Annotated in this window: 51 protein-coding genes (1 of these 51 running past the window's edge); 16 read left to right on the plus strand and 35 right to left on the minus strand. The window is 68.6% G+C overall.

Translation table 11 applies throughout. The features are described 5' to 3' along the window. A protein-coding gene (locus tag AC1MBE_RS11320; RefSeq protein WP_479778285.1) for an enoyl-CoA hydratase crosses the window boundary here: on the plus strand, window positions 1-305 show its end. It extends 472 nt beyond the left edge of the window; only the last 305 of its 777 coding nucleotides appear in the window; its start codon lies off the left edge, out of view; the stop codon is at window positions 303-305. Between the two features lie 43 nt (window positions 306-348). Here the strand turns inward: AC1MBE_RS11320 and AC1MBE_RS11325 are convergent, their stop codons facing one another. Further along, entirely contained in the window at window positions 349-981 is a 633-nt protein-coding gene (locus AC1MBE_RS11325; protein ID WP_479778286.1) for a class I SAM-dependent methyltransferase, read from the minus strand. A gap of 767 nt (window positions 982-1,748) precedes the next feature. Between AC1MBE_RS11325 and AC1MBE_RS11330 the strand changes: the two genes are divergently transcribed. After that, window positions 1,749-3,713, plus strand: coding sequence for a putative bifunctional diguanylate cyclase/phosphodiesterase (locus AC1MBE_RS11330; RefSeq protein WP_479778288.1), 1,965 nt, complete (start codon window positions 1,749-1,751; stop codon window positions 3,711-3,713). A gap of 100 nt (window positions 3,714-3,813) precedes the next feature. Here the strand turns inward: AC1MBE_RS11330 and AC1MBE_RS11335 are convergent, their stop codons facing one another. Genes AC1MBE_RS11335 through AC1MBE_RS11345 form a run of 3 tightly spaced genes read right to left on the minus strand, consistent with a single transcriptional unit; the run spans window position 3,814 to window position 6,561 of the window. Continuing rightward, entirely contained in the window at window positions 3,814-4,242 is a 429-nt protein-coding gene (locus tag AC1MBE_RS11335; protein ID WP_479778290.1) for a DUF1761 domain-containing protein, read from the minus strand. A 58-nt stretch (window positions 4,243-4,300) separates the two neighbouring features. Next, window positions 4,301-4,807 (minus strand): MarR family winged helix-turn-helix transcriptional regulator, encoded by a 507-nt coding sequence (locus AC1MBE_RS11340; protein WP_479778291.1) that lies wholly within the window; start codon window positions 4,805-4,807, stop codon window positions 4,301-4,303. 2 nt (window positions 4,808-4,809) lie between these two features. Further along, window positions 4,810-6,561, minus strand: a complete 1,752-nt coding sequence (locus AC1MBE_RS11345) for an AMP-binding protein (RefSeq protein ID WP_479778293.1) — start codon at window positions 6,559-6,561, stop codon at window positions 4,810-4,812. 276 nt (window positions 6,562-6,837) lie between these two features. Here AC1MBE_RS11345 and AC1MBE_RS11350 point away from each other — a divergent pair, with 276 nt between their 5' ends. Continuing rightward, window positions 6,838-7,971 (plus strand): acyl-CoA dehydrogenase family protein, encoded by a 1,134-nt coding sequence (locus AC1MBE_RS11350; protein WP_479782583.1) that lies wholly within the window; start codon window positions 6,838-6,840, stop codon window positions 7,969-7,971. A gap of 7 nt (window positions 7,972-7,978) precedes the next feature. On the opposite strand, the gene AC1MBE_RS11355 is transcribed toward AC1MBE_RS11350, so the two are convergent. The 8 genes from AC1MBE_RS11355 to AC1MBE_RS11390 are packed head-to-tail and all read right to left on the minus strand — an operon-like array spanning window position 7,979 to window position 18,315. Next, window positions 7,979-9,763: a sensor domain-containing diguanylate cyclase gene (locus AC1MBE_RS11355; protein WP_479778295.1), complete on the minus strand. Its 1,785-nt coding sequence runs from the start codon at window positions 9,761-9,763 to the stop codon at window positions 7,979-7,981. Window positions 9,764-9,774: 11 nt separating this feature from the next. Next, a complete protein-coding gene (locus AC1MBE_RS11360; protein WP_479778297.1) occupies window positions 9,775-10,389 on the minus strand; it encodes a DinB family protein in 615 nt (204 codons plus the stop codon). 31 nt (window positions 10,390-10,420) lie between these two features. Continuing rightward, the gene (locus AC1MBE_RS11365; RefSeq protein WP_479778299.1) at window positions 10,421-11,095 is read right to left on the minus strand and encodes a response regulator; all 675 of its coding nucleotides are present in this window, start codon (window positions 11,093-11,095) and stop codon (window positions 10,421-10,423) included. Then, entirely contained in the window at window positions 11,092-13,764 is a 2,673-nt protein-coding gene (locus tag AC1MBE_RS11370; protein WP_479778301.1) for a DUF4118 domain-containing protein, read from the minus strand. Before AC1MBE_RS11370 ends, AC1MBE_RS11365 begins: the two co-directional genes overlap by 4 nt. A gap of 12 nt (window positions 13,765-13,776) precedes the next feature. Beyond that, the gene (gene kdpC, locus AC1MBE_RS11375) at window positions 13,777-14,406 is read right to left on the minus strand and encodes a potassium-transporting ATPase subunit KdpC (RefSeq protein WP_479778303.1); all 630 of its coding nucleotides are present in this window, start codon (window positions 14,404-14,406) and stop codon (window positions 13,777-13,779) included. A gap of 12 nt (window positions 14,407-14,418) precedes the next feature. Beyond that, complete coding sequence (kdpB, locus tag AC1MBE_RS11380) at window positions 14,419-16,545, minus strand: potassium-transporting ATPase subunit KdpB (RefSeq protein WP_479778305.1); 2,127 nt, start codon at window positions 16,543-16,545, stop codon at window positions 14,419-14,421. Beyond that, complete coding sequence (kdpA, locus tag AC1MBE_RS11385) at window positions 16,542-18,209, minus strand: potassium-transporting ATPase subunit KdpA (RefSeq protein WP_479778307.1); 1,668 nt, start codon at window positions 18,207-18,209, stop codon at window positions 16,542-16,544. Before kdpA ends, kdpB begins: the two co-directional genes overlap by 4 nt. A gap of 7 nt (window positions 18,210-18,216) precedes the next feature. Further along, complete coding sequence (locus tag AC1MBE_RS11390) at window positions 18,217-18,315, minus strand: potassium-transporting ATPase subunit F (protein ID WP_479778309.1); 99 nt, start codon at window positions 18,313-18,315, stop codon at window positions 18,217-18,219. 387 nt (window positions 18,316-18,702) lie between these two features. Here AC1MBE_RS11390 and AC1MBE_RS11395 point away from each other — a divergent pair, with 387 nt between their 5' ends. Beyond that, complete coding sequence (locus tag AC1MBE_RS11395) at window positions 18,703-20,679, plus strand: APC family permease (RefSeq protein ID WP_479778311.1); 1,977 nt, start codon at window positions 18,703-18,705, stop codon at window positions 20,677-20,679. Window positions 20,680-20,769: 90 nt separating this feature from the next. Here AC1MBE_RS11395 and AC1MBE_RS11400 read toward each other — a convergent pair whose 3' ends face one another. Then, the gene (locus tag AC1MBE_RS11400; protein ID WP_013599688.1) at window positions 20,770-20,973 is read right to left on the minus strand and encodes a cold-shock protein; all 204 of its coding nucleotides are present in this window, start codon (window positions 20,971-20,973) and stop codon (window positions 20,770-20,772) included. Between the two features lie 160 nt (window positions 20,974-21,133). On the opposite strand from AC1MBE_RS11400, the gene AC1MBE_RS11405 reads away from it, so the two are divergent. Beyond that, window positions 21,134-21,877: a glycosyltransferase family 2 protein gene (locus AC1MBE_RS11405; protein WP_479778314.1), complete on the plus strand. Its 744-nt coding sequence runs from the start codon at window positions 21,134-21,136 to the stop codon at window positions 21,875-21,877. On the opposite strand, the gene AC1MBE_RS11410 is transcribed toward AC1MBE_RS11405, so the two are convergent. From AC1MBE_RS11410 to AC1MBE_RS11435, 6 genes are all read right to left on the minus strand, one after another. Beyond that, on the minus strand, window positions 21,874-22,833 hold the full coding sequence (locus AC1MBE_RS11410) for an alpha/beta fold hydrolase (RefSeq protein WP_479778316.1): 960 nt from the start codon (window positions 22,831-22,833) through the stop codon (window positions 21,874-21,876). The genes AC1MBE_RS11405 and AC1MBE_RS11410 overlap by 4 nt on opposite strands. Before the next feature lie 29 nt (window positions 22,834-22,862). Continuing rightward, window positions 22,863-23,972, minus strand: a complete 1,110-nt coding sequence (locus AC1MBE_RS11415) for an alpha/beta hydrolase (protein ID WP_479778318.1) — start codon at window positions 23,970-23,972, stop codon at window positions 22,863-22,865. A 98-nt stretch (window positions 23,973-24,070) separates the two neighbouring features. Next, window positions 24,071-26,791, minus strand: a complete 2,721-nt coding sequence (locus AC1MBE_RS11420; protein ID WP_479778320.1) for a PEP/pyruvate-binding domain-containing protein — start codon at window positions 26,789-26,791, stop codon at window positions 24,071-24,073. A gap of 11 nt (window positions 26,792-26,802) precedes the next feature. Then, window positions 26,803-27,117 (minus strand): hypothetical protein, encoded by a 315-nt coding sequence (locus AC1MBE_RS11425; protein WP_479778322.1) that lies wholly within the window; start codon window positions 27,115-27,117, stop codon window positions 26,803-26,805. A 96-nt stretch (window positions 27,118-27,213) separates the two neighbouring features. Next, window positions 27,214-28,269, minus strand: coding sequence for a zinc-dependent alcohol dehydrogenase family protein (locus AC1MBE_RS11430; RefSeq protein ID WP_479778324.1), 1,056 nt, complete (start codon window positions 28,267-28,269; stop codon window positions 27,214-27,216). Between the two features lie 42 nt (window positions 28,270-28,311). Beyond that, window positions 28,312-28,887, minus strand: coding sequence for a TetR-like C-terminal domain-containing protein (locus tag AC1MBE_RS11435; protein ID WP_479778326.1), 576 nt, complete (start codon window positions 28,885-28,887; stop codon window positions 28,312-28,314). Between the two features lie 105 nt (window positions 28,888-28,992). Between AC1MBE_RS11435 and AC1MBE_RS11440 the strand changes: the two genes are divergently transcribed. Together AC1MBE_RS11440 and AC1MBE_RS11445 are read left to right on the plus strand one after the other, a co-directional pair. Beyond that, on the plus strand, window positions 28,993-30,189 hold the full coding sequence (locus AC1MBE_RS11440; RefSeq protein WP_479778328.1) for an MFS transporter: 1,197 nt from the start codon (window positions 28,993-28,995) through the stop codon (window positions 30,187-30,189). A 26-nt stretch (window positions 30,190-30,215) separates the two neighbouring features. Further along, entirely contained in the window at window positions 30,216-31,076 is an 861-nt protein-coding gene (locus tag AC1MBE_RS11445; RefSeq protein ID WP_479778330.1) for a 3-hydroxyacyl-CoA dehydrogenase family protein, read from the plus strand. A 69-nt stretch (window positions 31,077-31,145) separates the two neighbouring features. On the opposite strand, the gene AC1MBE_RS11450 is transcribed toward AC1MBE_RS11445, so the two are convergent. The 8 genes from AC1MBE_RS11450 to AC1MBE_RS11485 all read right to left on the minus strand — a co-directional run bounded on the left by AC1MBE_RS11450 (window position 31,146) and on the right by AC1MBE_RS11485 (window position 39,140). Continuing rightward, a complete protein-coding gene (locus AC1MBE_RS11450) occupies window positions 31,146-31,961 on the minus strand; it encodes an SDR family NAD(P)-dependent oxidoreductase (RefSeq protein ID WP_479778332.1) in 816 nt (271 codons plus the stop codon). Between the two features lie 10 nt (window positions 31,962-31,971). Further along, on the minus strand, window positions 31,972-33,609 hold the full coding sequence (locus AC1MBE_RS11455; protein ID WP_479778334.1) for a class I adenylate-forming enzyme family protein: 1,638 nt from the start codon (window positions 33,607-33,609) through the stop codon (window positions 31,972-31,974). Further along, entirely contained in the window at window positions 33,606-34,907 is a 1,302-nt protein-coding gene (locus AC1MBE_RS11460; RefSeq protein WP_479778336.1) for an MFS transporter, read from the minus strand. Before AC1MBE_RS11460 ends, AC1MBE_RS11455 begins: the two co-directional genes overlap by 4 nt. A 170-nt stretch (window positions 34,908-35,077) precedes the next feature. Next, on the minus strand, window positions 35,078-36,235 hold the full coding sequence (locus AC1MBE_RS11465) for a helix-turn-helix domain-containing protein (RefSeq protein ID WP_479778338.1): 1,158 nt from the start codon (window positions 36,233-36,235) through the stop codon (window positions 35,078-35,080). Further along, entirely contained in the window at window positions 36,228-36,464 is a 237-nt protein-coding gene (locus AC1MBE_RS11470) for a hypothetical protein (protein WP_479778340.1), read from the minus strand. Before AC1MBE_RS11470 ends, AC1MBE_RS11465 begins: the two co-directional genes overlap by 8 nt. Next, window positions 36,451-37,647 (minus strand): acetyl-CoA acetyltransferase, encoded by a 1,197-nt coding sequence (locus AC1MBE_RS11475; protein WP_479778342.1) that lies wholly within the window; start codon window positions 37,645-37,647, stop codon window positions 36,451-36,453. The genes AC1MBE_RS11470 and AC1MBE_RS11475 overlap by 14 nt, the downstream gene beginning before the upstream one ends. After that, entirely contained in the window at window positions 37,644-38,345 is a 702-nt protein-coding gene (locus AC1MBE_RS11480) for a CoA transferase subunit B (RefSeq protein ID WP_479778343.1), read from the minus strand. Before AC1MBE_RS11480 ends, AC1MBE_RS11475 begins: the two co-directional genes overlap by 4 nt. Window positions 38,346-38,387: 42 nt before the next feature. After that, the gene (locus AC1MBE_RS11485; RefSeq protein WP_479778345.1) at window positions 38,388-39,140 is read right to left on the minus strand and encodes a CoA transferase subunit A; all 753 of its coding nucleotides are present in this window, start codon (window positions 39,138-39,140) and stop codon (window positions 38,388-38,390) included. Between the two features lie 223 nt (window positions 39,141-39,363). Here AC1MBE_RS11485 and AC1MBE_RS11490 point away from each other — a divergent pair, with 223 nt between their 5' ends. Continuing rightward, a complete protein-coding gene (locus tag AC1MBE_RS11490) occupies window positions 39,364-40,137 on the plus strand; it encodes an IclR family transcriptional regulator (protein WP_479778347.1) in 774 nt (257 codons plus the stop codon). A 147-nt stretch (window positions 40,138-40,284) separates the two neighbouring features. Here AC1MBE_RS11490 and nadE read toward each other — a convergent pair whose 3' ends face one another. Further along, window positions 40,285-41,109, minus strand: coding sequence for an ammonia-dependent NAD(+) synthetase (gene nadE, locus AC1MBE_RS11495; protein WP_479778349.1), 825 nt, complete (start codon window positions 41,107-41,109; stop codon window positions 40,285-40,287). Window positions 41,110-41,233: 124 nt separating this feature from the next. Here nadE and AC1MBE_RS11500 point away from each other — a divergent pair, with 124 nt between their 5' ends. Continuing rightward, window positions 41,234-42,487, plus strand: coding sequence for an FAD-dependent oxidoreductase (locus AC1MBE_RS11500; protein ID WP_479778351.1), 1,254 nt, complete (start codon window positions 41,234-41,236; stop codon window positions 42,485-42,487). A gap of 97 nt (window positions 42,488-42,584) precedes the next feature. Here AC1MBE_RS11500 and AC1MBE_RS11505 read toward each other — a convergent pair whose 3' ends face one another. The 5 genes from AC1MBE_RS11505 to acsA are packed head-to-tail and all read right to left on the minus strand — an operon-like array spanning window position 42,585 to window position 48,134. Then, window positions 42,585-42,827, minus strand: coding sequence for an acyl carrier protein (locus tag AC1MBE_RS11505; protein WP_479778353.1), 243 nt, complete (start codon window positions 42,825-42,827; stop codon window positions 42,585-42,587). A gap of 13 nt (window positions 42,828-42,840) precedes the next feature. Next, window positions 42,841-44,247 carry a 2-oxo acid dehydrogenase subunit E2 gene (locus tag AC1MBE_RS11510; protein ID WP_479778355.1) on the minus strand — a complete coding sequence of 469 codons (1,407 nt, stop codon included), beginning with the start codon at window positions 44,245-44,247 and terminating at the stop codon, window positions 42,841-42,843. Further along, entirely contained in the window at window positions 44,240-45,220 is a 981-nt protein-coding gene (locus AC1MBE_RS11515) for an alpha-ketoacid dehydrogenase subunit beta (RefSeq protein ID WP_479778357.1), read from the minus strand. Before AC1MBE_RS11515 ends, AC1MBE_RS11510 begins: the two co-directional genes overlap by 8 nt. Next, window positions 45,217-46,236 (minus strand): pyruvate dehydrogenase (acetyl-transferring) E1 component subunit alpha, encoded by a 1,020-nt coding sequence (pdhA, locus tag AC1MBE_RS11520; protein ID WP_479778359.1) that lies wholly within the window; start codon window positions 46,234-46,236, stop codon window positions 45,217-45,219. The genes AC1MBE_RS11515 and pdhA overlap by 4 nt, the downstream gene beginning before the upstream one ends. Then, complete coding sequence (acsA, locus tag AC1MBE_RS11525; RefSeq protein ID WP_479778361.1) at window positions 46,233-48,134, minus strand: acetate--CoA ligase; 1,902 nt, start codon at window positions 48,132-48,134, stop codon at window positions 46,233-46,235. Before acsA ends, pdhA begins: the two co-directional genes overlap by 4 nt. Window positions 48,135-48,270: 136 nt before the next feature. Between acsA and pyrE the strand changes: the two genes are divergently transcribed. From pyrE to AC1MBE_RS11545, 4 genes are all read left to right on the plus strand, one after another. Beyond that, the gene (pyrE, locus tag AC1MBE_RS11530) at window positions 48,271-48,855 is read left to right on the plus strand and encodes an orotate phosphoribosyltransferase (RefSeq protein WP_346958586.1); all 585 of its coding nucleotides are present in this window, start codon (window positions 48,271-48,273) and stop codon (window positions 48,853-48,855) included. A 106-nt stretch (window positions 48,856-48,961) separates the two neighbouring features. Continuing rightward, window positions 48,962-49,729, plus strand: coding sequence for a GAF and ANTAR domain-containing protein (locus tag AC1MBE_RS11535; protein ID WP_479778363.1), 768 nt, complete (start codon window positions 48,962-48,964; stop codon window positions 49,727-49,729). 108 nt (window positions 49,730-49,837) lie between these two features. Further along, the gene (locus AC1MBE_RS11540) at window positions 49,838-50,389 is read left to right on the plus strand and encodes a hypothetical protein (protein WP_479778365.1); all 552 of its coding nucleotides are present in this window, start codon (window positions 49,838-49,840) and stop codon (window positions 50,387-50,389) included. 83 nt (window positions 50,390-50,472) lie between these two features. After that, window positions 50,473-51,513 (plus strand): thioesterase domain-containing protein, encoded by a 1,041-nt coding sequence (locus tag AC1MBE_RS11545; protein ID WP_479778367.1) that lies wholly within the window; start codon window positions 50,473-50,475, stop codon window positions 51,511-51,513. 34 nt (window positions 51,514-51,547) lie between these two features. On the opposite strand, the gene AC1MBE_RS11550 is transcribed toward AC1MBE_RS11545, so the two are convergent. Continuing rightward, on the minus strand, window positions 51,548-52,414 hold the full coding sequence (locus AC1MBE_RS11550) for an HAD-IIA family hydrolase (RefSeq protein WP_479778369.1): 867 nt from the start codon (window positions 52,412-52,414) through the stop codon (window positions 51,548-51,550). Between the two features lie 52 nt (window positions 52,415-52,466). On the opposite strand from AC1MBE_RS11550, the gene AC1MBE_RS11555 reads away from it, so the two are divergent. From AC1MBE_RS11555 to AC1MBE_RS11565, 3 genes are all read left to right on the plus strand, one after another. Further along, window positions 52,467-53,153, plus strand: a complete 687-nt coding sequence (locus tag AC1MBE_RS11555) for a TrmH family RNA methyltransferase (RefSeq protein WP_479778371.1) — start codon at window positions 52,467-52,469, stop codon at window positions 53,151-53,153. Window positions 53,154-53,330: 177 nt separating this feature from the next. Further along, complete coding sequence (gene fbaA / locus AC1MBE_RS11560; protein ID WP_146335914.1) at window positions 53,331-54,350, plus strand: class II fructose-bisphosphate aldolase; 1,020 nt, start codon at window positions 53,331-53,333, stop codon at window positions 54,348-54,350. Window positions 54,351-54,352: 2 nt separating this feature from the next. Beyond that, window positions 54,353-54,778, plus strand: coding sequence for a DUF3151 domain-containing protein (locus AC1MBE_RS11565; RefSeq protein WP_479778373.1), 426 nt, complete (start codon window positions 54,353-54,355; stop codon window positions 54,776-54,778). Window positions 54,779-54,924: 146 nt separating this feature from the next. Here the strand turns inward: AC1MBE_RS11565 and AC1MBE_RS11570 are convergent, their stop codons facing one another. Continuing rightward, window positions 54,925-55,557, minus strand: coding sequence for a uracil-DNA glycosylase family protein (locus tag AC1MBE_RS11570; protein ID WP_479778375.1), 633 nt, complete (start codon window positions 55,555-55,557; stop codon window positions 54,925-54,927). Between the last annotated feature and the right edge of the window lie 133 nt (window positions 55,558-55,690).

A 55,690-nucleotide genomic window follows, 5' to 3' on the forward strand; every position in this document is an offset into this window, starting at 1 on the left:
ACATGATCCTCACCGGCCGGTTTATGGACGCTGCGGAGGCCGAACGCGCCGGCCTGGTGTCCCGCGTGGTCCCGGCCGCCGACGTCGTCGAAGAGGCCGTCAAGGCCGCCGAAGTGATTGCCTCCAAGTCGAAGCCGGTAGCCATGGTGGCCAAGGAAGCGGTCAACGCCGCCTTCGAAACCGGGCTGGCCCAGGGTGTGCTGTTTGAACGGCGGGTATTCCACTCGCTCTTCGCCACCGAGGACCAGAAGGAAGGCATGGCGGCTTTCAGCGAAAAGCGGCAGCCCGACTTCACCCACCGCTAGGTCTCGCGGAGCGGCTGGACGCCCGCGGGTGATGTGGCCGCGCTTAGGCCTTGCGCCTGGCGCGGAGCACGGCATCCTGGACCGTGACCGGGGCGCCCTCGGAATCGGCCGTGGCCCGCGGCCGCGCCGTGCAGGTCACGATCTCCCACTCGTCCGGATCGAGCTGCGCCGCGAGCTGCTCGGCGGTAAAGAGCAGGCCGGGGGCGGAAGGACGGCGCACGCTGGTTTCCAGGTCCGAGGGGTGGTGGCCGACGATCAGCAGCGTCCCGCCCGGTGCCACTGACGCGGCGAGCCGGCTGTAGACGCCGTCCCGTTGCGGTGCGGGCAGGTGCAGGAACTGGGCTGAGACGAGGTCGAAGGTCCCGGCCGGGGGCGGCGAGACCGTCAGGTCCTGGTGCTGCCACCTGATCCGGGCAGCGGTGTCCGGATCGCCTTCGACCGCCGCGGCGGCCCGGCCCAGGGCCACGGAGGAAATGTCCACGGCGGTCACCCGCCAGCCGCGCCGGGCAAGCCAGACGGCGTCGGCGCCCTCTCCGGCCCCGACGTCGAGCGCGGAACCGGGCACCAGTTCCGCCGCCTCGGCCACCAGCTGCGGGTTCGGCTGCCCGCTCCACACCGGGGCGTGCTGGCCGTGCTGGCGGTACCGCTCATCCCAGAACGATTCGTCGAATTCCATCCAGCTCTCCTCCGGGACCCGTGCCGTGCGGCAGGGCGCCTGCCGCCCTTCCAGTCTAGGCACGCCCGCACCTCCGCGGGGCGCGGAACGGCAGCGCCTGCCGCCGCCGACTGGCTACGCGGCGCTGATCCCGAACAGGCCGAACTACCTTCACCTTTCCTCCTTCAGTCATACGGGGTTGTCGGCCCAGCGACGGCTCACTGAGTTGTGCCATATTCTGAAGCGTGCTGATTACCGGATTCGTTTGCGGGTCGATAGCTAGTAAGGAGGCGGAGGGTTTCCGCGAAGGAGAATCATGACCTGTACCGTTTCCGGCGTCGTCCTGGCACCTGGCATCGTTTTAAGGGGCGGCCCTGGCCCTGTTCCCCGGGCGGTTTCTGGATCCCGCTACAGCTGTGAGGGCTGAGGCCGTGCCGCACGGTGCGGGTCGCGGCGCCGGGCCGGCGGGACGTGATACCTGGTTGTTGTCCGGGGTCCTGGTAGCCGGTGTTGGTCTATATACGGTCGGCGTTTTGTGCCGTGAATCGGATGCGTTTAGCCCCCTTGTCGACGGGTTGTTGTCGCTCGTAACGGTATGGCTGCCGGCGGCCGTATGTTGGCTTGTAGTCGGACGCACGCTCGGCCGCAGACCGGACATAGCACTGGTGGCAACCGCCGTATCCTGCCAAGCAGCGGGAGATACGTATTATGCAGTCCAATCGGCTGGCGGTGAGAATGTTCCCCTACCTTCGCCTGCGGATATCGGATATATCGGTTTCTACGCTCTGATGCTCGCCGCGTTACTGATGATTGTCCGCGGACGGCTGCGGGACATGACCTGGCCGGTTGTACTGGACAGCGTTGTGGGAGGCCTGGGGGCGGCCGCGGCTCTGACCGTGGTTATGGGGCCGGTCCTTGGGTCTGCCTTCGACGGGCCGCATTCGGTGGCGGCGGCTCTCGGGGGAGCCTACCCCCTCCTTGATTTGTTGCTTGTGGCCGCGGTCATGGGAATCGCAGCCACCCCTGGTGGCGGGCTGGGTCGAGGGTGGGTTCTCTTGGTGGCGGGACTGCTGACGTATGCCGGAGCCGACATCGCCTATGCCCTGCTGGAACTTCACGATCTATACATTGTGGGCACCCCGCTGGATGCGGCGTGGGCACTTGGGACTGCCTTGATCGGTTGTTGGGCGGTAGTTCAGGAAGGTTCCGGGCGGCCCGCCCCGGCGAGGGGTCCTGATATCCCGGTCCAGGCCGTCCCGGCCTTGGCCACCGTTGCCGGACTTGGTGTCCTGATCCTGGCCACGCAACAGCGTGTCATGCTGTTGGCGGTGGTGTTGGCGGGCCTCACGTTGGCGTTGGCGGCCCTGCCGCTGGTGTTCCGGCAAAGGATTCGGTTGGCTGATGCCAACATGCAGGCCAGGACTGATGAACTGACCGGTCTTCCGAACAGGCGCGCCCTGTATGCGGACGTGCCGTTGAGGCTGGCCGACGCGCGCCGGCCCAGCGCCGTCTTGTTGCTGGACTTGGATAAGTTCAAGGAGATCAACGACGGGTTGGGCCACGATGTGGGGGACGAGCTCCTTCGGCAGGTCTCCGCCCGGTTGGCAGGACAGCTCCGGGACGTCGACCTATTGACCCGGATGGGCGGGGACGAGTTTGTGGTCCATGTCGCTGACTGTTCGCCGAAGGACGCGGAAGCTGCGGCCCTGAAGCTTAGGGAGGCTCTGGGGGATACATATGATCTTGGCGGGGTCACGGTGCAGGTCAACGCCAGCATCGGTATCTCGTGCTTTCCGGAGCAGGGCCGGGACCTGAGTTTGTTGCTGCGCAAAGCGGATATGGCCATGTACTCGGCCAAATCCAGCCGCAGCGGCCATGCTCTCTATGTGGAGACGGTGGGCGTATCCGGTGACATTCACTTTCACAGCGTCCAGGCCTTGAATGAAGCCCTCAATGAAGATCAGCTGGTTCTGCATTTTCAGCCGAAGCTCGAGTTGGGGACAGGGGAGGTCCGGGGAGTAGAAGCGTTGGTCCGGTGGGACCATCCGAGTCTAGGGCTGTTACAGCCCGATTCCTTCCTCAAACGGTTCGAGGAGGTGGGGCTCATGCCGGCCCTTACGGGCGTGGTGCTGGTCAAGGCCTTGGACCAGGCGGCCCTCTGGGTGTCGCGCGGATGCCTGATTTCTGTCGCCGTTAATCTGTCCGCGAGGTCGATTATGGACTCGCGTTTGCCGGACCAGGTCGCGGCCATGACCGCGGCCCGTGGATTGTCTCCTTCGGTGTTGGTCGTGGAAATCACCGAGGACGTCCTCGTGGCCGACCGCGATCGGGCTTGTGCTGTACTGGCAGCCCTCCGGGAGATGGGGGTCAGGATCGCGGTGGATGACTTCGGGAAAGGGTACAGCTCCCTGTCCTACCTGCGCGAGCTCCCCATCGACGAGCTCAAGCTCGACAAGTCCTTCGTTCTCACCATGATGGATGACGCCCGCGCCACTGCTTTGGTGGTCTCAACCATCGATTTGGCCCACAGCCTGGGATTTGAAATGACCGCAGAGGGTGTGGAAGACGAGGAGGCTTACCGGGCACTCAGTGACTACGGCTGCGACCTTGCCCAAGGCTACTTTATGTCCCGGCCGGTTCCTGCCGAGGAGCTGGACTCCTGGCTCCGGTCCCGGGACTCAACGCCGGCGCCCGGAACGCTGGCTCGCTTGGCCGTTGAATCGGGACGCGGAATATTGCCGCGTCCGTTGTAAACCAACGGCGCCAGGGATGCCCTCCAGCCGCGGACCTCGCTCCGGCTTTGTGACCGGAGGCCGTCAGCGGTTGCGCCAGTGCGGGCACGCCGCTGAAAGGCTACGCGGCGCTGATCCCGAACAGGCCGATAATCAGCGCCATCACCATCAGGGTGACGAGTTCGTGGGCGCAGTTCAGCACGGTCAGGCCCGCGGGGCGGCCCTCGAAGGCGTCGTGCGTGATGAAGCGGGCCGCCGTGAACCCGGCCCACAGGATCAGGGCGGTGACCAGCGTGTTGGCGAGGAAGTTGCCGCCGTAGAAGTGCTGTGAGATGGCGGCGGAGCCGGCGAGCACCCAGGCGCTGACGAAGCTGACGAGCAGCGTGATGAGAATGGGCTTGACCGCGTCCCTGGCGTCCCCGCTGGGGGTGACCTTGGCGATGCGCATCCAGTAGTTGCCGAACACTTTGGGCGTGTACCAGACGGACCCGACCACCATGCTGGACAGCGTGGCCAGCAGGACGGCCCAGATGTTGATCTCCGGAATCATTGCGCTCTCCTCAGCTCCGGGCCGTCCGGCTGACGGCCCCGCAAACGAAGTGTACGGCTCAGCCGCTGAAGTCCCCGGCATTGCGCCGGAAGTTGCCCAGGATGCGGAGCAGCTGGTCCACGTCCTGCTCCTCGAAACCGGACTGGCCGAAGACCTCCGAGTTGAGTACCGCCGTCGCCCGCTTGGCGAGCGTGCGCCCCTCCGAGGTGAGCTCGATCAGTGTGGTCCGCCCGTCGGTGGGGTGCGGGGAGCGGAGCACCAGCCCGGCCTCCTGCAACCGGTCGACGGCGTTGGTCACCGAGGTGGGGTGGACCTGGAGCAGGGCGCTCGCCTTGTTCATGGGCAGCGCCCCGCTGCGCGCGAAGCTGAGCAGGGCCAGCAGTTCGTAGCGCGCGAACGTCAGCCCGAACGGCTTGAGCGCGGTTTCGATCCGGGCCAGCAGGATCTGCTGGGTCCGCATGATGGCCGTGATCGCCGCCATCGGGGCGGCGACGTCGGCCCAGCCGTGCCGTTCCCAGTTCCGCTGGGCGTCGGCGATCGGGTCTCGCGGAAGCGGGGCGCCCATGGCTAGGCCTGGCCCTTCAACCCGGGGAAGTCCGCCTCCGAGTACTCCGTGCCGAGGCCCTCCGGAACGCCGTCGGCGCCGTGCCGCAGCTCCTCGCTGTGCCGCAGTTCCACCCGCCGGATCTTGCCCGAGATGGTCTTGGGCAGCTCGGCAAACTCCAGCCGGCGGATCCGCTTGAACGGAGCCAGGTGCTCGCGGCAGTACCGCAGGATGTCCTCGGCCAGCTCCGGGCCGGGTTCGTGGCCCGCCGCCAGGACCACAAAGGCTTTGGGCACGGACAGCTTGAGCGCGTCGGGGGAGGGGACGACGGCGGCCTCCGCCACCGCCGGATGCTCGATCAGCACACTCTCCAGCTCGAACGGGGAGAGCCGGTAGTCGGAGGACTTGAAGACGTCGTCGCCCCGGCCCACGTAGGTGATGATGCCGCGTTCGTCCCGGCTCGCCATGTCCCCGGTGTGGTAGTAGCCGTCGCGGAAGGCTTCGGCGGTCTTCTCCGGGTCCCCGTAGTAGGCCTTCATCAGCCCGACGGGCCGCGGGTCCAGGCGCAGGCACAGCTCGCCGTCGTCGGCCTCCTCGCCGGTGGCCGGATCCACGAGGACGACGTCGTAGCCGGGCAGGGGCTTGCCCATCGCGCCGATCTTGATCGGCTGGCCCGGGGTGTTGGCGATTTGCACGGTGGATTCGGTCTGGCCGAAGCCGTCCCGGATGGTCTGGCCCCAGGCGCGCTGGACCTGGTCGATCACCTCGGCGTTGAGCGGCTCGCCGGCGGATACCACCTTAGTGGGCGGGTTCTTGAGCAGGGTCAGGTCGGCCTGGATCAGCATCCGCCAGACCGTCGGCGGGGCGCAGAAACTCGTCACCCGCTCGCGGTCCATCTGCTCCATCAGCGCCTTCGCGTCGAAGCGCTCGTAGTTGTAGATGAAGACGCAGGCTTCGGCGATCCAGGGCGTGAAGACGTTGGACCAAGCGTGCTTGGCCCAACCGGGGGAGGCGACGTTGAGGTGCACGTCGCCCGGCTCCATCCCGATCCAGAACATGGTGGACAGGTGGCCCACCGGGTAGGAGGTGTGCGTGTGCTCCACGAGCTTGGCCTTGGACGTGGTGCCGGAGGTGAAGTAGAGCAGCAGTGTCTCGTCCGCGAGCGTCGGCGCGTCGGGGGTGAAGTCTTCCGACGCGCCCTCGGCTTCGCTGTACTGCAGCGCGGCGGCGGTGGTGCCGGCGCCGATTGTAGTGGTGGTGCCGGCGCCGTTGCCGATTTCGATCAGGGTGTACACGCCCGGAACGCCGTCGAACTTATCGATGTTGGCGCTTCCGACGGCGGCCCAGTTGGCCCCGCCGCGCTCCACCCGGTCCTGCAGGTCTGCCGGCCCCATCAGGGTGGTGGTGGGGATCATCACGATGCCGAGCTTGATGCCGGCCAGCATCAGTTCCCACAACTCCACCTGGTTGCCCAGCATGATGATCATGCGGTCCCCGCGCCGCACCCCCTGGGCCCGGAGCCAGTTGGCCACCTGTGCGGAGCGCGCCGAGAGGTCCGCGAAGCTGCGCCGCGTGGCGGTACCGTCCTGCTCCACGATGACCAGGGCCGGGCGGTCCGCCTTGGCGGGATCCGCCGCGATCTGGTCGAACCAGTCGAGGGCGAAGTTGAACTCCTGGAAGCGCGGCCATTCGAATTCCTGCCGGGCGGCGGTGTAGTCCTGGCGGAGGGCCAGCAGCCTGTCCCTCGCAGCGCGGAATTCCTCAGTGACGGTCATGGTGCACCTTTCGCAGCCGGTCTCAGCCAGCGGGCCGGTGCCGGCCGCCGCTGGCCTAGTGATCCACATCACTGTGCAATATACTAGGACATCCAAGGGTTTGGAAGAGCCGATGTTGCTGCCGGTGCGCGGCACATTACGAAGGGATACGTGCCCGTGCAGTCACAAGGAAGTGCCGGCGGACAGACTGCCGTCCAGGCAACGGCGAGCCGCGGCGGCGCCGCGGAAAGTTCGGCCCAGGCCACGGTAACTCCGCCGTTCCCGGACGCGGACCTGATGTACATCGTGGACCTGCTGCCCACGGACGAACGGGAGCGCTACCAGGAGATCCGGGAGTTCCTGCAGGCCCGGATCCGCGCCGCGTCAATCGACTACTGGAACCGCGAGGAGTTCCCCTTCGGCCTGCTCGCCGAGCTGGGCAAGCACGGCCTCGGCGGCCTGCAGACGGACGGCAGCTCCAAGCTCTTCAAGGGGCTGATGTATGTTGAGGTGGCGCGCGCCGACGTCTCGCTCTCGGCGCTGGTGGGGATCCACAACGAGCTGATCGTCGGCATGATCGACGAGCTCGGCTCGGAGGAACAGAAGGCCCGCTGGCTCCCCGGGCTCACCGCCTTCACCCAGCTCGGCGCGTTCGCCCTGACCGAACCGGACCACGGCTCGGACATTGCCGGGGGACTGTCCACCACGGCACGGCTGGACAACGGCGAATGGGTGATCAACGGAGCCAAGCGCTGGATCGGCGCCGGCACCATCGCCGACTTCGCCCTGGTCTGGGCCCGCGACGTTGCGGACCAACAGATCAAGGGCTTCATCGTGGAGACGGACCGGCCCGGCTACGCCGCCACCAAGATCACGAACAAGATCGGTCTGCGGATCATGCAGAACGCGGACATCGTCCTGGACGAGGTCCGCATCCCGGAATCCAACCTGCTGCCCGGTGCCACGGACTTCTCGCGGGCCAACGAACTGCTGCGGGACTCGCGGGCCTGGGTGGGCTGGCAGGCTGCGGGCATCCAGCTGGCCGCGTTCGACGTCGCCCGGGCATACTCGCTGGAACGCAAGCAGTTCGGCAAGGAGTTGGCCCGCTTCCAGCTTGTCCAGCAGCAGCTGGCCGAGATTCTGGGCAACGCCAGCGTGTCGCTGGCACTGATGGCCCAGCTGGCGCGGATTCAGCAGGAGGGCAAGCTGGAGATGGTGCAGGCCGCCATGGCGAAGTCCACCACCACCCGGCTGGCCCGGGCCTCCGTCGCGATGGGGCGCTCGCTGATGGGCGGCAACGGGATCAGCAGCGACTACGAGATGGGCAAGCTCTTCGGCGACGCCGAGATCCTCTACACGTATGAGGGCAGCTACGAGATCAACTCCCTGATCGTGGCCAGGGCCGTGACCGGGAAGTCCGCCTTCGTCTAGGCCGGGTTCAGCCGGCGGCGCCGTAGCGCTCGCTGCGGTTGCGGCCGGCGTGCTTGGCCGCATACAACGCCCGGTCCGCGCAGGCCAGCAGGTTGTGGCTGCCGGCGTCCCGCAGCTCGCAGACGCCGGCGGAGACCGTGATGGTGCCGACCTCGCCGAACGGCTCCGCCTCGATGGCCATGCGGGCCCGTTCCGCCGCCACCAGCGCCTCCGGCCCGTCCGTCCCCGGCAGCAGCCAGACGAACTCCTCCCCGCCGAAGCGGGCGACAATCTCGTCTTGGCGGGCGACGCCGCGGAGCCGGGTCGCGACGTCGGCGAGCACCATGTCCCCCATCAGGTGACCGAAGGTGTCGTTGACCCTCTTGAAGTGGTCGATGTCGATCACGACCGCGCTCAGGCAGGTGCCGCGGGATGCCGCCAGCTCGATCTCGTGCGAGAGGTGCTGCTCAAGGACGCGCCGGTTGGGCAGGCCGCTGAGCTGGTCCGTGGTGGCCTGCAGCTCCAGGCTGGCGCGGGCCTCCGTGTTGCCGATGGCGATCTCGACCAGTTCGGCGAACTGGGCGAGCCGCTCCAGCATGTCCTCGGTGACGCCGGTGCTGGACTTCGAGGTCAGGCTGACCACACCCCAGAGGCTGCCGTGGACCCTGATGGGGGCGCCAGCAGCGGACTGGAAGCCGCCGGCGCGCATCTGCTCCGCGGCCGGGCCGCCTTCCGGGCCGTAGATTACCAGGGCGGGCTTGCCGGTGGCCGCGACGCGAACGGTGGCCGAGGTGTCCGTGAGCGAGAAAACATGGGTGCGGTTCAGCGTGGGCGGCAGCGCCGGGGCCATCGCTACGATTTCCGCTGACAACGCGCCGGTGAAGCGGACGACGGCGGCCGAATCCACATGGAAAAGGTCCCGGACAATAAAGGCGACCTGCTCCGAGATGGCCGCCGGCGCGGCGTTTCGGGCCACTGCGGTGGCGATCTCATGCAGCGCGGCCCACGTCTGTTCCTGCTGGAGCCGGTCGGTGACGTCCACGGCCACCACCATACCGGTGGTGGCGTCGTCGGCGGAGTGCACGGGGCCGGCCTTCAGCCGGTAGGTCCGGGGCCCGATCCGCCGGGTCCACGAAACCTCCTGGCCGGACAGGGCGGCGCGGTAGCGGGGCTCCAGCTCGCTGGCCAGGGCGCCGTCGAGCACCTCATGGATGCGGCGGCCCTCCAGCTCGGCGGAGTGGTAGCCAAAGGACTCCAGCTCCTGGCCTTCGGCGATCAGGTAGCGCAGCTCCGAATCGAAAAGCAGCACAAAGACGCCGGGGACGCTGCGGGCCAGCGCCCGGTACCGGTCCGTGTCGCGCCGCTGGCGGCGCTCGGCCAGCACCCGCTCGGTGATGTCCGTGACCATCACGAAGAACCCCTGCACCCGGCTGTCCGCGCCGTCCGCCGCGTCTCCGCCGTCACGCAGGTCGGGCATGTAGGAGACCTCGGCGAAACGTGTCGCGCCGGCGGCGTCTGTGAGCGTGCGCTTGAAAAGTTGCGGCTCGCCCTCGAGCACCTTGGTGATGTAGGGGTGGTTGGCCTCGTACACGGCGTCGCTGAGCAGGTCCCGGATGTGGATGCCGTGCAGCTCCTCCGGCGTGACGCCAAACCAGTCACGGTAGGCGTCGTTGGCCAGCCGGTTGCGCAGCCCGGAGTCCCAGTAGCCCACCATCGCCGGGATGCCGTTGAGCACGGCACGCAGCTGGGCGGGCACCTCGGGCAGCCGCGGCGGCTGTGCGTTCTCGCGGTGGAGAGCGCTGTGAATGTTCATTGCCCCAGTATCTATTGCGGCAACTCCCGGGGTGAAACCGGGGCGGCCTCCCCGGCCGCCGCCCGGGCGGCCGTCTCAATCCTGGCCCGGTGCGCGGCCCAGTCCGCGTCGCTGCGCGGTGTCAGGTTCGGGTCGCCGGGGCCTTTGCCCGCCGTCCCGTCGATGAGTTCACGCAGGATGTCCGCGTGGCCCAGGTGCTGCGCCGTTTCGACGCACATGTGGACGAGGATCTGGTGCAGCGTGACGTGCCGGCGGTCGGCGGACCACCAGGGGACCTCGCCCGCGGCGTCCAGCGGGAGGGCCTCAATGGTGGCATCACTGTGGGCGGCGGCCGCGCGGTGCAGTTCCACAATCTGGCCCCGGCTCTCCTCCGGGGCTGCCCACAGGTCCGCATCCGGTTCGGCGCCGTCCTCCAGCCAGGGCAGGGACTGGCCGTGCGGGCGCCCGAACACCTCGCCGAAGTAGCCGATCTCGACGCTGGCCACGTGCTTGACCAGACCCAGCAGGTTGGTCCCAGTGGCTGTCAGCGGCCGGCGGACGTCGTATTCATCCAGTCCGTCCAGCTTGGCCAGCAGTTCAGCGCGGCGCAGGCGCAGGTACCGGTGCAGGATCTCCTTCTCGTCCATGCCCGGAATCTTACCGGCCCGGCCCGCCGCTTCAGGGCATGAAGCGGTAGCCGATCCCGGCCTCCGTGAGCAGGTGCCGGGGATTGCCGGTGTCCGGCTCCAGCTTGCGGCGCAGCTGCGCCATGTACACGCGGAGATAGTTGGTTTCTTTGGCATAGGCCGGGCCCCACACCTCGGAGAGCAGCTGTTGCTGGGTGATGAGCTTTTCCGGGTTCCGGACCAGCACCGCCAGGATGTTCCATTCCGTCGGCGTCAGCCTGACGTCCTCGCCGTCGCGCGTGACCCGGCGCTTGCCGAGGTCCACGGTGAAGGCGCCGGTTGTGACCACTGGTTCGTGCTCCGGATCGGCGCTGCGCCGCAGCAGCGCGCGCAACCGGGCCAGCAGTTCGTCCAGCCCGAACGGCTTGGTGATGTAGTCGTCCGCGCCGGCGTCGAGCGCCTCAACTTTGTCCTCGGAACCGTGGCGGGCCGACAGCACCAGAACTGGCACCTGGCTCCAGCTGCGCAGTTCGCGGATCACCGAAGTTCCGTCCATATCGGGCAGCCCAAGGTCCAGGATAACAAGCGCCAGCGGGTGCTGGGTGGCCGCCAGAAGTGCCGAGTGGCCGTCCCCCGCCGTAGTCACCTCATAGCCGTGCGCCTGCAGAGTGATCCGCAAGGCCCTGAGCAGATGCGGGTCGTCGTCGACCACCAGGACGGCGGTCATCCGGCGTCCGGCCCGGACGCAGCGACCGGGAGCGAATGGCTCCGGCGGTGAACGGCCGACTGCGGTTCCAAGGGTGCTTGCTGGTGACGGCCCTCGAACGGCGCGCCGGTGGAGAGCGGAAGCCGGATGACCATGGTCAGGCCGCCGCCCGGCGTCGCCTCGGCGGTCAGGGTTCCGCCCATGGCGTCCGTGAAGCCCTTCGCCACCGCCAGGCCGAGGCCGATGCCGGTAGTCTGCGGGGTGTCGTCCAGCCGCTGGAACGGCCGGAACATTTCCACGACCTTTTCTGCCGGGATTCCCCGGCCATGATCAATGATGCGCAGTTCCCCGGCAGGGCGGCCTTCCAGGGTCGCCGGACTAAGACCGCCTCCCGCCCCCACCAGGACGATGTCCGAATCGGGGGCGTACTTCACTGCGTTCTCGACGATGTTCGCAATGACACGCTCCAGCATCCCCGGGTCCGCATCGACTTCCGGCATGTTCGCGGGCAATTCCACCCGGACGCGTCCTTCCGGCACTGCGCGCAGGGCCTCGGGAATCACCTCGTACCAGCGCACCGGGCGGAGCAGGGGATGGGCCGCGTCGGCGCTGATCCGGGACATGTCCAGCAGGTTGCCTACGAGGGCGTCCAGCCGGTCGGAGCATTCCTCGATGGTGGCCAGCAGTTCCTCTCGCTCGACCCGGGTGTACCGGTCGCCGTCATGGCGCAGGCCGCCGACGGCGAGTTTGATGCCGGCCAAGGGCGTGCGGAGGTCGTGGGATACGGCACGAAGAATGGACGTGCGAATCGTGTTGCTTTCGGCGAGGCGCAGCATTTGCCGTCGGCTGGCCAGGAGTTGCTGACGCTCCAGAAGTGCCTCCAAATGGACTCCGAAGGCTCCTAAGAGACGCCGGTCGCTGGCGGGCAGGATCCGGCCGAACAGCACGAGGCGGGTGGACGCGTCGATCTCCTCGATATTTTCGCCCTCGGCGCCGCCCCGCTCGGTCTCGCCGGCGGCAAGATCGCCTGCTGCGGCAACCACTCTCCATTGCCGGGTCTCGGCAGCGGTCGCCCGGCCGTCCCCCGCGGAATCCACCCGGTTGAAGATGGCGGCCCCCCGGACCTGGAAGACACCCAGGGCCTGCTCAAGGAGGGCATGGAGCGTATCGTCCGAGCCGGCTGCACTGCGGGCCAGGTCGCTGAGGGTGGTGGCTTCCGCACGGGCCCGGGCGGCCTCCTTGGAGCGCCGGGCTGACAGATCCACGACGACGGCGACGGCTGCCGAAACGCCCACAAACACCAGCAGGGCGAGGATGTTCTGCGGATCGCTGATGGTGAGGTTCCCTACCGGCGGGGTTGAGAAGTAGTTCACCAGGAGGCTGCTCCAGAGGGCGGCGAGGATGGCCGGCCAGAGGCCTCCGACGAGGGCCACCGCGATGGATCCGGCGAGTTGGACCAGTGCTGCGGTAGCGACATTCCGGTCAGGGTTCAAGGAGAGCAGCATCTGCAGCAGCACTGGAAGTACGACGGCCAGCACGAAGCCGGCGGTGACTCGGATGCGTCCGAGGTCCCGTTGTCGGCGCGGGCCTGCACCGCGGCCGCCGAGGGGGTGGGAAACCATGTGGACGTCGATGTCGCCGGAGTCGCGGACCACCCGGGTGCCGACGCCCCCGCCGAGCAGGTCGTTCAGTAGGCCGCGCAGTTTTGTCCGGCGCGAAATGCCGACGACGATCTGGGTGGCGTTGACGCTGCGGGCGAAGTCCAGCAGTGCCCCTGCGGGATCCTCGCCGGTGACGACGTGGTAGCTGCCTCCAAGGTCCAGGATCAGGCGGCGCTGCGCTTCCAGTGCCTGTGGGGACTCGCCCGCCACGCCGTCGGCGGCCCGGACGTGCACCGCCAGCAGGTCGCCACCGTTGACGCGGTTGAGGATTCTGGCGCCGCGGCGGATGAGGACATCCCCTTCGGGGCCGCCCGTGAGGCCGACGACGATGCGTTCACGGGCGGGCCAGCTGGCTTCGATGCCCTGTTCCGCCCGGTACTTGGCGAGGCCTTCATCGACGCGGTCGGCCAGCCACAGTAGCGCCAATTCGCGAAGGGCAGCGAGATTGCCGAGGCGGAAATAGTTCGCCAAGGCCGCATCGATCTTGTCCGCGGCGTAGATCTTGCCGTCGCCCAGGCGCTGCCGGAGCAACTCGGGGGAAATATCGACCAGATCGATCTGGTCGGCACGGCGGACGACCTCATCCGGCACCGTCTCTGCCTGCCGCACGTCGGTAATGGCGCTGACGACGTCCCCGAGTGACGCCAGGTGCTGGATGTTGACGGTGGATAGGACATCGATTCCCGCGTCCAGCAGCTCGTCGACGTCCTGCCAGCGTTTGGGGTTGCGGCTGCCGGGGACGTTGGAGTGGGCGTACTCGTCCACAACCGCTGTGCCGGGTGCCCGGGCCAGGACGGCATCAAGGTCCATTTCCTCAAATTCCGTACCCCGGTAGGGCAGCCGCCTGGGCGGAATAACCTCTAGGCCCTGCAGCAGTGCGCGGGTTTCGCTTCGTCCGTGGTCCATGGCAAACGCGACGACGACGTCCGCTCCGCGCTTGCTGAGCCGGTGCGCTTCTTCGAGCATCTCGTAGGTCTTGCCGACCCCAGGCGCTGCCCCCAGGAATATTCGCAGCGTTCCACGTGCCATGCCGTCATTCTCTCACTTGGATTGTGCCGGCTGCGACGTCGCGGAGGCGGCAGAAACTGCCAGGTTCAGGGCTGTCACATTGACCGAGGGCTGACCTAAGAATGCGAGTATTCCGCTGCTGGTGTGCTGCTCCACGAGCAACGCCACGGCGTCGGCGCCAAGGCCATGTGCCGCCGCCACCCGTCCGACCTGCAGCCTGGCGTACTCGGGGGAGATGTGCGGGTCCAGCCCGGATCCGCTGGCCGTGACGGCGTCGGCCGGGACCGCGGATTCGGTGGTGCCTTCGGCGGTGGCGACGGCGGCCCGGTTGGCCTCAACGGCTGCCAGGAGCTTGGGATCATTGGGGCCGAGGTTGCTGGCAGAGGACGCCGCAGGGGCCCAGTTCACGGCTGAGGGGCGGGCATGGAACCAGCGCGGGTCCTGGACGCCGTCTTTGTCGGCGGCGGCCTGTGCGATCAGGGCTGATGCGGCGGGGGCGCCGGTCCCGTCTTTGATGATGGAGCCGTTGGCCTGGTAGGGGGCGACGAGCTGTCCGATGCCGAAGACGGCCAAGGGGTAGGCCACGCCGAGGACCAGGGTGGCGAGGACGAGGAAGCGCAGGGCAGTTCCTGCCTGGCGGAGGTAGCCGGTAAGTGTGTTCATGGGGGCGTGCTCCTAGCCGATGCCGGGGATGAGGGAGATGATCAGGTCGATGATTTTGATGCCGATGAAGGGGGCAATCAGCCCGCCGAGCCCGTAGACCAGCAGGTTCCGGGACAGGGCCTGGTTGGCGGACACAGCGCGGTATTTCACGCCGCGGAGTGCGAGCGGGACCAGCGCGATGATGATCAGGGCGTTGAAGATCACCGCGGACAGGATGGCCGAAGACGGGGTGGCCAGTCCCATGATGTTCAGCAGTCCTAGCCCGGGGAACGCGGCGGTGAAAAGGGCCGGGACGATCGCGAAGTACTTGGCGACGTCGTTGGCTACCGAGAAGGTGGTCAGCGCCCCCCGGGTGATGAGCAGTTGTTTGCCGATGCCGACGATATTGATGAGTTTGGTGGGATCGGAGTCCAGGTCCACCATGTTCGCGGCATCCTTTGCGGCCGGGGTTCCGGAGTTCATGGCGACGCCGACGTCGGCCGCGGCCAGGGCCGGGGCGTCGTTGGTGCCGTCCCCGGTCATCGCCACCAGCCGGCCGGCAGCCTGCTCCTTCTTGATGACTGCCAGTTTGTCCTCCGGAGTGGCTTCGGCGAGGAAATCATCGACGCCGGCTTCGGCGGCGATGGCTTTGGCGGTGATGGGGTTGTCGCCCGTGATCATCACGGTGCGGATGCCCATTTGCCGCAGTTCGGCGAAGCGGGCGTGCATGCCGGGTTTGACGACGTCGGCGAGGTGGATGGTTCCCAGGACCTCGGCGCTGCCGTCCGTGCCGACCTCGGCGACGAGAAGTGGGGTGCCGCCCTGGGCTGAGACTTCGTTGACCCGGTGGTCGACCTCCGCCGGCGTGTGCCCGCCGTATTCGGCAATGAAGGCCGCCACAGTGGAGGCGGCGCCTTTGCGGATTTGCCGGCCGTTCAGGTCCAGTCCGCTCATGCGCGTGGTGGCGCTGAAGGGGACCACGGCAAAAAGGCCGGAATTGCGTTCGAGGGTGGCCAGATCGGATCCGGTCACGCCCTTGTCCGCGGCGAGGTCCACGATGGAGCGTCCCTCGGGGGTTTCGTCGGCCAGGCTGCAGACCCGGGCGGCCTCGATCAGCCGGGCCCGCTCCACGTGGTTGGCGGGGTAGAAGTTGACGGCGCGGCGGTTGCCGTAGGTGATGGTGCCGGTCTTGTCCAGCAGCAGGGTGGTGATGTCCCCGGCGGTTTCCACGGCGCGGCCGGAGGTGGCGAGCACGTTGTGCTGGACCAGGCGGTCCATGCCGGCGATGCCGATGGCCGGAACCAGCGCCCCGATGGTGGTGGGGATCAGGCAGACCAGCAGTGCGACCAGCACGATCGGGGACGGGGTGGCTCCGGCCAGGGCGGCGAACGGGGCCAGGGACATGGTGACGGCCAGGAACACGATGGTCAGGGACACCAGGAGCACGTGGAGGGCGATTTCGTTGGGTGTCTTCTGCCGTACGGCGCCCTCGACGAGCTTGATCATGCGGTCGATGAACGTCTGTCCGGGCTCGGCGGTGATGCGCACGACGATCCGGTCCGAGAGGACCTTCGTGCCGCCGGTGACGGAAGACCGGTCGCCGCCGGATTCGCGGATGACCGGTGCTGACTCGCCGGTGATGGTCGATTCGTCGACGCTTGCCAGGCCTTCGATGATTTCGCCGTCGGAGGGGATGACGTCTCCGGCTTCGCAGATGACGACGTCATTCAGCCGCAGCTCCGTTCCGGGGACGTCCTTGGTGGTGCCGTCGGGCTGCCGGAGTCGGGCCTGGACGCCTTGGCGGCTGGCGCGGAGGCTGTCGGCCTGGGCTTTGCCACGGCCCTCGGCGATTGATTCGGACAGGGTGCCGAAAAGGACGGTGAGCCAGAGCCAGGCGGTGACTGCGATGCCGAACACCGATGGCCTGAAGGCGGATATCACGGTGCATAACGCAGCTCCGACGAGCACGGTGAACATGACAGGGGAGTGAATCATCTGGCGCGGGGAGAGTTTCCGGAACGCGAGGGGCAGGGCTGCGGCGACGGACGTGAGGGTCAGTTTGGCCGGGGCCTTGGTGTGGTGTTTGTGTTCGCCGGGGGTGCCGAGGGGGTTGCCGTCGGCGTAGGTCTGGGCGGCGATGTCCGTCTGGGACGGGGTCATTTGAGGAGTCCTTCTGCGAGGGGGCCCAGGGCAAGGGCCGGGAAGTAGCTCAGGGCGGTCAGGATCACTGTCACGCCGAGCAGCAGGCCGCCGAACAGCGGGCCGTGGGTGGGGACGGTACCGGCGGAGGCGGGAACTTTGCCCTGACGGGCGAGGGAGCCGGCGAGGGCGAGCACCAAGACAATAGGGAGGAACCGGCCCAGCAGCATCGCCAGGCCCATCATGACCGAGAGGAAGGGCCCGGAGCTGGTGATGCCGCCGAACGCGGAGCCGTTGTTGTTGGCCCCTGAGGTGAAGGCGTAGAGCACTTCGCTGAACTGGTGCGGCCCGGTGGCCGGGGCGTTCGCCACGGCGTCCGGCAGCAGGACGGTGATACCGGCCAGGGCGAGGACCAAGGTGGGGGTGACCAGGATGTAGAGGGCGGCCAGCTTCATCTCCGTCGGACCGATCTTCTTGCCCAGGTATTCCGGCGTGCGTCCCACCATGAGACCGGCGATGAAGACGGAAATGATGGACAAAATCAGCATGCCGTAGAGCCCGGAACCGGTGCCGCCAGGGGCGACCTCACCGAGCATCATGTTCACCATGGCGACGCCGCCGGCCAGCGGCGGCAGGGAATCGTGGGCGACGTTGACCGCGCCGGTGGAGGTCAGGGTGGTGGACGCGGCGAAGATCGCGCTGGGAGCCGCACCGAACCGTTGCTCGAATCCATCTCCAAGTCCGCCGGCGGCCGCCGTCGCGGTTCCCTGCCCGGTAGCCACGGCCCAGCCCATCAGCGCAACCGATGCCAGCCACAGCGAGCCCATGACGGCGACCACCGTGTACCCCTGCCTCTGGTCGCCCACCATGCGGCCGAAGGTGTAGGGCAGCGCCGAGGGGATGAGCAGGATTAGGAAGACCTCGAAGAGGCTGATGAAGGCATTGGGGTTCTCGAACGGATGGGCGGAGTTGGTGTTGAAGTAGCCGCCGCCGTTGGTCCCGAGTTCTTTGATGGCCTCTTGGGAGGCCACGGGTCCGCCGGGAATAGTTTGGGAAATGCCGGCGGCCTGGTTGACCACGTCCGTGGACCAGAAGTTCTGCACCACACCGCCGAGGACCAGAACCACAGCGCCCACGAAGGCCAGCGGCAACAGCACCCGGAAAGAGGTGCGGGCCAGGTCGACCCAGAAATTACCGAGCCGTCCCGTCTTCGTGCGCGCGATCCCACGGATGAGGGCGACGGCAACAACGATCCCGACGGCGGCGGAGAGGAAGTTCTGTACCGCCAGTAGGGTCATCTGTACGAAGATGCCGACCGTGGTTTCCGGCACGTAGGTCTGCCAGTTCGTGTTAGTCACAAAGGAGACGGCGGTGTTCATCGCCACCCACGGGTCAATGCCTTCCAACGGGCCGGTGCCGGGCAGGACGCCCTGCAACCGCTGCAGGCCGAAGACCATCAGGATGGAGACGGCGGAGAAGGCCAGCACGCTGCGGAGGTAGACCGTCCAAGTCTGCTCGGTGCCGGCGTCGACTCCGGCAAGCCGGTAGAACAGACGCTCCGGCGGCGACGATTTCTTACCCTCAAAAACGTGCGCGAGATACAGCCCGAGGGGCTTGTGCAGGACGGCGAGGATAACGACCAGCGCGGCGACCTGGAGGACAAACGATGCGGTGTTGAACGTCATCTGCCGTTCACCACTTTTCCGGATTAATCAGGACTGCCAAGAGGTAGCCGAGCAGGCCCACCCCGGCGAGGAAGAGAGCGATCCACATGACGGTGTCGGCGTTCACTGTCCACTCTCCGGGCGGTCGTTGGTTCCCCCAAGCATCCAGGCCAGGCGGTGGCCCACCCACATCACGAATCCCATGGAAACCATGAGGATTCCGATCACAGCCGCATCGGCCATTGCAGTTTCCTTTCATCCGCGTCCCGTTTGCGGGACTAAGCCCAGTCAAAACCCCGAAAGTGTGGAAAGCACAGAGACTTACGCATCCTTAATGCCTGCGGCCCGGATCTTGATGAATTCTTGACACGGCCTGCACGCCGCACTGGCCGGGGGCTGGCGTCAAGGATTCGTCAAGATCAACGGGTATCCGTCGGGATCATGCCCCGCCAGTGCTAGCTTCGGCTGTAATCGCACTGCGGTGCGCCGGAGCGTGCCGCGAGAAAGGCACAATATGACGACCCTGAGCAGGCCGCCGGCGGACCCGTCGGCGCCGAAACCGGGCCGCCTCACCACGCTGCGAACCTGGCTGCTGGTGGGGCTGCAGGACAGCAAGGGCGCGCACCAGGGCCCGGGCGGCATGCCCACCACCCACGAGAAGAAGCACACGTGGTGGCAGGTCATGTGCCTGACCGGCGTGGACTACTTCTCCACCCTGGGTTACCAGCCGGCCATCGCCGCGCTCGCCGCCGGGGTGATTTCGCCGCTCGCGACCCTCGTCCTGGTGGCAATCACCTTGCTTGGCGCGCTGCCGGTCTACCGCCGCGTCGCCGGCGAGAGCCACCGCGGCGAAGGCTCCATCGCCATGCTGGAACGGCTGATGCCGCGCTGGGGCGGGAAGCTCTTTGTGCTGGTGCTGTTAGGCTTCGCCGCTACGGACTTCATGATTACCATGACGCTCTCCGCAGCTGACGCGACAGCCCACCTGGTCGAGAACCCGATCAGCCCGGCCTGGCTGCACGGCCAAAACGTGGCCATCACGTTGATCCTGCTGGCCCTGCTCGCCGCGGTGTTCCTCCGCGGCTTCAAGGAGGCAATCGGCGTCGCGGTCGTGATTGTGGGCGTTTACCTGGGTCTGAACGTGGTGGTGGTTGCGGTATCGCTGGGGGAGGTTCTGACCCATCCGCTGGCGGTCGGCAACTGGTGGCAGGCGATCTCATCCTCCCACGGGAATCCGTTGCTGGCAGTTGGGTTCGCGCTGCTGGTCTTCCCCAAGCTGGCCCTGGGCCTGTCCGGGTTCGAGACCGGGGTCGCGGTGATGCCGCAGATCAAGGGCCACCCGGAGGACACCGAGGAGAACCCGGAGGGCCGGATCCAGGGCGCCCGCAAGCTGCTGACGACGGCCGCGCTGATCATGAGCACCTTCCTGATCATCAGCAGCTTCACCACCGTGGTGCTGATCCCGGAGCAAGAATTCCAGCCAGGCGGCCAGGCCAACGGCCGCGCCCTGGCGTTCCTGGCCCACGAACAGCTCGGCGTAGGCTTCGGCACCGTCTACGACGTCTCCACCATCGCCATCCTCTGGTTCGCCGGAGCGTCCGCCATGGCCGGGCTGCTCAACCTCGTCCCGCGCTACCTGCCCCGCTACGGAATGGCCCCCGGCTGGGCCCGCGCCGTCCGCCCCCTCGTCCTGGTTTTCACCCTGATCGGGTTCCTGATCACGTGGATTTTCGACGCCGACGTCGACGCCCAGGGCGGTGCCTACGCCACCGGCGTGCTGGTGCTGATGACGTCGGCAGCCGTGGCCGTGACGCTCTCGGCCCGCCGGCAGCGGCAGCGCAAGCGGACCGCGGGCTTCGGCGTCATTGCCGTCGTGTTTATCTACACCACCGTGGCCAACATCATTGAACGGCCCGAAGGCATCCGGATCGCGTCAATCTTCATCCTTGGCATCATCGTGATTTCCCTGCTCTCGCGTGCCCGGCGCTCCTTCGAGCTGCACGCCACCCACGTCCATCTGGACCGGCAGGCGCTGGAGTTCATGTCCGACGAGCTGGAAGGCCCGCTCCGGATCATCGCGCACGAGCCGCTGCGCCTCAGCGCGGAGGCGTACCGGCAGAAGCTGGAGTCGGCCGTTGAGGTCAGCCACCTGCCGCTGGACTACCGGGCCTTGTTCCTGGAGGTCATCGTGGACGATTCCTCGGACTTCGAGACCGAACTGGAGGTCCGCGGTATCATCCGGCACGGCTACCGGATCCTGGAAGTTCACGGTCCCGTCGTGCCCAACACCATCGCCTCGGTGCTGCTGCACATCCGGGACGTGACGGGGCTGATGCCGCACATCTACTTCCGTTGGACCGAGGGCAACCCGCTCACCAACCTGCTGCGCTTCCTGGCGTTCGGCGAAGGGGAAATTGCGCCGGTCACCCGCGAGGTGCTGCGCGAGGCCGAAATCGATGTCACACGGCGGCCTTGGGTCCACGTCGGCTAGGAACACAGCAGCCCCTCCGGAAGAATCCTCCGGAGGGGCTGCGTGGTCTTATAGGAGAAGTAGTCCGGCAGGCCGGGCTTTCCTGAAAGCTTAGAGCGGGCGGATGTTCTCGGCCTGCGGGCCCTTCGGGCCCTGGGTGACGTCGAACTCGACCTTCTGGTTCTCGTCCAGCGAGCGGTAGCCGCTGGAAGCGATTGCCGAGTAGTGGGCGAAAACGTCGGCCGACCCGTCATCCGGGGCAATGAAGCCAAAACCCTTTTCGGCGTTGAACCATTTAACTGTGCCTGTAGCCATGCCTTTATCCTTCTGAAATGCTGCTGATCTCCGGCGGCCACTTAAGGCCAACGGCTGCGGAGACATTCGTCCGCTGTCCCCAACGTACGGGGCGCCGGGCCGCTGTGCAAGGGTCTGAGTGCGGGAGTTAATCCCGGGTGGGAGCTATAGTCGGCTCACCATGTCAACAATCTCGGTGGTAATTCCTACCCGGAACGACGCACGGCCGCTGGCGGTGTGCCTTGAGGGACTCGCCCGGCAGAGCCGCCGCGCCGACGAAGTAATCGTGGTGGACAACGGCAGCACGGATGACACTGCCGGGATCTGCGCCGCCGCGGGAGTGCGGCGGATCGCTGTCGAACTGCCCGGGATCGCGGCGGCCACCGCCCTCGGATTTGATGAGGCGAAGTCGGAGGTGATCGCGCGTCTGGATACCGATTCCGTCCCGCCTGCGGACTGGCTGGAACGTGTCGAAGCCCTGATGGACAGGGCCGGTCCGCTGACGGCGGTGAGCGGACCGGGGGACTTCTACGGCGGAACCCGGTTTGCCCGCTGGGTGGGCGGAAACGTTTGGATTCCCGGTTATCGCTGGGCGGTTGGGCTCCTGCTGGGGCACCCGCCGCTGTTCGGCTCCAACTTTGCGCTGCGGGCCGACGTCTGGGAGAAGATCCGGGGGCGGGTCCACCGGGGTAGGCCGCCGGTCCACGACGACCTCGACATTTCCTATCAGATTCCGCCCGAGGTCTCCGTGGTCTGGGAGCCGACGCTGCGGGTGGGCGTCTCGGCCAGGCCGTTCGAAAGCTGGCACGCCGCCGGGCACCGGCTGTCGATGGCGTGGACGACGTTCGCCGTCGAGTTCCGGTCGGAGCCCCCGCTGCGCCGGCGCCGCCGCCGTAAGCGGTGGGAACGCGACCACCGGCGCTAGCGGCCAGGCGGCGTCCCGTCGGCGTAGAGCGCGATCAGGTCCCGGCTCATCTGGTGTGGAGAGGTTTCACTGGGGCTGTGGCCGCCCCGGTAGACCGCGATCTTCGCGCCGATCGCCTGGGCGAAGCGGCGGTGCAGGGCGAGCGGCCACAGGTCGTGTTCGCCGACGGCGACAAACTTCGGCAACGTCGCCGCGGCGAGGACCGGGCGCAGATCCGGGGCGTGCTGCATCAGCCCGAAGATGTCCCGCACGGATGTCCGGCGGGTAAAGCGGAATCGGTACCGCACGAAACGGATCCGGTTCGGCGCCACCCGGACCACATTGCTGCGGATGCCCCACACCATCAGCGCCGCACCCACCCCGGCGCCGGCCCGGCCGCTGAACCGGCCGATCCGTTGTACACCCCGGAAGCTGTTGCCGGGTTCGGGCGGGCAGCTGAGCAAGGTCAGGCTGCGGAACAGCTCGGGCCGCTGCGCGAAGGCAAGTTGCGCGACGATCGCGGCGAAGGAGTAGCCGACGACGTGCGCGGGGCCTTGCCCGGCCTCCAGCAGGGCGATCAGGTCGTCGGTGAAGAGCCGGTACTCGTAGTGTTCCCGGGCCGGGTCGAGCTGCTCCGGCCCGGCGGCGGCCGATTCGTACTGGCCGGCGATGTCGTAGCTGAGCACAAAATAGCCGGCAGCCGCGAGCTGGGGCAGCATCAGCGAGAAGTCTTCCTTGGATCCGGTGACCCCCGGGACCAGCAGCACCCGCGGACGGCCCGGCTTGCCCATGGACAGGGTCGCCAGCGCACCGCTCGGGGCCCGGAACTCGCCGCGGACGGAGCCCGGCGGCGGGGCGGACCAGTCGACGTCGGGCAGGGCGGCGTCCAGCCGGGCGGCCTCGTCGATGAGCCCCGAGCCGAACACCCCGGGGTCCGGTTCCGGTGGGCCCGGAAGATTGCGGCCTGTTGACGCCATGGACTAAACATAGCCCCGGGGTGTGGACCTCAGGCGCCGGCAACCCTGCGTACGAACGCGTGCAGGCGGCGGTAGACCTCCTGCGACTCCGGGTAGCGGAAGTCCTGTTGCCAGGTGTGTTCGGTGTTGGGGGCGTCCCAGCCGTAAATCAGGGTGTCCACGTGGACTTCGTGCCCGCGCAGGCGCTCGATGAAGTTCAGGTTCGCGGCGTAGAAGAAATCCCGTTCCGAGGTGGTCACGAAGACCGGCGGAAACCGCGCATCGAGCCATTCGATCGGGGACAGGAAGCCGGCCGCGGCGCGCAGCTCGGCGAGACGGCGGCGGCCGGGGCCCCGCGCCGCCCGGGGCAGGAGCATCCGGACGAAGTTGAGGCTGAGTACGAAGCCCTTTTCGAAGAACACGGAGAAGTCCACGACGCTGCAGTGCTGTACCAGGCCCCGTAGGCTCGGGGCGGGGGTTGCCGGTTCCAGGGCGTAGTGGCGGGCCAGTTCCGGGCGGAAGCTGGCCGCGGCGAGGAGGGCGGCGATCTGGCCGCCGGCGGAGTCGCCGCCGAGGACAATGCGGGCAGGGTCCCCGCCGTAGCCGGCGATGTGGTCGCGGACCCAGGCCAGCGCGGCATTGGCGTCCTGGAGGACGTGGGCCATGTGGAAGCGCGGCGCGCGGCGGTAGTTCACGTTGACCGCCACCATCCCGCCTTCGGCCTGGCTCGCGCAGTACTTGGTCAGCGAGGCCTTATCGCCCGAGGTCCAGCCCCCGCCGTGGAAGTAGACGTAGACCGGGAGCGGCCCGGTGCCGTCAACCGTGCCGTCGCCAGCGGCAACGCCGTCAACCGTCACTGCGCCGGCGGGGGCGATCACGTCCAGGCGGTGCGCCCTGATGCCGTCCCCGACGAAGTCAATGTCGTGGACGTAGTCGACGCCGGTGATGGGGTGGGCGTTGAAGCGGGCCTTTTCGCCAGGGGCCAATGAGTGCATCAGGGCCCGCCAGGCCCAGACCGGAACCCGGCGCAGCACCCCGCGCGCGCGGCGGGCCAGGCTGAAGGCCCCGCCGGCTGGCTGCGCAGGGCAATGCGCAGGAAGTATCGGCCGGGACGGAAGTGCAGGGGACTGCTGGGGTGGGGGCTGGACCGCCGGGGTCATGCTCCCATTCTAACTGGCACGGCTGTGCTACCACGGTGAGGGCAGCCTGTCCTGGCCGGGCAGCGGCCCGTTCTGTGCCCCCACGGCCGCGGCTGCGGTCAGTCCGGCAGTTCGCGGACCGTGCCGGCGGCGCCGTCCACGGTGACGCGTTGGCCGGTGTGCAGCCGCGTGGTGGCATCCGGCACGCCGACCACCGCCGGGATGCCGTATTCGCGGGCGACGACGGCGCCGTGCGAGATCACGCCGCCCATCTCCATCACCAGCGCGCCGGCCGTCATGAACAGCGGGGTCCAGCCGGGGTCGGTCGAGGGTGCCACCAGGATCTCGCCGGGCTCGAGGCGGGCGCCCACCGGGTCCAGGATCACCCGGACCGTCCCGGTCGCGGTGCCGGCCGAGGCCGGGGTCCCGGACAAGGCGCCGGTGGGCGGCCTCTTCGCCATCACAGCGGCCTCCACGTCCGTCCCGTCGGAGAGCAACAGCCGGGGAATGTGGCGCCGGCGCAGTTCGACGTCGTACAGGCGGCGGCGCCCGGCGACGAGATCCTGCATTCCGGCGCCCCGCAGGGCCACCCGGAGCTCGTCGAAGTCCAGGAAGAACACGTCGCCGGCCGCAGCCAAGCCGCCGGTCCGCACCAGTTCCGCGCCGACCAGCAGCAGCTGGCGGTGCATTTCGCCGAGGATTTTCACAATGTGGAACTTCGGCAGCTCGCGCAGGCCGGACAGCTCCCGGACCTGGCGCAGGGACCGTTCCACCAGCCGGGCCCGCCACTTGCCGTGCACGGCCGCCCGGTCCACCAGGCTGCGGATCCGGTCCTCCGCATGCTCGGCGGCCCGGCGGAACTGCCGGTCCGGGGCCTGCTCGGGGTCCTCCACACGCAGGTAGTTGGAGATCATGCCCAGGATGTGGTCCGGTTCTTCCGACCAGCGCGGCATGCCCAGATCGATCTCGGCCACCGCGCGGTGGCCATACCGGGCCAGGAAATCCCGGACTCCGTCCTGTGCCGGCGTGGGAAGCGAACCGGCCCGGTAAGCGGCGGCCAGCCCGGCCGGCTGCTCCGTCAGGAAAGCCTCCCGCGCGGCGGGAGCGGCGCCGATGTCCACGGCCAGCTGCCAGAGTTCAAGGTCCATTTCGGTGGTCACGTTGTGTGGCAGCCCGCGCAGCACCGCCTCCAGTTCGCGGGGCGGGGCGATGCCGCGCAGCAGCCGCCGGGCCACCGCCAGCATGATGTAGCCCACGGACGGGGAGGGCAGGGTGGCCCGGATCAGGCCGTCGATGGTCCGGTTCGTGATCTGTTCGGCGTAGTCGAGCCGCTGCAGCGCGGTGGCGGGTTCGGGCAGCACCAGCTCCGCTGCGAGGCGTTTTCCGTAGGCTTCCGCCCGGCGGAGTTCCGCCTCGGGCCGGAGCACGGCGCCGATGAGCGCCGGGATCAGGCCCGGGACCATGCCGAGGCTGGCGCTGGCTTCGGTGGCCCGGGTCCCCGGGCTGCGATCGGGCCGGGGCGTCCTGGGCCGGGACTTCCGCGGCTGCTCGGTGGCCGCGAACCGCGGGTCGGCCAGCAGTTCCGGGAAGATGGCGGCCGACCTGCCGTCCGCCAGCGGGAGTATCCGGGTCAGGTAGCGGCGGCCCCACTTGTTGTGCACCACCGCCGTCAGGTCCACGTACATCCGCAGCCCGGGGCTGATGTAGCGCCAGGGTCCCTTGCGGTTCCGCATCAGGCCGAGGGCGGCAAGTCCGATCGGCGTGATCGGACGGGTGAGCCCCTGCAGGAGTGTCCCGCACAGGTAAACCCGGGTTCCGCCGTCGGGGTCCGGGTTGAGGGCGGACGGGTCCCTGGAGATCGGATCCTCCAGCGGATACAGCGTGGTGATCGGCCGGGACTGGGTCAGCCAGAGGGTGCCCGTGGCGTCAATGACCCACTCCAGATCCTGCGGCGCACCAAAGAGGCGCTGGACCGCATCGCCCAGCCTGGTCAGTTCGCCCAGTTCCGGGTCATCCAAGCTGAACCCAAGCGCCGGATCGTTATGTCCGCGCACCCGGCGCAGGACCGCCGCCGTCGCGGTGTCCAGGGTGAACTGGTCCGGGTTCACCGCGCCGGACACCACCGCCTGTCCCGCCCCGGGACTGGCGTTGATCACCGTCTCGGTCCGGGTGCCGGTCACCGGGTTGGCGGTGAACATCACGCCTGCAGCGGCGGCGTCGACCATGATCTGGACGACGACGGCGAGGCCCACCTCGCGGTGGCTGATCCCATTGGCGGACCGGTAGGCCACGGCCCGGCCGGTCCACAGCGAAGCCCAGCAGCGCCGGACGGCGTCGACGACGGCGTCGGCGCCGGTGACACCGGTGAATGAATCCTGCTGGCCGGCAAAGCTGGCGAACGGAAGATCCTCGGCAGTGGCCGACGAGCGCACCGCGACAGCCGGCTCCGCGCCCAGTGCGGCGTAGGCCGTCCGGACTGCCGCGTCGACGTCGGCCGGAACAGCAGCTGACATGATCAGCTCACGAGCGCTGGCTGCGATCCTGTCCAGCTCCGCCGGGTCCGGCCCGGCCGTGGGACCGACTGCCCCGCCGGCGGCCGCGTCGGCGGCTACGTCGGCGGCTGCGTCGAGCCGGGCGGCCAGGGCATCCAGCGCGGGCGGCGCCGCCAGGCGGTAGGCGTCGGTGGTGAGGCAGAAGGCGCTCGGCACGGGAAAGCCCGCGGTGATGAGTTTCCCGAGGTTCAGGGCCTTGCCGCCGACCAGCCGCAGGGGGGCGGAGCCGGCCCGGCCAAGATCCAGCACAAAGTTGTCGAGTTTATGGTCGTCCGGTTCGGCGCGCATGGGCCGGCCGCCTAAGCGGTCGTCGCGTCCCCGGCGTCCTCCCACTGGACGTCCAGGTTGCGGAACACCGGCGGGGAGTCGCACAGGGCGGCCATCCGCGCCGCGAACTCGGAGGTCTCCGGCCGCCGGGAATTCTCCATCGCCGACTCGTAGGAATCGAATTCGACGATGGTGATGTACGTGCCGGGCCGGTCGCGGTCCGCGGTGTTCAGGATCCGGCGGAAGGTCGGGGCGGTTTCCCCTTCGGTCCGGGAAGGCCGGCCGAGGGCTTCGATCTCCTCGATGCGGGACGACTGGAATTCAATGATCTGCACAAACCTGGCCATGACGGCTCCTTGACGGTTGCGGGTGCTGATGCGCATCACGCTAGACCTGCCGTCCCGGCAGTGCAAGAGCGCGCGCGACCCCCCGGCCCCGTTCGGCTACGGCGTCAGCAGGACCTTGATAGCGCGCCTCTCGTCCATCGCGCGGTAGGCCTCCGGCGCCTCCTCCAGCGGCATGACGACGTCGAACACCCGGCCGGGGTTGATGCTGCCGTCGAGCACGTCGGCGAGCAGCTCCGGGATGTAGGTCCGGGCCGGGGCCATCCCGCCGCCGATAGAGATGTTGGTGTCGAAAAGGTAGCGCAGCGGGATCTCGGCGCCGCCGGTCGGCACGCCGACAAAACCGAGGGCGCCGCCGGGGCGGACGCTGTGCAGCGCCTGCTCCATGGATTCCTTGGTGCCGACGCATTCCAGCACGGAATCGGCCAGCACCCCGCCGAGCAGTTCGCGGACCTTCGCGACGCCGTCGTCCCCGCGCTCCGCCACGATGTCCGTGGCGCCGAACTCCCGGGCGATGGCCTGCCGGTCGGCGTGCCGGGACATGGCGATGATCCGTTCCGCGCCCAGCCGCTTGGCGGCCAGCACGCCGCACAGGCCCACGGCGCCGTCGCCCACCACGACGACGGTCCGGCCGGGTCCCGCTTTTGCCGCGAGGGCTGCGTGGTGGCCGGTGGCCATCACGTCGGAGAGGGTCAGCAGGCTGGCGCGCAGCGCGTCGTCGGGCTCGGTGACGCCCGGAACCTTGACGAGGGTGGCGTCGGCCAGCGGAACCCGGACCGCCTGGCCCTGGCCGCCGTCGATGGCCAGCCCGGCGTCGTCCTTCCCGCCCCAGCCGGCCAGGTGGTCGCAGGCGACCGTGACACCGTTGAGGCACTGCGGGCACTTGCCGCAGCTGACCACGAACGGCGCGATCACCAGGTCCCCCACGGCCAGATCGGTCACCGCGTCGCCGATGCTTTCCACCAGGCCGATGAACTCGTGGCCGATCGCACGCGGCTCGTGCGTGGGCCGCACCCCCCGGTACGGCCAGAGGTCGGACCCGCAGACGCAGGAGGCAGTGACCTTGACGACGGCGTCGGTGGGCTGCTGGATGGTGGGGTAGTCGCGGTCTTCGACCCGGATGTCGCCGGGGCCGTGGATGATGGTGGCGCGCATGGGGGCTCCTCGCCTGGTCGTGGATGGGGGCTGGAAACGAGTCTAGTCCTGGACGTCGGAAGCGGTTCCGGGCCGCAGCAGCCGGCTGATCCGGTCCTGGACCCTCAGTTCCGGGGCGGACTCATGGTTGAACAGGATGCGGTATATTACCGGCGCCACCACGGTGTCGACAATGTCCCGGGTCGCCGGCGCGGTCTCGCCGCGGGCTTCGGCCAGGCGGCGGATCTCCTCGACATGGCCCTGCATGAGGGCGAAATAGTCCCGGGTCACGGCGCCGTCCGCGAGCATGTCCAGCAGCACCTGTCGCCCCAGCGGGGAGGAGAATTCCTCGACGTAGGGGACGAACCAGGCCTCCATGTCCCCTTTGAGCGAGCCGGTGTCCTCCACCTGCTCGGGCAGCATCCGGTTGGACGCGACGGCGGCGAGCAGCCGCGGCAGGTCCCCCCACCGCCGGTAGATGGTGGAGGAGTTCACCCCGGCGCGTTCCGCCACCAGCGGCACTGACAGGACCGAGCGGTCGCCGTCGTTCTCCTCCAGCAGCGCGCGGACTGCCTGGTGCACCGCCTGCTGGACGCGTGCGCTGCGGCCGCCCGGGCGAGGAGTCGCTGTAGCCATCATCACACCATGCTAAGGCAAAAGTTCCGCTTTAGTGGCAGTTTCCGGTGCTAGTCTCTTAATGCACAGATTGTGCTTTAGTCGTTTGGTTAGTAGGCAGGGAAAGCATTGAAGAACACCGGTACCGCGTTCTGGCTGCACGCGGCGCTCCTGACGGTTTTTATCGGGGCTTCGTCGGCGCCGTCGCCGTTGTACGAGTTCTACGCCAGGGAATGGGGGCTCGGCTCCGCCGCTGTGACGGTGATCTTCGCCGTGTATGCGGTGGCCGTGCTGCTGACGCTGCTGGTTGTCGGGTCGCTGGCGGACCATCTCGGCACCCGGCCCGTGCTGCTCGGTGCCGTGGTGCTGCAGATCGGCGCGATGATGACGTTCGCGTTCGCGCCCGGTCCGGAAATGCTCCTCGCGGCGCGGGCCCTGCAGGGCGTCGCTACCGGTGCGGCCATGGGCGCGGCCGGGGCCGCGCTGCTGGCCTTTGAGGGCCCCGTCCGCCGCGGCCGCGGCTCCCTCGTGAACAGTGCCGCTTCGCCGGTGGGGCTCTCCATCGGCGCCCTGGGCTCGGCGTCCCTGGTCCGGTTCCTGCCGGAACCTACCAAGACCGTGTACTTCTTCCTCGCCGCCTTGCTGCTGGTGCTCGGGACCGCCTTGCTGTGGCTGCCGAGCGCGGGGCGGAAAGCCCCCGGCTGGCTCCGTTCGCTGGTTCCCGAGGCGAAGGTCCCCAGTTCCGCGCGCAAAACGATGACCGCGACCATGCCGGTGGCGGCCGCGACCTGGGCGCTCGCCGGCTTCTACCTCTCCCTCGGGCCGGCCCTTGCGCATTCGATCACGAAGGACAGCTCGGTGCTGGTGGGCGGCCTGGCCCTGTTCGCACTCTTCGTCCCGGGGGCCCTGGCGATCCTCGTCGTCCGCCGCTGGTCCGACCGGAACACACTCCTGACCGGCGTCCTCGCCCTGATCGCCGGGATCTCCCTGACGGTGCTCGCGGTCCAACTGGGGTCCGCGCCCTACTATTTCGCCGGCACCATGGTGGCCGGTGTGGGATTCGGCAGCGGCTACTTCGGGGCGATGCGGATGACGCTGCCGCTGTGCGGGCCGCATGAGCGCATCGGAATGCTCTCCAGCATCTACCTGATTTGCTACCTCGGCTTCAGCGTCCCGGCCGTGGCGGCGGGACTGCTGGTCCCGGTTGCGGGGATGAAGAACACCACCCTGATTTACGGTTCGGCCCTTGTGCTGGCCGCTGTCCCTGCCCTTGTATTGATCGCCAGGGGCACCCGCATGAACCGCATCAAATTGGCTGCCGCATAGCCGGCGGCCGGCTGAAAGGAACTGACATGACGTACACGCTCCCCGCCAACATCGCGGACCGGCCCATCACTATCATCGGAGGCGGCACGCTGGGCAGGCGCATCGGCCTGATGCTTTCGCTCCAGGGCGGCGAGGTGCGCATCTACGACACCGACCTCGCCGTGGCCAGGGCCGCCGTCGAATACATCGCAACGCAGCGCCACCGCGCCGTGGAGGAACTCGGGGGCACATCGGGAGTCCGGCTCGCCGCGAAGGACGATCTAGCTGATGCCTTGCGGGAATCCTGGCTTGTGGTCGAGGCGGTCCCCGAGAAGCTTGGTCTGAAGCAGGCGATCTTCGCTGACCTTGACCAGCTGGCGGCCCCGGATGCCGTGCTGGCGAGCAACTCGTCCTCGTTTGCCTCCGCCGAATTCATTGGCGGCGTGACCCGCCCGGAACGGGTCCTGAACATGCACTTCTACATGCCGCCTGCGGTCCGTTCCGTGGAGCTGATGTCCAGCGGGCACACCGATCCGGCAGTCATCGAGCTGCTCATGGCCGAGCTGCCGAAGTATGCGCTGGTGCCCCACCGGGTGCGCAAACAGAGCACCGGCTTCATCTTCAACCGGATCTGGGCAGCGATCAAGCGCGAATCCCTCCTGGTGGTGGCCGAGGGCGTCGCCGAGCCGCAGGACGTCGACGCCCTGTTCGCCGACGTCTTCAAGTCCGACACCGCACCGTTCCGCTACATGGACGAGGTGGGCCTGGACGTGGTCCTGGACATCGAAAACCACTACTGCGAGCTGGCCGGGACGGAGAACAAGTCCGCGCCGCTGCTGCAGGACTACATCGAAAAGGGCTGGCCGGGGGTCAAGAGCGGCCGCGGTTTCTACAACGACTACTCCTGACCCCCAACGCGGGGTCAGCTACGGCCGGTAGACGCGCCCGGCATGGGCTGTAGCTGACCCCGCGTTGGGCTAAGAGTTGCTTCCGAAGCCCAGCGAAATGCCGCCGTCGACCCGCAGCTCGATCCCGGTGACGTAGGCGGACTCGTCGCTGGCCAGGAACACCGCGGCGTTTGCCACGTCCCACGCCGTGCCCATGTGGCCCATGGGCACCTGGGCGTGGCGCTTCTTCAGCATTTCCTCGCGCTGCCCGTCTGCGTAGGCGCCGGCCAGCTCGGCGGACTCGGTCACCATCGGCGTTTCCATCAGCCCAGGCAGGATGGCGTTGACCCGGACGTGCTTCGCGGCGTACTCGGCCGCGGTGGTGCGGCTCAGGTGGTTCAGCGCCGCTTTGGAGGAGTAGTAGGTGGCGTACGGAACGCCGGTCCAGCGGACGCCCGCCAGCGACGAAATATTGATGATGGAGCCGCCGCCCTGGGCAACCATGTGCGGGATGACGTGCTTCATGGTCAGGTACGGGCCCTTCAGGTTGATCGCGTGGACCCGGTCCCACTCGGCCTCGTCCAGTTCCACCACGCCGCCCACCTTGGCGATGCCGACGTTGTTGTCGAGGACGTCGATCCGGCCGAACTCGTCGATGACGGACGCGACGGCGCGGCCCACCGCGGCGGAGTCCGTCACGTCGAAGGCAAGATGCCGTGCCTGGCCGCCCTCGGCCAGGATCAGGCCCTCCGTCTCCTTCGCGGCCGCCTCGTTGACGTCCGCGCACACCACCGTGGCGCCCTCGCGGGCAAACGCGATCGCCGTGGCCTTGCCGTTGCCCATTCCCGGGGCGCTGGAACCGGCCCCCACCACCAGGGCGATCTTTCCCTGCAGTCTCTTCGTCATCAGTGTTCTCCTAGATCTTGGATTTCTCGTTGCGCCAAAAGGTTTCGCGGATGGTCTTCTTCAGGACTTTGCCGTTGACGCTGCGCGGCAGCGCCGGAACCAAATGCACCGCTTTCGGGGCGCGGATGCTCCCCAGTTCCTGCTTGCACAGGGCAATGACCTCCGCTTCCGTGAGGGTGCAGCCCTCGTTCAGTTCGACGACGGCGGTCACCGCCTCGCCCCAGTCGGGGTGCGGGGCGCCCACCACCGCGCAGTCGCGCACGGCCGGGTGGCTCCAGATCACCTGCTCGACTTCGCTCGGGTAGACGTTGAAGCCGCCGGAGATGATCAGGTCCCGCCGCCGGTCGGTCAGGTGCAGGTAGCCCTCCTCGTCGAAGACGCCGATGTCGCCGGTGTGCAGCCAGCCGTCCCGCAGCGCCTGCGCCGTCTGTTCCGGGTTCTTGTAGTAACCCTTCATGACCAGGTCGCCGCGGACACAGATCTCGCCGGGCGTCCCGGCCGGAAGCGCCCGGCCGTCATCGTCGCGGATCTCCACCTCGACCAGCGGATACGGCCGGCCGCAGGAGGAAAGCCGTGAATCCGGGGCGACCGCGCCGGCGACGAAGTGCTCATCCGGGCGCAGGAAGGTCACCGACGCCGGCGCCTCCATCTGTCCGTAAAGTTCCATCATCACCGGACCGATCGCCGTCAGCGCCTGGCGCAGCTTCTCGACCGACATCGGGGCCGCGCCGTAGATCAGGTAATGCAGCGAGGAGAGGTCCCGTGGGTGCTCCTTGAGCACCTCCAGGAGCCGGTAGATCACGGTGGGAGGCAGGAACAGGTCCGTCACCGCGTACCTCTCGATCGCGTCGAGGACCGCGTGCGGGCTTGCTTTGGGCAGGACCACCACGGTCCCTCCGCGGGCCGTGGCGGCCAGGCTCAGCAGGCCCGCGGTGTGGGTCATCGGCGCGGCGGCGAGGTTCACCACGGCATCCTCGGAGCCGTAGTGGGCCGCCATCATCAGGTGCGCCACGAAGGCCGACAGGCTCCGGTTGGTGTTCATGACGCCCTTCGGCAAGCCCGTCGTGCCGCCGGTGGGGGCCAGTGACACCACGTCCTCCGGGGACGCGTTGACGGCCGGCTTGGTCGGCGGCTGGGCGCCGATCCACTGGTTGAAGGCGGTTGTTCCGGGCGCCCCGGGTTCGGCAGAGCCGGCAGAGCCGGCAGAGCCGGCAGAGCCGTCGGTGCCCCCGGTGCCCCCGGCCCCCGCGGCACCGTCCGGCCCGAACCGGATCCAGTGACGGACGCCGGTCAGCCCGTCCTGCAATTGCCGGACCGCCTGGTCGAGGGCGGCATGGAAGATCACCAGTTCCGCGTCGAACCCGGCCAGCAGTTGCGCGGTTTCACCCGTCGGGCTCGCCGGATTGGCCGGGATCCAGGTCAGCCCGGCCCGCCAGATACCGAGCACGCAGATCCAGGCTAGCGGGTCGTTCGGGGAGAGTACCGCGACCTTGGCATCGGGGGAGAGGCCGGAGTCCAGCAGTGCGTTGGCGATCCGGCAGGACAGCTCGCCGGCCTCGGTGAAGGTGAAGGCGGTTTCTTCCTGCACGTAGGCGACGCCGTTCGGGTTGCAGCTCCAGCCGCGGTCAAAGAATCCGATCACGCTCACTGGGGCAGCCCCGTCCGGTAGCTCTCCCTGAGGCGCAGGAAGACGGCCGTCGTGATCGCGGCGAGGATGGTCAGGTACCAGCCGAAGGCGTCGATCATCTTCGCGTCGGCCAGCCAGGTGGCCACGTACGGTCCGGTGCCGCCGACCAGCGCTACGCCCAGCGCGTAGGGAAGGCCGATGCCGGCGGCCCTGATCCGTGCCGGGAAGAGCTCGCACATCACGGCGGAGGTGATGGAGGTGTAGCAGGCGAGCAGCGTCAGGGCGGCCATCTGCACCAGCAGCAGGGACAGGAAACTGTTCTGCAGCATGTGGAGCAGGGGGATGGTCAGCACGGTGAAACCGATGCCGAACGCCAGCAGCAGGGGCTTGCGGCCGATCCGGTCCGAGAGGATGCCCATCAGCGGCTGCAGGACCGCGAAGTAGCTCAGCGAGATCAGGCCGACGAAGAGTGCGTTCTTCATGTCGAAACCCACCGTGATGTGCGCGTACGTAGGCAGGTAGGAGGAGAAGACGTAGAAGAACAGGGTCGGCGCGGCGTTGATGCCAAACACCAGCAGGCATTCCTTGGGGTGGGTGCGCATGAACTCGAAGGCCGAGGGCCGGGCGCGCCTGGTGCCGGGCGGGACGGACGGATCGGCGTCGTCGTTGAGTGACAGTGTTTCTTCGGCGAAGCGGCGGATGAACAGGCCGGCCACAGCGCCGAGGGTCCCGATGGCGAACGGCACGCGCCAGCCCCACTCGTGCATGGCGTCGTCCGGGAGCCAGGCCACGAGCAGCGCGACGGAGCCGATTGCCACCACGTTGCCGAGCGTCGCCCCGATGTAAAGGAAGCTGGAGAAGAAGCCGCGGCGGCCCGCCGGAGCCGACTCGACCAGGAAGGTCGAGGAGGCCGCGAATTCACCGCCGGTGGACAGGCCCTGCAGGAGCCTGGCCACCACCAGCAGGATCGGGGAGAGCACCCCCACCTGGTCGTAGGTGGGCGCCACGGCCACCAGCAGGCTGCCGACGCCCATCAGCATGACGGTCGCGGTGAGCGCCTTTTTCCGTCCCAGGCGGTCCGCCACCATGCCGCCCAGCAGGCCGCCGAGCGGGCGCATGAAGAAGCCAACGGCGAAGATCGCCATGGCGCTCAGCAGCGGGACCACGGGGTCGCCGGTCTTGGGGAAGAACTGGCTGGAGAAGTACAGCGCCAGCATGGAATAGACGTACCAGTCGAACCATTCAACGATGTTGCCGACCGTGGCTGCCGCGAGTTGGCGGGTCCTGCTGACAGGTGGTGCTGCGGTGATGACGCTCATCCGGTGACTCCCAGATCCGATGGGCCCGGACGAGGGATGCCGCATCGTCCGGCCCGTCGGGGCGCAGGGGGCAGCAGTTCGTCCGGCTGTGATGCAGACCACGTTACGGAGGCGCCGCGACCCCGAACATGGAGCCAGCTCAAAGGGATTCGAGGGGCCGTTGTGGATTCCTACAATTGGCCGTCGACCGGGGGTGCGGTCCCGTCCTGGCAGGCCTCGAACGCCCAGCACAGCTCTACGAGGGTCCCGGTCGCATCGAGCCGGCTGCCGGTGAGCTGCTCGAACTTCTGCAGCCGGTAACGCAGGGTGTTCTCATGCACGGACAGGGCCCTCGCGGCCGCGGAAATCCGGCGGTCGTTGGTCAGGTAAAGCCGCACCGAGTCCAGCACAATCCGGCCGAATTCAGCGTCGTCGGCGAACGGTGCCAGGTAGCGCAGGCGCAGCACCTCGGTGACGTCCGGATCGCCGGCCGCGGTGCGCCAGGTCAGGTCCTCCAGGCTGAACGAGCCGCCGTCCGGCCGCCGCCAGGCGGCAGCGAAGACGCGGTCGGCGACGGCGTCGGACTGCGCCAGGACCGTGAGGGGTCGCGGGGGTCCGACGGCGATGGTCGCTGCAGCGCTGCCGGCAGCAGGCTTGGCGGCGAGGAAACCGACGACGTCGCCGGCCAGGACTGTCAGGACCCCGTCGCCGCTCCGCAGCGGTGCCACCAGCTCCCCGAGGAGTTCATCCGGGGATGTCCCGGCCCTGGCGCGTGCACGGAGGGCGCGGAATTCGCGCCGCGGATCGATCCCGAAGTCGGCGGAACGGGACACCAGGTCCGCGCCGGCGAGGCTTCCGGCCAGCACGGCGCGCAGGTAGCCCTGCCGGAGTTCGTGGTCGCGCACGGCCTGCTGGACGCTGCTTTCGCGGTAGGAATGCACCAGGGCGGCCGTGTAGGAATCGCTGACGCCCCAGAGAACCCGGTGCGCGGCGAGGACCTCCCGGTCGCCGAGCCGTAGCTCCTGGGCGATGTCGAGGAAGCGGTCCTGGATCACGGCCATGGACAGGCGGTAGCCGCGCAGCACATCCTCGATCCGCATGCCCTGGTGGAACCGGACCTGCGCCACCCTGGCTTCGAGGGCGAGCTGCGATGACTCCGGCACGGTCCCGGATTTCACGGCCTGGATGGCCATCCGAAGGTTTTGTTCCACCGAGGAGCTGATGTCCGCCTCGGCCACGCCCCGGTACCCGGCCACGTCGGTGACGCAGCGCTCCACGCTGCCGGCCTTCAGGTACTGCAGGTCCCGGAAGAGCAGGTCGGCCACGTTTTCAATGCTGGACTCAGCCAAGGTTCGCCTCGCACCACACCTGGGTCCCGTCGGCCTTGTGGAGCATGGCGCGCTCGGCCGAGGTCCAGTACCTGACCCAGAGGATCTTTCCGTCCGGGGTCGCGAGTTCCACCGTTGCGGCGGCCGGGACACGGCCGGGCCGGCGCACCATCACGGGTGCACCGGCCGCCAGGCCTAGCCAGTTGGTGACCCGCACCATGTCCGCGGGCGGCGCCTCAGACGGCTTCAAGCACGCTGACGTAGTTCGCAATGCCCACGCCGCCCATGTTCTGAACCGCGGCACGGCGCGGGGCGGCCAGCTGCATGTCCCCGGCGGTGCCGGTGAGCTGCATCGCCGCGATGACGTGCTGCGAAACGCCGGTGGCCCCCACCGGGTGGCCCTTGGCCTTGAGTCCGCCGGAGACGTTGACCGGCAGCTTGCCGTCTTTGAAGACCCAGCCTTCCTTGACGGCGCGGGCACCCTGGCCCGGCTCGGTCAGGCCCATGACCTCGTACATCAACAGTTCGGCGATCGTGAAGCAGTCGTGCACCTCGGCGAAGTCCAGGTCCTCCAGACCGACGCCGGCCATCCCCAGGGCCCGCTGCCAGGAGGCGCGGGTCGCGGCGAAGGCGGTGGGGTCGCGGCGGTCGGTCGGGAAGAAATCGTTGGCCTGGCCGAAGCCGGCGAGCCGCACCGGCGCGGTGGCGCCGCCGGTGGGGGCAACGCTCAGCACGACGGCGGCGGCGCCGTCGGAGACGGGCGAGCAGTCGGTGCGGCGCAGCGGGTCGGCGACCATCGGGTTCTTGTCCGAGACCGTCTGGCAGAACTCCTCTCCGAGGTCCTTGCGGAGCTGCGCGTACGGGTTGTCCACGCCGTTGCGGTGGTTCTTCGCCGCGATCGTGCCCAGCACATCGGAGAGGTTCCCTGCGCCAGCGCCATAGCGCTTCTCGTAGTGCTTGGCCACTTCGGCGAAGAGCCCGGTGAAGCCGGTGCTGGAGGGCTTGCCGGCCATGTCGTAGTCCGCGCCGAGCAGGGCAGCGCCCACGACGTCGGCCCCGGCCTGCGTCATCTTCTCGGCGCCGATCACCAGGACCGTCTTGGCGGTGCCGGCGAGCAGGGACTTGGTGCCCTGCTGGAACGCGGCCGAGCCGGACGCGCACGCGTTCTCGACGCGCGTGGACGGCACGTTGGCCAGCTGCTCGGAAACCTGCAGCGCCAGGGAGGACGGGAAGGCCAGCGGCATCATCCCGGAGTTGAACTGGCCCAGGTAGATCTCGTCGATCTGGCCGGGTTCGATCCCCGCGTTGCCGATCGCCTCGCTGGCGACCTGCACGATCAGGGACTCGAGGGTTTCATCCGTGAGCTTGCCGAACCGGCTGTGGCCCCAGCCGGTGAGCAGGACATCCTTGCCGAACTGGTCCTTGAGGCTCATACCGCGGCTCCTTCCAGGCTGCCGGCGTCGGGGGCGGGGGTTCCGTCGAGGGAGGGGTCGACGTCGAACTCTGCCTCCGTCTTCTCCCGGATCTCCGCCACGGTGACGCCGGGGGCGAGCCTGGTGAGCGTCAGGCGGCGGCTGCCGTCGACCTTTTCCAGGTCAAACACGGCGAGGTCGCTGATGATGCGGTCCACGCAGCTCAGCCCGGTGAGCGGCAGGGTGCATTCCTTAACGATCTTGGCGGTGCCGTCCTTGGCGTTGTGTTCGGTGAGGACCACAACGCGCGGGGTGCCGGCGACGAGGTCCATGGCGCCGCCCATGCCCTTGACCATCTTGCCGGGGATGGTCCAGTTGGCCAGGTCGCCGGCGCCGGAGACCTGCATGGCGCCTAGGATGGCGACCTTGACGTGGCCGCCGCGGATCATGCCGAAGGAGGTGGCCGAGTCGAAGATGCTCCCGCCGGGCAGGACGGTGACGGTCTGCTTGCCGGCGTTGATCAGATCAGCGTCTTCCTCGCCCTCATAGGGGAACGGGCCCATGCCGAGCAGGCCGTTCTCGCTCTGCAGGACGACGCGGACGCCGTCGCGCAGGTTGTTGGCGACCAGCGTGGGGATGCCGATGCCAAGGTTGACGTAGTCGCCGTCGTTGAGTTCTTCGGCCGCGATGGCGGCCATTTCGTTCCGGGTCCAAGCCATGATGATTCTCCTGAAGGTGGGGGTGGCGGCGCTCAGGCCGGATTAGATGGTGGCGGCGGAGGCGGCGTCGGCCGCTTTGTCCGCGTCGGCGGCTTCGGCGCGGGGCCGGACGGTGCGCTGTTCGATGTCCTTGACCCGGTCGCTGGCCTGCACCAGGTGCTGGACGAAGACTCCGGGGGTGACGATGTGGTTCGGGTCCAGCTGGCCCGGCTCCACGATCACCTCGGCCTCCGCGACGGTGACGGCACCGGCCGTGGCGACCACCGGGTTGAAGTTCTGCGCGGTGTAGCGGTAAACCAGGTTGCCGTCGGTGTCGGCGGTGTGGGCGTGCACCAGGGCGACGTCGGCCTTGATGGCACGCTCCTGGACGAATGTCTCGCCGTCGAACTCCGCCAGCGGCTTGCCTTCGGCGACGAGGGTGCCGACGCCGGTTTTGGTGTAGAAGGCCGGGATGCCGGCGCCGCCGGCGCGGAGCCGCTCGGCGAGGGTGCCCTGCGGGGTGAACTCGACCTCCAGCTTGCCGGCGAGGTACTGCTCGGCGAAGAGCTTGTTTTCGCCCACGTAGGAGGCGATGACCTTGCGGACCTGGCCGGCCTCGATGAGCACGCCGAGGCCCTTGCCGTCCACGCCCATGTTGTTGGACACCACGGTGAGGTCCTTGACGCCCGAGTCCCGCACGGCCTCGATCAGGTCGGCGGGGATGCCGCTCAGGCCAAAGCCTCCGACGGCGAGCGTCATGCCGTCCCGCAGTACGTCCTGCAGCGCCGCGGCCGCGCCGGATTTCACCTTTGACATTTGCATCTCCTCATTGAGCTGTTGAATAACCGGCGGCCGGGCCGCCGACGTGATCCACGTTGTGGACTGTTCGCCTGAGGAAAGAGCCTAGGGTGTGGCGCAGAGCACTGTCAACGCCGAGAATCCGCAGCAGTTCGTGCTTTTTTACAGTGTGGACGCTAGGCTGGGCATGGTCCACAATGTGGATGTTTTGAGGAACGTTCTGAGGAATTGCGAGGAAAAGATGAACGCCGTCCCCGTGCAGGGAGCCCAGGTGGTGAGCCGCGCCGCAGCCCTGCTACGGATCGTTGGCCGGAAACCTGAAGGCTCCCCGCTGGTGGAGCTGGTCCGCGAATCCGGGCTCACGCGCCCCACCGCCCACCGGCTGCTGACCTCCCTGGCCGCCGAGGGGCTGCTGGACCAGGACCCGCAGAGCGGCAACTGGGTGCTGGGGCCCGAGATCCTCCTGATGGGTTCCGTGGCCTCGGCACGTTTCCCGCTGGAGGACATTGCCCGTCCCAGCCTCCGCCGGCTCGCCGAGGAAACCGGCGAAAGCGCCTTCTTTTCCATCCGGCGCGGCGCCGAAACCGTGTGCCTGCTCCGGGAGGAGGGCAGCTTCCCGGTGCGCTCCTTCGTGCTGCACGAAGGAGTGCGCTTCCCGCTCGGGGTGGCGTCGGCCGGCACCGCCATCATGGCGTTCCTGCCGGCGGCGGAGCAGGAGGCGCTGCTGGCCGGCTGGGCCGCCCATGCCGGGAGCTTTGCCGCTGCCCACAGCGAGGAAGTGGTCCGGGCGAATCTGGAGGCGACCCGGCAGGCAGGTTATTCGGTCAACCCGGGCCTGGTACTGGAAGGCAGCTGGGGGATGGGCGCCGCCGTCTTCGACCAGCGCGGCCGGCCTGCCTGGGCGCTGTCCCTGACCGGGATCGAACCGCGTTTCCGCGAAGACCGCCGGGAACACCTGGGCCGCCTGCTGATGGACGAGGCGCACCGGATTTCACTGCAGCTGCAGGGCACCTAGCGGGCAGCGCGACCGGACGGCCCGGCCGGGCAGCCAACCCGGCTGTCCGCGGTCCGGGGGCACTTTGGCGCGGACACGCCGACATCGGGCGTCCGTGGTGCCCGTTTAGCCCCCAAAGTGCCCCCGGGCGCACCCGCTACGGGCGGGCTATTGCTTCCACCAGGTGTCGAAGATGGTGACCGGAACGGTGCGCTTGTGCCGGGTCCGCAGGTACTTCTGCTCGATCAGCTCGGCCGCGGCGTCGGGGACGTCCCGGCCTTCAAGGTAGTCATCGATCGTGTCGTAGCTCAGGCCGAGCTCGTCCTCGTCGGTGCGGCCGGGCTTATGGTCCAGGAGGTCCGCCGTCGGGACCTTTTCCCAGATGCGCGCCGGGGCGCCGAGCTCGGCGAGAAGGGCCCGGTTCTGGCGCTTGTTCAAGCCGAAGAGCGGCAGGATGTCCGCGCCGCCGTCGCCGTATTTGGTGAAGAACCCGGTCACGGATTCAGCGCCGTGGTCGGTGCCGATCACCAGGTAGTTGTGTTCGCCGGCCAGGGCGTACTGCGCGATCATGCGGGTGCGGGCCTTGGTGTTGCCCTTGTGGAAATCGGAGATGCCGTTGCCCACAGTCTTCTCGAATTCGTCCTCGAAGCCGTCCACCGCGGCCGAGATGTTGAAGGTCCATTCCGTCTTGGCCCGCACGAAGTCCAGGGCCGCCTGGGCGTCGTCCTCGTCGTGCTGCACACCGTACGGAAGCCGGACGGCCACGAAGTTCGCCTCCACTCCTTCGGCGTCGAGTTCCTCGACCGCCAGCTGCGCCAGCCGCCCGGCCAATGAGGAATCGAGGCCGCCGGAAATGCCCAGGACGAAGCCCTTGGTGTGGCTGGCCTTGAGGTAGTCCTTGAGGAAGGTAACGCGTTTGCGCACCTCCCCGGGGGGGTCGATCCGGGGCTGCACGCCCATTTCTTCAATGATCTTCGCCTGGAGTTCACGCATGCCTCACAGCCTAGCCAGCTGTGTCAATGCGGCTCAACTGTTGCCGGCGGCCAGTGCCCGGCGAGGCGCGGCTCCGGCGCGAAAACCCCTCCCGCGGCAAGGGTGGCAGGCGTAGCGTATGGCCATGGAGACGACGGGATGTGTGGTGGTCGGCGGCGGCCCGGCCGGAATGATGCTGGGCCTGCTGCTGGCCCGGGCCGGCGTGCAGGTGACGGTCCTGGAAAAGCACGCGGACTTCCTGCGCGACTTCCGCGGCGACACGGTGCACCCGTCGACCATCCGGTTGATCGACGAGCTCGGCCTCGGCGAGGAGTTCCGCCGCCTGCCGCAAAGCCGGCTGCGGAGCGTCGTATTCCCGGTCCCGGGCGGGCCGCCGGTGACCATGGGCGACTTTGATTCCCTGCGGCCGCCGTACAACTACATCGCCATGATGCCGCAGTGGGATTTCCTGAACTTCCTGGCCGCCGCCGCTGCCGAGGAGCCGGCGTTTACGCTGTTGATGGGCCACACGGCCACCGGGCTGGTCCGCGACGGGGGCCGCGTCCGCGGGGTCCGGTTCCGCGCCCCGGACGGCACGCAGGGCGAACTCCGGGCCGACCTGGTGGTCGCGACCGACGGACGCCATTCGGTGCTCCGGGCCGCCGTCGGGCTGGCGCCCAAAGAGTTTCCGGTGCCGTTCGACACCTGGTGGTTCCGGCTGCCCAGGGATCCCGCCGAAGCCGGCGAGGTGGCCGGTCTAGTGCCGGCATTCGGACCGGGCGAGGCGCTGGTGGCCCTGACCCGCACCGACTACTACCAGATGGGCTACCTCGCCCCGAAAGGCACCGACGCCAGGATCCGCGCCGAGGGCATCGAAGGGTTCCGGCGCCGGATCGCCGGGCTTCGGCCGGATCTCGCGGACCGGGTAGAAGCGATCCGGTCCCTCGCCGACCTGCACTGGCTCGACGTCCGCCTGGACCGGCTGCAGTCCTGGCACATCAACGGCCTGCTCTGCATCGGCGACGCGGCGCATGCGATGTCCCCGGCCGGCGGCGTCGGCATCAACCTCGCCATCCAGGACGCCGTAGCGGCAGCGGAGCTCCTGGCCCCGGCGCTGCTCCGGGGCAGGGTCACGGCGGCGGACCTCCGACGCGTGGAACGACGACGGCGGCTTCCCACCGTGATCGTGCAGACCGGCCAGCGGCTGATGCACCGCGCCGTCTTCGGCCCGATCATGGCCGGAAAACGGGCTACGTTTCCCGCCGCGGCCCTCTTCCTGGCCAGGCGGATTCCGGCAGTCCGCCGGATCATTCCCAAACTCATTGGCTTCGGGCCCCGCCCCGAACACGCCCCCGCTTTCGCACGCCGCGCCGAGGCCCGGCCGCAGCCGCAGCCCTGACCTCGCACTTCCCTCGATTGCTCCGCAGCCGCCGTTTAGCCCCGCCAAAAGGGCGGTTTCGCAGCAATCGACGGGAGATTGGGGCGGCGGATGCAGGTCAGCCGTGCGTGGCGAGGTAGCTGATCAGGCCGTCGACCGTGGCGACTGCGGGGTAATCACGCTCCGGGATGTCCACGCCGGTCCCCTCGTCGATGGTCTCCACGAGCCGCAGGAAATCCAGCGAGTCCAACTCGAGGTCCTGCCGGAGCCGCGCGCCGCCGTCGACGTCGTCCAGCTCCACCTCCGGTGCGACCTTGCCCAGCGCGGCACGGACCGCGGCCCGGGCATCCTGTTCGTTCATGGCGTCTCCGTCTCTACAATTCGTCGGGTTTTTGCAGCAGCTCTTCGATCCGGGCGAGGAAGCGGCCGCCGCGCAGCCCGTCGCTGACCCGGTGGTCCGCGGACAGGGTGGCGACCGCGGCGGACCGAACACCCAGCATCCCGTTCTCCGCCCAGGGTTGCTCCAGCACGCGGCCGAAGCCCACCATCGCCACCTGCGGCGGATAGATCACCCCGTAGACACTGTCCACGCCGAGGTCCCCGAGGTTCGTCACGGTGATGGTGGGGTCCGCCATCTCGGCGCGCTGCAGCCGCCCGGCCCGTGCGCGGCCGACCAGGTCGCGCAGCTGCGCCATCAGCTCGTCGAGGGCCAGGGTGTCGGCGTCGTGGATCGCCGGCGCCACCAGGCCGCCCTGGCGCAGGGCCACCGCCACGCCCAGATGCACCGCGGCGCTGGGCCGGTACGCGCCGTCGACGTAGAAGCCGTTGACCTCCGGGACGTCCTTAGCCGCGAGCGCCGCGGCCTTGAGCAGCAGGGCGGAGGGGACCAGCCGGGATGCCACCGGCCGCTGCGCGTTGACGGCCTGCATCCAGCCGACGGCGGCGCGCAGGTCCAGGGTGGTGCTCAGGTAATAGTGCGGAATGGTCTGCTTGGAGCGCGACATCAGCGCGCCGATAGCCCGGCGCAGCGTGGCCACCCGGTCGCGCGCCGCCGACGGTTCCGCCGACGGTTCCGCCGCCGCCGGTTCCGCCGCCGCCGGGGCCTCAACCGCCGGCGCTGCCGCGGGAGGTACTCCTGGCGCTGCCGCGGCCGCCGCCACACTTTCCGGGGGACCGGCCGGCTGGCGGGCCGCGGAGCGCTGGACGTCCTCCACGGTCACGGCGCCCTCCGGCCCGGTGCCCGGAACGGCGGACAGCTCGACGCCGAGTTCGGCAGCGAGCCGCCGGGCCCGCGGCGAGGACCGCACCCGCCCGGCGGTCGGCGGCCGGGCTGCCACCGCGTGCTCCACATCGGCACGGGTGATGGCCCCGTCCTTGCCGGTGCCGTGGATCCGTCCGGTGTCGACGCCGAGCCGGTGCGCGAGGTGCCGGACCGGCGGCGCGATCGGCGGCGCTTCCGGGGGAGGGACGGCCTTCGCGGACTCCGGCGTCGCGGCCACGGGCCGGGCCGGCGGCGCCTCGTGGATCGGGGTCCCGACCTCGGCCGGGGTCTGCGTGATCCGGGCCAGCGGAGTCCCCACCGGCACGGTTTCACCGATGTCCACCAGGAGGTCGGCGACCACACCCTCCTGGAAGGACTCGACATCCATCACGGTCTTGTCCGTGTCCACCACGGCCACCAGGTCCCCGCGGCGGACGTAGTCGCCCGGTTTGACCAGCCATTCGACGATCTTGCCGTGCTCCATGTCGGCCCCGAGCGAAGGCATCAGGAAATCAGCCACGCGTCCCGACCGCCTCCCGCGCCGCCGCGACCACCCGTTCCACGGAGGGCAGCGCGGCGAGTTCAAGGTGCTTGGAGTAGGGGATCGGCACCTCCGCGCTGCAGACCCGGCCCACCGGCGCGTCCAGCTCGAAGAAGGCGTGTTCGCTGATCCGGGCGCTGATTTCGGCCGAGATGCTGCCGCTGCGCCAGCCCTCATCGACCACCACGGCGCGGTGCGTCCTGGCCACGGAGGCGAGGATCGCGGCGTCGTCGAGCGGGCGCAGGGTGCGCAGGTCCAGCACCTCGGCGTCGATGCCGTCGGCGGCGAGCTGCGCGGCGGCCTCGAGCGTGAGCGGAAGCGTCCCGCCGTAGGTGATGAGCGAGACGTCGGTGCCGGGGCGCCGGATGGCGGCACTGGTGATGTCCACCGCGCCGGCGTCGTCGGCTAGCTCGCCCGGGACGTTGTACAGCGAGCCGTGCTCGAAAATCAGCACCGGATCAGGGTCCTGAAGCGCGGTCCAGAGCATTCCGCGGGCATCTTCGAGGGTGGCGGGGGTGAGGATCCGCAGGCCGGGGATGTGCGCGTACCAGCCCTCCAGGCTGTGCGAGTGCTGGGCGCCGAGCTGGCGGCCGGCGCCGGTGGTCATCCGGATCACGAGCGGCACGTGGAACTGGCCGCCGGACATGTGCAGCAGGGACGCGGCGTTGTTCACGATCTGGTCCAGGGCCAGCAGGCTGAAGTTGACGGTCATGATCTCCACGATGGGACGCATCCCGCCCAGCGCGGAGCCGATGCCGGCGCCGACGAAGCCGGACTCGGACAGCGGGGTGTCGCGGATCCGCTCCGGACCGAACTCCTCCAGCAGGCCCAGGCTCACGGCGAAGGATCCGCCGTAGGCGCCCACATCCTCACCCATCAGGAACACCCGTTGGTCGCGTTGCAGCGCGTCGCGGATCCCGGCCCGGAGCGCCTCCCGGTAGCTGGATTTCATGATCCGGGCCCGTCCGGCCAGGCACCGGGCTCGCTGTACACGAAGCGCGTGAGGTCCTCGAGCGGCTCGGGCGTGCCGGCGTCCGCGAACTCGACGCCGGCCGTGACTTCCGCCTCGGCGTCGGACTGCAGCTGCTGCCATTGTTCCCCGGTGAGCTGGCCGGCGGACTCCATCGCCGAGCGCAGCAGCGCGATCGGATCCCGTTCCAGCCAGCGGGCCACCTCGGCCTTCTCCCGGTACCGCTCCGGGTCGAACATCGAGTGCGCCCGGAAACGGTAGGTGCGCAGTTCCAGGAAGTGCGGGCCGCCGCCGGCCCGGACCGCGTCGACCGCGCGGCGGGCGGTCTCCTCCACGGCCAGCACGTCCATCCCGTCCACGGCCCACGCGGCGATCTCGTACCCGGCGGCCTTCAGCGCGATGTCCGTCTGCGACTCGGAGCGGCCCAGCGCGGTGCCCATCGCGTAGAGGTTGTTTTCGCAGCAGAACAGCACCGGCAACTGCCAGAGGGCGGCCAGGTTGAGGCTTTCGTGGAACTCGCCTTCCGCGACGGCGCCCTCACCGAAAAAGCACACGGTGACGCGCGAACGCCCGGCCATCTTGTCCGCGAGCGCCAGCCCGACGGCGAGCGGCAGGCCCCCGGCGACGATCGCGTTCCCGCCGTAGAAGCGGGTGGCGGCGTCGAAGAGGTGCATGGAACCGCCGCGTCCCCGGCAGCAGCCCTCCACGCAGCCGTACATTTCGGCCAGGATCGACCCCGCGGACACACCGCGCAGCAGCGCGTGGCCGTGCTCCCGGTAGGTGGCGACGACGGCGTCCTCCGGCGACAGCGCCTCCAGCACCCCGGCCGCCACGGCCTCCTCGCCGATGTAGACGTGCAGGAAGCCGCGGATCTTGGCGGCGCTGTAGAGCTCGACACACTTCTCCTCGAACCGGCGCACGCGCAGCATCTGCAGCAGCAGGTGCCGGCCGTGCGCGGCATCCAGCGGGCCGGCGGGCGCCGCCAGGGGCCCGGTCACTTGCGGACCTCCGGTACCGTGCCGGCTGCGCGGCCCGTAGCCCCCGGCTGGCTGCCGGGCATTGCCCCGCCCGGCGGTGAGTCCGCCGCCTCGCCAGGCGGAGACTCGATGGTGGACGTGTCGCCCTCCGGCAGCCCCAGCTCGCGGGCCTTGAGCAGGCGGCGGAGGATCTTCCCGCTGCGCGTCTTCGGCAGTGCCGTGGTGAAGTCCAACAGCCGGGGCGCTACCGCGGGACCCAGCCGCTTGCGCGCGAAACCGATGATGTCCAGCTGCAGCTGCTCGGACGGCTCCCAGCCGGGGCGCAGCTCCACAAAGGCCTTGACCACCTCGCCGGCGACCGGGTCCGGGACGCCGATGACGCCGGCCTCGGCCACGGCCTCGTGCTCCATCAGCGAGCTCTCCACCTCAAACGGGCCGATCAGGTGCCCCGAGGACTTGATCACGTCGTCGCCGCGGCCGACGAACCAGTAATAGCCGTCGGCGTCGCGCTTGGCGAGGTCGCCGGTGAGGTACCAGCCGCCCACGAAACACCGCCGGTAGCGTTCCTCCTCGTGCAGGTAGCCGCGGAACATCGAGGGCCAGCCGGGCCGGAGCGCCAGCTCGCCCATGGCGTCCGGCTCGGTGACCAGCACCGCCCGCCCGTCCCGGACCACCGGTTTGTCCTGTTCGTCCCGGGCCACCAGTGCGGCTTCGATGCCGGGCAGCGGCCGGCCCATGGAGCCCGGACGGATCTCGGTGGCCGCGAAGTTCGAGATCATGATCCCGCCCGTTTCGGTCTGCCACCAGTTGTCATGCACCGGCTGGCCGAAGGCTTCCTTGCCCCACACCACCACCTCCGGGTTCAGCGGCTCGCCGACGCTGGCCACAAAGCGCAGGGCGGACAGGTCGTGCCCGGTGGCCCGCTCGGCCCCGGCCTTCATCAGCATCCGCAGCGCGGTGGGCGCGGTGTACCAGACGCTGACGTGCTGCTCGGCGAGGATCCGGTACCAACGGTCCGCGTCCATCTCCTCCTCGTCCACAATGCTCGTCACACCGTGGCTAAGCGGGGCGAGGACACCGTAGGACGTCCCGGTCACCCAGCCGGGATCGGCCGTGCACCAGTAGACATCATCCGGGTGCAGGTCCAGCGCGAAGGTGCCGGTTGCGTGGTGGGCGGTGACGGCGTCGTGCACGTGGATGGCGCCCTTCGGTGTGCCGGTGGTGCCGGACGTGAAATGCAGCAGGGCCATGTCCTCGGGCCCGGTCGCCGCGATCTCCCCGTCCGCGGGGGCTGCCCGCATCAGCCTTTCCAGGTCCAGGGTGCCCGGCTCCGGGTCGCCGCCGGCGTCGGTCAGCAGCACATGCCGCAGCTCCGGCAGCGAGCCGCGCAGCTGCGCCACCTTCCGCCGGTAGAGCGCCCGCGTGGTGACGAGCACCCGCCCGGAGCCCAGTTGCAGCCGCTGCCGCACGGGCTCGGGTCCGAAGGCCGAGAACAGCGGGCAGAACACACTCGCGTTCTTAAAGGTGCCGAGCATCGCGATGTAGAGGGAGGGGGCGCGGCCGCTGAGCGAGAAGACGCGCTCGCCGCGCCCGACGCCGAGGCTGCGCAGCACCGCGGCGAACCGGCTGCTTTGCTCGGCCAGCTGCCCGTAGGTGAGCGCGTGGCTGGTCCCGTCGGCGCGGATGAACCGCAGCGCCTCCCGGCCGCCGCGTCCGCCGGCCGCATGCCGGTCCGCGGCCTCGAAGGCGATGTTCAGGCCCCGGCCCCCGGGCAGTCCGGACAGTTCCCGGCGGGCGTCCTCCCAGGAGAAGGCCGCGCAGCTCGCGTCATAATCCAGCAGGTTGGGCCGGACCCGGAAGCTGCCCGGGTCCTTGGGGATCGCCGGCCAGCGGGTGGAAGGTTCGGTTCCTGCCGTCATGCTTACATCGGACGCCCGCCCTGCGCCGGCTGCCAGTGCCGTAAGTCCCATGCACGCGCCGGGCAGCGCGGCGCGGCCCCGACATCTGCGGTCCGGACTGGGATTCCGGCCGCGGCCAGCCACTAAACTGGGTCCCATGACTGCCACCAGTGACTTTGCAGCCGACGCTGCTGCCGCCCGTGCCCGCCTCCTGGAACTGATCAAGGAGCTGGCCGTCGTCCGCGGCAAGGTCATCCTCTCCAGCGGCGCCGAAGCCGACTACTACATCGACCTGCGCCGCATCACGCTGCACCACGAGGCCTCCAAGCTGGTCGGCCAGGTCATGCTGTCGCTGATGGACGACGCCGGGATCGACTTTGAGTGCGCCGGCGGACTGACCATGGGGGCGGACCCGGTGGGCACCGCCGTGATGCACGCCGCCGTCGACGCCGGCCGCCCGGTGGACGCCTTCGTGGTCCGCAAGGCGCAGAAGTCCTACGGCATGGGCCGCCAGGTCGAAGGCCCCTCAGTCGAGGGCCGCAAAGTCCTGGTCCTGGAGGACACCTCCACCACGGGCGGCTCCGCGCTCACCGCCGTCGAGGGGGTGCGCCGGGCCGGCGGCAACGTCGTCGCCGTCGCCGTGATTGTCGACCGGGACACCGGCGCCAAGGAAAAGATCGAAGCCGAAGCCGGCGTCCCCTACCTGTTCGCCTTCGGAAAAGATGAACTCGGCCTGAACTAGGCATTTCACCGGCGGCGGACACATGTGGACGGTGCTACAGGGGTGACTTATCCTTTTGACATACCCCCAGTCGGTACGTTCGTACCCGTAGTTGGAGAAACACGCTATGCTCCCGCCCCAGGAATCCCCTGCATCCGTCAGTACCGTCGACCAGGTCCAGAACCTCATCCTTGACAGCGCCGACTTCGAAGAGTTTCTCAACGAACTCGCGCGCTTCTCCGCGCACCAGGTGGCCGGCGAGGGCGATGACGCGCTCTGCGGCATCACCCTGCTGCGGGACCGGAAGGCTGCCACCATCGGCTGGAGCAGCGACTCGGCCAAGGAAGTCGACGAGATCCAGTACCGGCTGGCGCAGGGGCCGTGCCTGACGGCGGCGCAGGAGGAACGCGAGGTTTACGTCCCGGACCTGTTCGAGGAAGACCGCTGGGGACCGGACTACGCCACCGCCGTGGCGTCCCACGGGCTGCGCTCGGTGCTGTCCGTGCCGTTCCACCTCCAGGGCGAAGCCCAGGCAGCCCTGAACCTGTATTCAGACGCGCCGCACAAGTTCGACGGCGACGTCGCGGCGCGTGCGCGTGACTTCACCCGGCAAATCTCCCAGGCGCTGCGGATGGCCGTGCGCTTTTCGCTGCACACGGACAGCGCCACCAACCTGCGGGCCACGCTGGAATCGCGCACCGTCATCGACATGGCGATCGGGATTGTGATGGCCCAGAACCGCTGCAGCCAGGAATCCGCGGTACGGATCCTCACTGACGCGTCAAGCAACGGCAACGTCAAGCTGCGCGACATCGCCACCTCGCTGGTGGAGTCCGTCGGCGGCTCCGCCACCCGCACCCACTTCCAGGAGCCCGGGCGCCAGGCCACCGGATAACGGGCCGGCAAATAAACCGCAAAAATAGGGGACTTGTGCCCTTCCCATCGTGCAGTTAGGCTGAATGAGGTTGAGCCGTCGGCCATAGACACTTTCTTTGGAGTACCTATGGACCACTCTCTTAACGCCCAGGTTAAGCTCGATGTCGCCTCAGATGTCATCCGGATTGATGTCCGGGGGAGCCTCAGCCAAACTTCCCGCCCGGCCCTGATCCAGCTGATCCAGCGGATCCGCCGCATGGGCATCAGCTCCCATATCCGAGTGGACCTCGGCCACGCCGAATTCGTCGAATCAGCGGCCCTGGCGGGCCTCCGCAACGACCTGAACGCCATTGACGGCCGGTTCAGCCAACTGGACGTGGCCGGCGCCCCGACCGTCGCGGCCGGGGTATCGCTGGAACTGCAGATGTTCGGTGATGACTTCGGCAAGGTGTTCCAGTCGCTGGACCTCTCCGGGGACTTCACCGCCTCGATTAACCCGTCCGGAACCCGGACCCTGGCCCGCTACTCCGACGACGAACTGCTGGCTGCCAGCGACTGCGTCTTCGGCAAGCTCGACGACCCGGCCACCGGTGCGCCCTCGGAACTGCTGGCCCGGTACGAGGACATCAGCCTGGAACTCACCCGGCGCGAAGCCGGGCGCGAGCCCGAACCCGCCTGAGTCCGGGCCTCCGTTCCGCGACGCCGGAGCGGGGATCGATCCTGCGTTTTCTGCCGCAGCTACGCAGTGGCTACGGTAGAGGTGTGCCGGATGAGACCGAAGCGAACAGCGGGCGCGGACCCCGGAACGAGGAGGCCCGCGTGCTCCGGCACGCCGCGGAACTTGAGCGGTTCTCGCGGCGGAACTTCCTCATCGGGACCGGCGCTGCCTCCGTCCTGGCCGCGGATATGCTGTTCACCCGCCGGGTACAGGCCGAGCGGCGCGTCAACAAGGTCCTGATGGTGCCCGACGACGTCGCGGAGCTGTATTTCCCCCACGCCGCCTGGTTCCTCTTCCCCGGGTACAAGACCAGCTGGGAAGAAGCGCAGTGGATCCTGAACTCGCTGCGCGGCGCGCTGACCAAGCGGGGCCAGCTGACCGCCGTCGGATATTCCAACGTTGGCATGGACATCGACAAGATCGTGATCGCGGTCATCGAACACATCCGCGCCCACCAGCTGAACACCGTCTACTTCTACGGCCACAGCTTCGGTGGCATGGTGGCGGTGCAGGTCGCCGCCCGGCTCCTGGAGCTGCACGGCGTCCAGGTGGCGTTCATCCTGCTGGACTCCAGCCCGGCCAGCCGGTACGACGTGCTGGACCAGAGCTGGTTCGACGGGGTGGTGTTCCTCTACGAGAGCGGATTCCGGTTCCCCACCGTGCTGCGCGGCGGCTATGAACTCGGCGAGCGGGTACTCAACAAGCACGAACGCAGCTGGGGTCAGATCCTGGACCAGACCATGGAGCAGCTCTCGCCGATCGCCCCGTCCAGTGTGCTGATCCAGACGGAATCGGCCTACATCTACCACTTCGACCTGAACCGGTTCGTCGGCCGGCTGGGGGACGCGAAGATGGCGTTCATCGGCAACCCCGGGGACCAGACCGTCAGTTACGAGACGGCCCGGGACACCTGGATGCTGCGGTTCAAGGCGAACATGGTCTCGGATTCGCTGCAAACCGACGGTGCACGGCCGGCCCACGCCAGCCCGCAGTGGAACCCCTTCGTCTACCGGCCGCTCATCGAAGAACTCCAGGACGAGTTCCTGCCGCTCGCCTCCGGCGGGGGCAAAAAGACCGCGGTCTAGCTGGATCAGGCCCCGGCCGGCGCCCGGCATTCGGTCAGATCTGGTTCTTCAGGTCCGCGACCGAGTTCAGGATCTGGTTGGGCCGGAACGGGTAGGCCGCGATGTCGTCCTTGTGGGTGATGCCGCTGAGCACCAGCACCGTGTGCAGCCCCGCCTCCATGCCGGCGATGATGTCGGTGTCCATCCGGTCGCCGATCATGGCGGTGGTCTCCGAATGGGCGTCAATCTGGTTCATCGCGGAGCGGAACATCATCGGGTTCGGCTTGCCCACAATGTAGGGTTCGCGCCCGGTCGCCTTGGTGATCAGCGCCGCGATCGCACCGGTGGCGGGCATCGGGCCGTCCTTGGAGGGGCCGGTGGCGTCCGGGTTGGTCGCGATGAAGCGCGCGCCGCCCAGGATCAGGCGGATGGCCATGGTGATGGCCTCGAAGGAGTAGGTCCGGGTCTCGCCGAGCACCACAAAGTCCGGGTCCTGGTCGGTGAGGATGAAGCCCGCCTCGTGCAGCGCCGTCGTCAGCCCGGCCTCGCCGATGGTGTAGGCGCGGTTGCCGGATTCGGAGCCGCGCACCTGGTCCTTGAGGAACTGGGCCGTCGCGAGGGCCGAGGTCCAGATGTTCTCCTCCGGGATTTCCAGGCCGGAGCTTTTCAGCCTGGCGGCAAGGTCGCGGGGAGTGAAGATCGAATTGTTGGTCAGGACCAGGAACCGCTTGGACGTATCCACCCATCGCTGGATGAGTTCGGAGGCGCCCGGGATCGGCTGGTTTTCGTGGACCAGCACGCCGTCCATGTCGGTCAGCCAGCACTCGATTTCCTGGCCGCTGCGGTACACCGAGGACGTGGACCGCGTCTCGTCCGGGTCCGAACGCCGGTCTGTCCCGAGGTCTTCGTGCTGATCCGCCATGGTGCCCTCCGCCGATAGTGTGCCGCAACAGGACCCAGTCTACTGTTGAGTCGTGATTGAACCCGAGACACCCAGCGAACACCCCGCCGGCGCCCCGGCCGCTCCGGACGGTGAGGCGGAGCCCAAGGCGGAGGTGGGCGTCGGGCCCTGGCAGGGTCAGTGGCCGGAGGGCGAACACTGGGACCCGGACCTGCTGGCGGACGGTGACCGCCGCAACGTGGTGGACAAGTACCGGTACTGGAAGCACGAGGCGATTGTGGCGGAGCTGGACTCGCGTCGCCACAACTTCCACATCGCCATCGAAAACTGGCAGCACGACATGAACATCGGCACCGTCGTCCGCACCGCCAACGCGTTCCTGGCCAAGGAAGTCCACATCATCGGACGACGCCGGTGGAACCGCCGCGGGGCCATGGTCACCGACCGCTACCAGCACGTCCGCCACCACGCCACCGTGGACGAATTTGTCGCCTGGGCGCAGGCGGAGGGGCTGGCCGTGATCGGGATCGACATCTTCCCCGATTCCGTCCCGCTGGAAACCTACGAGCTGCCCCGGGACTGTGTGCTGGTGTTCGGCCAGGAGGGGCCGGGCCTGACGCCGGAGGTCCACGAGGCCGCCGTGGCGACGCTCTCGATCGAGCAGTTCGGGTCCACGCGCTCCATCAACGCTGCCTCCGCGGCCGCGATCGCGATGCACGCCTGGATCCGCCGGCACGTCTTCAACCAACTGCCGGGGTAACCGCCCCTTCCCCCCGCGCGGAGTGCCATCTCGGCGGGAGCGGCGGGGCGAGTGTTACACCCCCGGCGTGACCGGAAACACTGCCGTGGCGCAGGAATGACTAGGATGGTTCGTAGCCGACGAGGTTCACTCCAGGGTCAACCCAGCCCGCAGACGAAATTCACTTTAGGAGTCAGCATGCCCATTGCAACCCCAGAGATCTACTCCGAGATGATCGACCGCGCAAAGACGGGCGGCTTCGCATTCCCGGCCGTCAACGTCACCTCCTCCCAGACCCTGAACGCCGCCCTGCGCGGCTTCGCCGAGGCCGAGTCCGACGGCATCGTCCAGGTCTCCACCGGCGGCGCCGCCTACTGGTCCGGTGCCTCCACCAAGGACATGGTGGCCGGCTCGCTGGGCTTCGCCGCGTTCGCCCGCGAGGTCGCCAAGAACTACGGCGTCAACATCGCCCTGCACACGGACCACTGCCCCAAGGACAAGCTGGACGGCTTCGTCCTGCCGCTGCTCGCCGCCTCCGAGGCCGAGGTCAAGGCTGGCCGTAACCCGCTCTTCAACTCGCACATGTGGGACGGCTCGGCCGAAACCCTGCAGGAGAACCTCCGGATCGCCCGGGAGCTGCTGGAGCGCACCGCCGCGGCCAAGATGATCCTCGAGGTGGAGATCGGCACCGTCGGCGGCGAGGAAGACGGCGTCGAGAACGCCATTAACGACAAGCTCTACACCACGGTCGAGGACGCCCTCGCCACCATCGACGCCCTCGGCTCCGGCGAGAACGGCCGCTACATCACGGCCCTGACCTTCGGCAACGTGCACGGTGTGTACAAGCCCGGCGGCGTCAAGCTGCGCCCGGAGATCCTCAAGGACATCCAGGAGCAGGTCGGCGCGAAGATCGGCAAGACCAGCCCGTTCGACCTCGTCTTCCACGGCGGCTCCGGCTCCTCCGAGCAGGAAATCGCGGACGCGGTCTCCTACGGCGTGATCAAGATGAACATCGACACCGACACCCAGTACGCCTACACCCGCCCGGTCGCCGACCACATGTTCCGCAACTACGACGGCGTCCTGAAGGTCGACGGCGAAGTCGGCAACAAGAAGCTGTACGACCCCCGCGTCTGGGGCGCGTCCGCCGAAGCCGGCCTGGCTGCCCGCGTGGTGGAGGCAGCCCAGCAGCTCGGCTCTACCGGCAAGACGTTCTAGCCGTGTCGGACGAGTTCCGCCGGAACCTGATGGGCCCCGAGCCCACGCTGCTGCCTGCCGAGACCGAGGTCAACGCGGGGCTGGACGCGGGCCAGGAGGCGCTGGACCTGGTGGAGAAGCACCCGACGTCCTCGCTGCTTTGGGCCGTGCTGGCCGAGGAAGCGTGGAAGGAAGGCCGGACCATCGATTCCTACGCCTACGCCCGGGTCGGCTACCACCGCGGCTTGGACTCGCTGCGCCGCAACGGCTGGCGCGGCGCCGGCCCGATCCCGTGGGAGCACGAACCCAACCGCGGCTTCCTGCGCGCCCTGTACTCTCTGGGCCGCGCCTCCGCGGCGATCGGCGAGGCCGAGGAGCCGGAGCGGATTGAGAAGTTCCTGAAGGACTCCGACCCCACCGCCAGGGCGGCCATCGAAGCCCAGGGCTGACAGGCCCACAGCTACAAGCAACGCGGGGTCACTTACGGCCCATTCCACCATTGTGGATGGGCTGTAAGTGACCCCGCGTTGCGGGTTAAACGACGACGGCGGGCGCCCACCATTCGGTGGGCGCCCGCCGTCGTTAAGCGGAAGGGTCAGCTGGCCTTGGCCAGCCCGGTGCGGGCCATGGCGTCGGCGTAGGCGACGCGCATTTCCTCGAGGTATTGCTCCTGGCGGGCCGGGGTACCGGCGAAGGCGCGGCCGCTGAGCGAGCGGACCTTGTACGTCTTCAGGCCGCGGCGCCAGATCATCGGCACCTCGGTCTTGAGCAGCAGGTTGGCCAGGCGGTTGGCCTCGGTGCCGTGCGCCACGATCACGGAGGCGCGCGGCACCAGGGCGAGGAACTTCAGCAGCGGCTTGAGGCCCGCCGAGATCTGGTCCGGCGTGAACTTGCCGTTCGGCTCGCCGTCCACGTGCCACGGGTGGACGTTCCACGGCATAACAAATTCCGGGCGCAGGCCCAGTTTCCACTGGATGCCGAGCATGCGGGTGGCGGCTTCCTCGTCGCCGGCGGTGATGAAGCCGGACGGATCGGCGGTGCCGATGTTGGAGTAGAGGCTGACGATGCGGCACTCGTCAATGTCGTGGGCGGGATCCACGTAGGGGACCGTGGTGCCAGCTTTGGCGGTCTGCAGTGTGTCGCACAGTTCGTTGACCGGCGCGACGTTAGCTTCGTAACGGCGGCTCAGGAGCTGTTCGCGGAAATTTTCAGTGGCCAGGGCTGTCATGTATTGCTGGGTCTCCTGCGGGATTGGTAAAGCTGCCAGACCGATCGCAGGCACGCCAAAGGAAGGGCGCGCGGAGGCCGGTGTGGTTTGAAATGTGGTGTGGACCGATTCCTGTTCGGTCTTTACCAGTCTA

The organism is Arthrobacter sp. BG5 (assembly GCF_056680155.1).

Excerpts from the sequence above, each read along its gene's own strand:
- AC1MBE_RS11515 (WP_479778357.1), bottom strand. The coding sequence starts at position 45,220 with ATGAAATCCAGCTACCGGGAGGCGCTCCGGGCCGGGATCCGCGACGCG.
- AC1MBE_RS11480 (WP_479778343.1), bottom strand. The coding sequence starts at position 38,345 with ATGGCTTGGACCCGGAACGAAATGGCCGCCATCGCGGCCGAAGAACTC.
- AC1MBE_RS11340 (WP_479778291.1), bottom strand. The coding sequence starts at position 4,807 with ATGGGCGCCCCGCTTCCGCGAGACCCGATCGCCGACGCCCAGCGGAAC.
- AC1MBE_RS11410 (WP_479778316.1), bottom strand. The coding sequence starts at position 22,833 with ATGGCGTCAACAGGCCGCAATCTTCCGGGCCCACCGGAACCGGACCCC.
- AC1MBE_RS11355 (WP_479778295.1), bottom strand. The coding sequence starts at position 9,763 with ATGAACATTCACAGCGCTCTCCACCGCGAGAACGCACAGCCGCCGCGG.
- AC1MBE_RS11550 (WP_479778369.1), bottom strand. The coding sequence starts at position 52,414 with ATGGCGGATCAGCACGAAGACCTCGGGACAGACCGGCGTTCGGACCCG.
- AC1MBE_RS11325 (WP_479778286.1), bottom strand. The coding sequence starts at position 981 with ATGGAATTCGACGAATCGTTCTGGGATGAGCGGTACCGCCAGCACGGC.
- AC1MBE_RS11430 (WP_479778324.1), bottom strand. The coding sequence starts at position 28,269 with ATGCGCGCCACCATCATCCACGGCCCCGGCGACATCCGGGTCGAAGAC.
- acsA (WP_479778361.1), bottom strand. The coding sequence starts at position 48,134 with ATGACGGCAGGAACCGAACCTTCCACCCGCTGGCCGGCGATCCCCAAG.
- AC1MBE_RS11435 (WP_479778326.1), bottom strand. The coding sequence starts at position 28,887 with ATGATGGCTACAGCGACTCCTCGCCCGGGCGGCCGCAGCGCACGCGTC.
- AC1MBE_RS11365 (WP_479778299.1), bottom strand. The coding sequence starts at position 11,095 with ATGACCGCCGTCCTGGTGGTCGACGACGACCCGCATCTGCTCAGGGCC.
- AC1MBE_RS11360 (WP_479778297.1), bottom strand. The coding sequence starts at position 10,389 with ATGGACGAGAAGGAGATCCTGCACCGGTACCTGCGCCTGCGCCGCGCT.
- AC1MBE_RS11405 (WP_479778314.1), top strand. The coding sequence starts at position 21,134 with ATGTCAACAATCTCGGTGGTAATTCCTACCCGGAACGACGCACGGCCG.
- AC1MBE_RS11400 (WP_013599688.1), bottom strand. The coding sequence starts at position 20,973 with ATGGCTACAGGCACAGTTAAATGGTTCAACGCCGAAAAGGGTTTTGGC.
- AC1MBE_RS11475 (WP_479778342.1), bottom strand. The coding sequence starts at position 37,647 with ATGAGCCTCAAGGACCAGTTCGGCAAGGATGTCCTGCTCACCGGCTGG.
- AC1MBE_RS11425 (WP_479778322.1), bottom strand. The coding sequence starts at position 27,117 with ATGGCCAGGTTTGTGCAGATCATTGAATTCCAGTCGTCCCGCATCGAG.
- fbaA (WP_146335914.1), top strand. The coding sequence starts at position 53,331 with ATGCCCATTGCAACCCCAGAGATCTACTCCGAGATGATCGACCGCGCA.
- AC1MBE_RS11500 (WP_479778351.1), top strand. The coding sequence starts at position 41,234 with ATGGAGACGACGGGATGTGTGGTGGTCGGCGGCGGCCCGGCCGGAATG.
- AC1MBE_RS11350 (WP_479782583.1), top strand. The coding sequence starts at position 6,838 with ATGTACATCGTGGACCTGCTGCCCACGGACGAACGGGAGCGCTACCAG.
- kdpB (WP_479778305.1), bottom strand. The coding sequence starts at position 16,545 with ATGACCCCGTCCCAGACGGACATCGCCGCCCAGACCTACGCCGACGGC.
- AC1MBE_RS11415 (WP_479778318.1), bottom strand. The coding sequence starts at position 23,972 with ATGACCCCGGCGGTCCAGCCCCCACCCCAGCAGTCCCCTGCACTTCCG.
- AC1MBE_RS11420 (WP_479778320.1), bottom strand. The coding sequence starts at position 26,791 with ATGCGCGCCGAACCGGACGACCATAAACTCGACAACTTTGTGCTGGAT.
- pyrE (WP_346958586.1), top strand. The coding sequence starts at position 48,271 with ATGACTGCCACCAGTGACTTTGCAGCCGACGCTGCTGCCGCCCGTGCC.
- AC1MBE_RS11395 (WP_479778311.1), top strand. The coding sequence starts at position 18,703 with ATGACGACCCTGAGCAGGCCGCCGGCGGACCCGTCGGCGCCGAAACCG.
- AC1MBE_RS11535 (WP_479778363.1), top strand. The coding sequence starts at position 48,962 with ATGCTCCCGCCCCAGGAATCCCCTGCATCCGTCAGTACCGTCGACCAG.
- nadE (WP_479778349.1), bottom strand. The coding sequence starts at position 41,109 with ATGCGTGAACTCCAGGCGAAGATCATTGAAGAAATGGGCGTGCAGCCC.
- AC1MBE_RS11490 (WP_479778347.1), top strand. The coding sequence starts at position 39,364 with ATGAACGCCGTCCCCGTGCAGGGAGCCCAGGTGGTGAGCCGCGCCGCA.
- AC1MBE_RS11330 (WP_479778288.1), top strand. The coding sequence starts at position 1,749 with ATGCTCGCCGCGTTACTGATGATTGTCCGCGGACGGCTGCGGGACATG.
- kdpC (WP_479778303.1), bottom strand. The coding sequence starts at position 14,406 with ATGAACACACTTACCGGCTACCTCCGCCAGGCAGGAACTGCCCTGCGC.
- AC1MBE_RS11570 (WP_479778375.1), bottom strand. The coding sequence starts at position 55,557 with ATGACAGCCCTGGCCACTGAAAATTTCCGCGAACAGCTCCTGAGCCGC.
- kdpA (WP_479778307.1), bottom strand. The coding sequence starts at position 18,209 with ATGACGTTCAACACCGCATCGTTTGTCCTCCAGGTCGCCGCGCTGGTC.
- AC1MBE_RS11335 (WP_479778290.1), bottom strand. The coding sequence starts at position 4,242 with ATGATTCCGGAGATCAACATCTGGGCCGTCCTGCTGGCCACGCTGTCC.
- AC1MBE_RS11445 (WP_479778330.1), top strand. The coding sequence starts at position 30,216 with ATGACGTACACGCTCCCCGCCAACATCGCGGACCGGCCCATCACTATC.
- AC1MBE_RS11540 (WP_479778365.1), top strand. The coding sequence starts at position 49,838 with ATGGACCACTCTCTTAACGCCCAGGTTAAGCTCGATGTCGCCTCAGAT.
- AC1MBE_RS11345 (WP_479778293.1), bottom strand. The coding sequence starts at position 6,561 with ATGACCGTCACTGAGGAATTCCGCGCTGCGAGGGACAGGCTGCTGGCC.
- AC1MBE_RS11460 (WP_479778336.1), bottom strand. The coding sequence starts at position 34,907 with ATGAGCGTCATCACCGCAGCACCACCTGTCAGCAGGACCCGCCAACTC.
- AC1MBE_RS11450 (WP_479778332.1), bottom strand. The coding sequence starts at position 31,961 with ATGACGAAGAGACTGCAGGGAAAGATCGCCCTGGTGGTGGGGGCCGGT.
- AC1MBE_RS11485 (WP_479778345.1), bottom strand. The coding sequence starts at position 39,140 with ATGTCAAAGGTGAAATCCGGCGCGGCCGCGGCGCTGCAGGACGTACTG.
- AC1MBE_RS11370 (WP_479778301.1), bottom strand. The coding sequence starts at position 13,764 with ATGGCACGTGGAACGCTGCGAATATTCCTGGGGGCAGCGCCTGGGGTC.
- AC1MBE_RS11505 (WP_479778353.1), bottom strand. The coding sequence starts at position 42,827 with ATGAACGAACAGGATGCCCGGGCCGCGGTCCGTGCCGCGCTGGGCAAG.